The 57,671-nt window shown below is 58.9% G+C and carries 44 protein-coding genes (2 of these 44 running past the window's edge); 29 read left to right on the plus strand and 15 right to left on the minus strand.

Annotated features, from left to right (window positions below; all coding sequences use genetic code 11):
- From LOC68_RS24115 to LOC68_RS28655, 4 genes are all read left to right on the plus strand, one after another.
- Nucleotides 1-1,900: the 3' portion of a DUF1592 domain-containing protein gene (locus tag LOC68_RS24115; protein ID WP_230223552.1), read on the plus strand. The gene continues 410 nt to the left of window position 1, outside the view; the window shows 1,900 of its 2,310 coding nt (coding positions 411-2,310); its start codon lies off the left edge, out of view; it ends in the stop codon at nucleotides 1,898-1,900.
- On the plus strand, nucleotides 1,884-3,203 hold the full coding sequence (locus LOC68_RS24120; protein ID WP_230223554.1) for a DUF1552 domain-containing protein: 1,320 nt from the start codon (nucleotides 1,884-1,886) through the stop codon (nucleotides 3,201-3,203). The genes LOC68_RS24115 and LOC68_RS24120 overlap by 17 nt, the downstream gene beginning before the upstream one ends.
- Nucleotides 3,204-3,425: 222 nt before the next feature.
- The gene (locus tag LOC68_RS24125; RefSeq protein ID WP_390623407.1) at nucleotides 3,426-4,646 is read left to right on the plus strand and encodes an ABC transporter substrate-binding protein; all 1,221 of its coding nucleotides are present in this window, start codon (nucleotides 3,426-3,428) and stop codon (nucleotides 4,644-4,646) included.
- Entirely contained in the window at nucleotides 4,643-7,177 is a 2,535-nt protein-coding gene (locus LOC68_RS28655) for a sensor histidine kinase (protein ID WP_230223562.1), read from the plus strand. The genes LOC68_RS24125 and LOC68_RS28655 overlap by 4 nt, the downstream gene beginning before the upstream one ends.
- Here LOC68_RS28655 and LOC68_RS24135 read toward each other — a convergent pair.
- Complete coding sequence (locus LOC68_RS24135; protein ID WP_230223571.1) at nucleotides 7,155-8,288, minus strand: M48 family metalloprotease; 1,134 nt, start codon at nucleotides 8,286-8,288, stop codon at nucleotides 7,155-7,157. The two genes, LOC68_RS28655 and LOC68_RS24135, sit on opposite strands and share 23 nt — an antisense overlap.
- Nucleotides 8,289-8,536: 248 nt before the next feature.
- On the opposite strand from LOC68_RS24135, the gene LOC68_RS24140 reads away from it, so the two are divergent.
- The gene (locus LOC68_RS24140) at nucleotides 8,537-9,022 is read left to right on the plus strand and encodes an MEKHLA domain-containing protein (RefSeq protein ID WP_230223573.1); all 486 of its coding nucleotides are present in this window, start codon (nucleotides 8,537-8,539) and stop codon (nucleotides 9,020-9,022) included.
- Here the strand turns inward: LOC68_RS24140 and LOC68_RS24145 are convergent.
- The gene (locus LOC68_RS24145; RefSeq protein WP_230223575.1) at nucleotides 9,019-10,014 is read right to left on the minus strand and encodes a DUF6655 family protein; all 996 of its coding nucleotides are present in this window, start codon (nucleotides 10,012-10,014) and stop codon (nucleotides 9,019-9,021) included. The two genes, LOC68_RS24140 and LOC68_RS24145, sit on opposite strands and share 4 nt — an antisense overlap.
- A gap of 191 nt (nucleotides 10,015-10,205) precedes the next feature.
- Between LOC68_RS24145 and LOC68_RS24150 the strand changes: the two genes are divergently transcribed.
- The 5 genes from LOC68_RS24150 (at nucleotide 10,206) to LOC68_RS24170 (ending at nucleotide 15,723) form a co-directional block, all read left to right on the plus strand.
- The gene (locus LOC68_RS24150; RefSeq protein WP_230223578.1) at nucleotides 10,206-11,192 is read left to right on the plus strand and encodes a UbiA family prenyltransferase; all 987 of its coding nucleotides are present in this window, start codon (nucleotides 10,206-10,208) and stop codon (nucleotides 11,190-11,192) included.
- 62 nt (nucleotides 11,193-11,254) lie between these two features.
- Nucleotides 11,255-12,103 (plus strand): sugar phosphate isomerase/epimerase family protein, encoded by an 849-nt coding sequence (locus tag LOC68_RS24155; RefSeq protein WP_230223580.1) that lies wholly within the window; start codon nucleotides 11,255-11,257, stop codon nucleotides 12,101-12,103.
- Between the two features lie 35 nt (nucleotides 12,104-12,138).
- Nucleotides 12,139-13,464: an alkaline phosphatase family protein gene (locus LOC68_RS24160; RefSeq protein WP_230223582.1), complete on the plus strand. Its 1,326-nt coding sequence runs from the start codon at nucleotides 12,139-12,141 to the stop codon at nucleotides 13,462-13,464.
- Nucleotides 13,465-13,642: 178 nt separating this feature from the next.
- The gene (locus LOC68_RS28660; protein ID WP_230223584.1) at nucleotides 13,643-15,271 is read left to right on the plus strand and encodes a HEAT repeat domain-containing protein; all 1,629 of its coding nucleotides are present in this window, start codon (nucleotides 13,643-13,645) and stop codon (nucleotides 15,269-15,271) included.
- Nucleotides 15,268-15,723, plus strand: a complete 456-nt coding sequence (locus tag LOC68_RS24170) for a hypothetical protein (protein WP_230223586.1) — start codon at nucleotides 15,268-15,270, stop codon at nucleotides 15,721-15,723. Before LOC68_RS28660 ends, LOC68_RS24170 begins: the two co-directional genes overlap by 4 nt.
- A 245-nt stretch (nucleotides 15,724-15,968) precedes the next feature.
- On the opposite strand, the gene LOC68_RS24175 is transcribed toward LOC68_RS24170, so the two are convergent.
- Nucleotides 15,969-17,363 (minus strand): hypothetical protein, encoded by a 1,395-nt coding sequence (locus tag LOC68_RS24175; protein ID WP_230223594.1) that lies wholly within the window; start codon nucleotides 17,361-17,363, stop codon nucleotides 15,969-15,971.
- Nucleotides 17,364-17,747: 384 nt separating this feature from the next.
- On the opposite strand from LOC68_RS24175, the gene polA reads away from it, so the two are divergent.
- The 6 genes from polA to ftsY all read left to right on the plus strand — a co-directional run bounded on the left by polA (nucleotide 17,748) and on the right by ftsY (nucleotide 25,523).
- Nucleotides 17,748-20,597, plus strand: a complete 2,850-nt coding sequence (gene polA / locus LOC68_RS24180) for a DNA polymerase I (RefSeq protein WP_230223596.1) — start codon at nucleotides 17,748-17,750, stop codon at nucleotides 20,595-20,597.
- A gap of 147 nt (nucleotides 20,598-20,744) precedes the next feature.
- Nucleotides 20,745-21,365, plus strand: a complete 621-nt coding sequence (gene coaE, locus LOC68_RS24185) for a dephospho-CoA kinase (protein ID WP_230223598.1) — start codon at nucleotides 20,745-20,747, stop codon at nucleotides 21,363-21,365.
- Between the two features lie 395 nt (nucleotides 21,366-21,760).
- A complete protein-coding gene (rho, locus tag LOC68_RS24190) occupies nucleotides 21,761-23,305 on the plus strand; it encodes a transcription termination factor Rho (protein WP_230223600.1) in 1,545 nt (514 codons plus the stop codon).
- Between the two features lie 156 nt (nucleotides 23,306-23,461).
- Nucleotides 23,462-23,938, plus strand: a complete 477-nt coding sequence (ribH, locus tag LOC68_RS24195) for a 6,7-dimethyl-8-ribityllumazine synthase (protein WP_230223602.1) — start codon at nucleotides 23,462-23,464, stop codon at nucleotides 23,936-23,938.
- 39 nt (nucleotides 23,939-23,977) lie between these two features.
- On the plus strand, nucleotides 23,978-24,391 hold the full coding sequence (nusB, locus tag LOC68_RS24200) for a transcription antitermination factor NusB (protein WP_230223604.1): 414 nt from the start codon (nucleotides 23,978-23,980) through the stop codon (nucleotides 24,389-24,391).
- A gap of 133 nt (nucleotides 24,392-24,524) precedes the next feature.
- Nucleotides 24,525-25,523, plus strand: a complete 999-nt coding sequence (gene ftsY, locus LOC68_RS24205; protein WP_230223606.1) for a signal recognition particle-docking protein FtsY — start codon at nucleotides 24,525-24,527, stop codon at nucleotides 25,521-25,523.
- 245 nt (nucleotides 25,524-25,768) lie between these two features.
- Here ftsY and LOC68_RS24210 read toward each other — a convergent pair whose 3' ends face one another.
- Nucleotides 25,769-26,080, minus strand: coding sequence for a hypothetical protein (locus tag LOC68_RS24210; protein WP_230223608.1), 312 nt, complete (start codon nucleotides 26,078-26,080; stop codon nucleotides 25,769-25,771).
- A gap of 182 nt (nucleotides 26,081-26,262) precedes the next feature.
- Here LOC68_RS24210 and LOC68_RS24215 point away from each other — a divergent pair, with 182 nt between their 5' ends.
- From LOC68_RS24215 to LOC68_RS24225, 3 genes are all read left to right on the plus strand, one after another.
- Complete coding sequence (locus LOC68_RS24215; protein WP_230223610.1) at nucleotides 26,263-26,871, plus strand: hypothetical protein; 609 nt, start codon at nucleotides 26,263-26,265, stop codon at nucleotides 26,869-26,871.
- A gap of 88 nt (nucleotides 26,872-26,959) precedes the next feature.
- Nucleotides 26,960-28,180 (plus strand): sialidase family protein, encoded by a 1,221-nt coding sequence (locus LOC68_RS24220; RefSeq protein ID WP_230223612.1) that lies wholly within the window; start codon nucleotides 26,960-26,962, stop codon nucleotides 28,178-28,180.
- Between the two features lie 68 nt (nucleotides 28,181-28,248).
- Nucleotides 28,249-29,370 (plus strand): sialidase family protein, encoded by a 1,122-nt coding sequence (locus tag LOC68_RS24225; protein ID WP_230223614.1) that lies wholly within the window; start codon nucleotides 28,249-28,251, stop codon nucleotides 29,368-29,370.
- A 415-nt stretch (nucleotides 29,371-29,785) separates the two neighbouring features.
- Here the strand turns inward: LOC68_RS24225 and LOC68_RS24230 are convergent, their stop codons facing one another.
- Nucleotides 29,786-30,022 carry a tautomerase family protein gene (locus tag LOC68_RS24230; RefSeq protein WP_230223616.1) on the minus strand — a complete coding sequence of 79 codons (237 nt, stop codon included), beginning with the start codon at nucleotides 30,020-30,022 and terminating at the stop codon, nucleotides 29,786-29,788.
- 11 nt (nucleotides 30,023-30,033) lie between these two features.
- On the minus strand, nucleotides 30,034-30,429 hold the full coding sequence (locus tag LOC68_RS24235; protein ID WP_230223618.1) for a (R)-mandelonitrile lyase: 396 nt from the start codon (nucleotides 30,427-30,429) through the stop codon (nucleotides 30,034-30,036).
- 839 nt (nucleotides 30,430-31,268) lie between these two features.
- Between LOC68_RS24235 and LOC68_RS24240 the strand changes: the two genes are divergently transcribed.
- The 3 genes from LOC68_RS24240 to LOC68_RS24250 all read left to right on the plus strand — a co-directional run bounded on the left by LOC68_RS24240 (nucleotide 31,269) and on the right by LOC68_RS24250 (nucleotide 36,415).
- Nucleotides 31,269-32,948, plus strand: a complete 1,680-nt coding sequence (locus LOC68_RS24240) for an AAA family ATPase (protein WP_230223619.1) — start codon at nucleotides 31,269-31,271, stop codon at nucleotides 32,946-32,948.
- Nucleotides 32,949-33,530: 582 nt separating this feature from the next.
- Complete coding sequence (locus LOC68_RS24245; protein ID WP_230223621.1) at nucleotides 33,531-35,453, plus strand: prolyl oligopeptidase family serine peptidase; 1,923 nt, start codon at nucleotides 33,531-33,533, stop codon at nucleotides 35,451-35,453.
- A 266-nt stretch (nucleotides 35,454-35,719) separates the two neighbouring features.
- Nucleotides 35,720-36,415, plus strand: a complete 696-nt coding sequence (locus tag LOC68_RS24250) for a lysophospholipid acyltransferase family protein (protein ID WP_230223622.1) — start codon at nucleotides 35,720-35,722, stop codon at nucleotides 36,413-36,415.
- A 63-nt stretch (nucleotides 36,416-36,478) separates the two neighbouring features.
- Here LOC68_RS24250 and LOC68_RS24255 read toward each other — a convergent pair whose 3' ends face one another.
- Together LOC68_RS24255 and LOC68_RS24260 are read right to left on the minus strand one after the other, a co-directional pair.
- Nucleotides 36,479-37,468: a 3-keto-disaccharide hydrolase gene (locus LOC68_RS24255; protein WP_230223624.1), complete on the minus strand. Its 990-nt coding sequence runs from the start codon at nucleotides 37,466-37,468 to the stop codon at nucleotides 36,479-36,481.
- Between the two features lie 115 nt (nucleotides 37,469-37,583).
- Entirely contained in the window at nucleotides 37,584-38,063 is a 480-nt protein-coding gene (locus LOC68_RS24260; protein WP_230223632.1) for a SufE family protein, read from the minus strand.
- Nucleotides 38,064-38,927: 864 nt separating this feature from the next.
- Between LOC68_RS24260 and LOC68_RS24265 the strand changes: the two genes are divergently transcribed.
- Entirely contained in the window at nucleotides 38,928-39,266 is a 339-nt protein-coding gene (locus tag LOC68_RS24265; protein ID WP_002652012.1) for a P-II family nitrogen regulator, read from the plus strand.
- Between the two features lie 159 nt (nucleotides 39,267-39,425).
- Here the strand turns inward: LOC68_RS24265 and LOC68_RS24270 are convergent, their stop codons facing one another.
- Complete coding sequence (locus LOC68_RS24270; RefSeq protein WP_230223635.1) at nucleotides 39,426-39,812, minus strand: GlsB/YeaQ/YmgE family stress response membrane protein; 387 nt, start codon at nucleotides 39,810-39,812, stop codon at nucleotides 39,426-39,428.
- A gap of 267 nt (nucleotides 39,813-40,079) precedes the next feature.
- Between LOC68_RS24270 and LOC68_RS24275 the strand changes: the two genes are divergently transcribed.
- The 4 genes from LOC68_RS24275 to LOC68_RS24290 all read left to right on the plus strand — a co-directional run bounded on the left by LOC68_RS24275 (nucleotide 40,080) and on the right by LOC68_RS24290 (nucleotide 45,680).
- Entirely contained in the window at nucleotides 40,080-40,643 is a 564-nt protein-coding gene (locus tag LOC68_RS24275) for a hypothetical protein (protein WP_230223637.1), read from the plus strand.
- 178 nt (nucleotides 40,644-40,821) lie between these two features.
- Nucleotides 40,822-42,756 carry a chloride channel protein gene (locus LOC68_RS24280; protein WP_230223639.1) on the plus strand — a complete coding sequence of 645 codons (1,935 nt, stop codon included), beginning with the start codon at nucleotides 40,822-40,824 and terminating at the stop codon, nucleotides 42,754-42,756.
- 316 nt (nucleotides 42,757-43,072) lie between these two features.
- Complete coding sequence (locus LOC68_RS24285; RefSeq protein WP_230223641.1) at nucleotides 43,073-44,968, plus strand: PAS domain-containing hybrid sensor histidine kinase/response regulator; 1,896 nt, start codon at nucleotides 43,073-43,075, stop codon at nucleotides 44,966-44,968.
- Between the two features lie 64 nt (nucleotides 44,969-45,032).
- On the plus strand, nucleotides 45,033-45,680 hold the full coding sequence (locus tag LOC68_RS24290) for a 3-keto-disaccharide hydrolase (RefSeq protein WP_230223643.1): 648 nt from the start codon (nucleotides 45,033-45,035) through the stop codon (nucleotides 45,678-45,680).
- A 114-nt stretch (nucleotides 45,681-45,794) separates the two neighbouring features.
- Here the strand turns inward: LOC68_RS24290 and LOC68_RS24295 are convergent, their stop codons facing one another.
- Nucleotides 45,795-47,270, minus strand: coding sequence for a PQQ-binding-like beta-propeller repeat protein (locus LOC68_RS24295; RefSeq protein WP_230223645.1), 1,476 nt, complete (start codon nucleotides 47,268-47,270; stop codon nucleotides 45,795-45,797).
- 162 nt (nucleotides 47,271-47,432) lie between these two features.
- Between LOC68_RS24295 and LOC68_RS24300 the strand changes: the two genes are divergently transcribed.
- Both LOC68_RS24300 and LOC68_RS24305 read left to right on the plus strand, forming a co-directional pair.
- Entirely contained in the window at nucleotides 47,433-51,836 is a 4,404-nt protein-coding gene (locus LOC68_RS24300; RefSeq protein WP_230223647.1) for a DEAD/DEAH box helicase, read from the plus strand.
- 287 nt (nucleotides 51,837-52,123) lie between these two features.
- Nucleotides 52,124-52,987: a universal stress protein gene (locus LOC68_RS24305; RefSeq protein ID WP_230223649.1), complete on the plus strand. Its 864-nt coding sequence runs from the start codon at nucleotides 52,124-52,126 to the stop codon at nucleotides 52,985-52,987.
- Between the two features lie 158 nt (nucleotides 52,988-53,145).
- Here the strand turns inward: LOC68_RS24305 and LOC68_RS24310 are convergent, their stop codons facing one another.
- The 5 genes from LOC68_RS24310 to LOC68_RS24330 all read right to left on the minus strand — a co-directional run.
- A complete protein-coding gene (locus tag LOC68_RS24310) occupies nucleotides 53,146-53,760 on the minus strand; it encodes a hypothetical protein (RefSeq protein WP_230223651.1) in 615 nt (204 codons plus the stop codon).
- Nucleotides 53,761-53,999: 239 nt separating this feature from the next.
- Nucleotides 54,000-55,307: a lactate racemase domain-containing protein gene (locus LOC68_RS24315; RefSeq protein WP_230223653.1), complete on the minus strand. Its 1,308-nt coding sequence runs from the start codon at nucleotides 55,305-55,307 to the stop codon at nucleotides 54,000-54,002.
- 102 nt (nucleotides 55,308-55,409) lie between these two features.
- Complete coding sequence (locus LOC68_RS24320; RefSeq protein WP_230223655.1) at nucleotides 55,410-56,051, minus strand: hypothetical protein; 642 nt, start codon at nucleotides 56,049-56,051, stop codon at nucleotides 55,410-55,412.
- A gap of 182 nt (nucleotides 56,052-56,233) precedes the next feature.
- Nucleotides 56,234-56,836, minus strand: a complete 603-nt coding sequence (locus LOC68_RS24325; protein WP_230223657.1) for a hypothetical protein — start codon at nucleotides 56,834-56,836, stop codon at nucleotides 56,234-56,236.
- A gap of 193 nt (nucleotides 56,837-57,029) precedes the next feature.
- A protein-coding gene (locus tag LOC68_RS24330) for an FHA domain-containing protein (RefSeq protein ID WP_230223665.1) crosses the window boundary here: on the minus strand, nucleotides 57,030-57,671 show its 3' end. 1,158 nt of this gene lie beyond the right edge of the window; 642 of the gene's 1,800 nt are visible here — the last part of the coding sequence; its start codon lies off the right edge, out of view; the stop codon is at nucleotides 57,030-57,032.

Genomic DNA, 57,671 nt, shown 5'->3' on the forward strand with positions numbered 1-57,671 from the left:
CAAGAAGCGGAACTTCCGCGAGACCGCGGTGAATCGGATCGACGCCAAGATCGACTACGACTTCGGCGATGGACTGCCGTACGAACTGACGGCGAAGCCGGAAGAGGAAAAGAAGGACGAGAAGAAGAAAGAATCGGACGAGGAAAAGCTTGCTCCGGCCGAGCAGTTCTCGATTCGTTGGCAAGGTTCGGTCCTGGCCGAAGATACCGGCGAGTACGAATTCATCCTCACGACGCAGAACGGCGCCCGACTGTGGGTCAACAACGATCGCAAGCCGCTGATCGATGAGTGGGTCGCTTCGCGCGGCGAACCGAAAGAGCACAAGGGAACGATTCGTCTGCTCGGCGGCCGTCCCTATCGCATCAAGCTGGAAGTCTACAAGTTCAAAGATGACGCCGCGTCGGTGAAGCTTGAGTGGAAGCCGCCGCGTAAGGCTCGCGACTTCCTGACCGCGCGTAACTTGTCGCCGGAGTTCGCTCCGGAGCTTTACATTTCGTCCGCCGCTTTTCCGGCCGATGACTCGGTCTCTGGATATGAACGAGGCGTTTCGGTCTCGAAGGCTTGGGACGAAGCGACGACCGCGGGCGCTTTGGAAGTGGCCGGCTACGTGGTCGACAATCTGGACGAGCTGGCGAAAACCAAAAATGACGCCGGCGATCGTCGCCAGAAGGTGCTCGACTTCTGCGGCAAGTTCGTCGAACGGGCCTTCCGCCGTCCGCTGAGCGATGAAGACAAGGTCTTCTTCATTGACGAGCAGTTCAGCGACGAGATGGCGCTGGAGACCTCGGTCAAACGGTGCGTCCTGCTGGCCCTCAAGTCTCCCCGCTTCCTCTATACGAACCTGGAAAACTCGCCCCCCGATAACTACGACGTCGTTTCCCGCATGTCGTACGCCCTGTGGGACACGATGCCGAGCGAACATTTGTTCCGTGCGGCCAAAGAGAATTGGGTCGGTCGGCCGGAGCAGATTCAGAGCGAAGCCGAAAAGATGCTGAAAGATCCGCGGGCGAAAGCGAAGCTCCGCGGCTTCTTCCATCACTGGCTCCAACTCGACGAAAAAGAAGGGATCGTCAAAGACAGCGGCGTCTTCCCCGAATTCAGCGAAAGCGTCGCCTCCGACATGCGGACGTCGCTCGATCTGTTTGTGGATGACGTCGTCTGGAACGAATCGTCCGACTATCGGCAACTGTTGCTCGGCGATCGCTTGTTCGTCAACGAGCGTCTCGCCAAGCTATACGACATTCCGTTCGACGGCGGCGACTCGTTCCAAGAAGTTTCGTTCCAGCCGGAACATCGAGCCGGCGTCGTGACGCATCCTTACATGTTGTCGATGCTCGCCTACAACCAGTTCTCGTCCCCGATTCACCGCGGCGTCTTCATCACGCGGCGGTTGCTGGGGCGATCGCTCGCGGCGCCTCCGCAAGCGACCGAGTTCAAAGATGGCGATTTCCATGCCGGCATGACGATGCGGGAAAAGGTCGCGGTTTTGACCGAGCCGGCCGCGTGCCAGGGATGCCACCAGATTATCAATCCGCTCGGTTTCACCCTCGAGCATTTCGATGCGATTGGCCGTTATCGCGAGACCGAAGGGGATCGCAAGGTGGACGCGACGACCGATTTCGCCACCGCCGAAGGGGATACCGTCAAACTGGAAGGCGCCCGCGACTTGGCCCAGCACATCGTCGAGAGTCGCTCGGCGCATGGCGCCTTCGTCGACCAGCTGTTCCATCACTGCGTCAAACACCCGATCAACGCTTATGGCGAGTCGGTCGGGGACGATTTGATCACGTCATTTGAGAAATCCAACTACAACGTACGCAAGCTGCTGGTGTCGATCGCCGCGGTCGCCGCTTTGCACACGCCTAATGAAGGGAGCGCGGGACATGTCGCGTCTAACTAGACGAGAGTTCGTTCGCAGCATGGGAATCTCAGCCGCCGCTTTGCCGCTGCTGATGAACTTGCCCAGCTTGGGGATGGCCGCCGCTCCTGACTTGCGCAAGCGGCGGATGATCGTGATGTTCAGCCCCAACGGCATCATCCCCGACGCCTATTGGCCCGACAAAGAAGGGGAAGATTTCGAATTCAAAGAAATCATGAAGCCGCTCGAGCCGTACAAGAGCAAGACGATGGTGATCAAAGGGATCAGCGATCGCGTGCGCGGCGACGGCGACAGCCACATGCGCGGCATGAGCTGCCTGCTGACCGGCATTGAGCTCTTCCCTGGCAACATCCAAGGCGGGTCGCACACGCCGGCCGGTTGGGCGAGCGGCTTGTCGATTGACCAAGAGCTGAAGCAATTCCTGCAAGCGGAAGAAGCGACCCGCACGCGGTTCGGTTCGCTCGAGTTTGGCGTTAACGTCCCGGATCGCGCCGACCCGTGGACCCGTATGGTCTACGCCGGGCCGAACAAGCCGGTCGCCCCGATCGACGATCCTTATCGGATGTTCGAGAAGCTGTATGGTCAGGTCAAAGATCGTGAAAGCCTGGAGAGCGTGCTCGACAAAGTCCGTCTCGATCTGAAGCGAGTCGAGCGTTACGTCAGCAGCGAAGACAAGCAGCGTCTGGAAGAGCACGCCGCTTTCGTCCGCCAGATGGAACAAGAGCTGAAGTCGGCCGGCGAAAAGAAGCTGGCCCTGGAAGCTCCGGTCCAAGAGGCCGGCGTGCAGCTGAAGAACGACAACATGCCGACGATCAGCAAAATGCAGGTCGATCTGCTGGTCAACAGTATGGCCAACGACATGGCCCGCGTCGCGACGCTGCAATACACCAACTCGGTCGGCGGCGCACGCATGAACTGGCTGGGGGTCGACGAATCGCACCACGAACTGTCGCACAAGCCCGATAGCGACGCTGAATCGAAAGAGAAGTTGATCAAGATCAACACCTGGTTCTGCGAACAGCTGGCCTACCTGGTCAAGAAGCTGGACGAAACGCCGGAACCGGGTGGCGACGGCACGCTGCTCGACAACACGACCGTGATCTGGACCAACGAACTGGGGAAAGGGAATTCGCACACGCTCGACGACGTGCCGTTGGTGCTGGTCGGCGGCGGGCTCGGCTTCAAGATGGGGCGTTCGATCCAACTGAAGAAGGATCCGCACAACCGCCTCTGGCTATCGTGCGCTCATTCGTTCGGCCACCATATCGAGACCTTCGGTAACCCGGACTTCTGCGGAGCTGGTCCCTTGTCCGAGCTGACGTAACCGTCGGCCAGTCGCCAATTTGATCTCCACAAAGCCGCATGGATCCCATGCGGCTTTTTTTGCGTCGTTACGTGAAGGAACGTCCCCTGAACTTCCGTCAAGATCGCGCTAACCGGAATAACTCGGCGCCGCGCCAAAGAGGGTGCTATTTTTCACCACTTGCGCATTTAAGGCGAGTTGCCTTAGCGACCAGCGGTACGACGAGACTAGGGGTAGGGCGTCGTGTTTTTGAGAAGTCTATCTACACGACGACGCACGCAATTTCTGTGCGCAGCTTGCTGTGCGCTGTTCGCTTGCGTCAGCGTCGCCGAGGAGCCGCGAGATTCTCCGCCGCTTCGCTTCGGCATGTCGACCGCACTGACCGGACCTGTTAGTGAGCTCGGAATTCAAATGCGCCGCGGGGTCCTCTCCGCTTTCGCCGAAGCCAATCTTGCCGGCGGAGTTCAGGGACGCCAACTGGAACTAGTTGCCCTGGATGACGGCTACGAGCCGAGCGAAACAGGCCCCAATATCCATCGCTTGATCGAGCTGGAACAGGTGTTGGCGATTGTCGGCGATGTGGGGACGCCCACCGCGATCGTCGCCGCGCCGATCGCCCAGCGAGCCAAAGTGCCGTTCATCGGAGCGTTAACCGGTGCAGGCGTCTTGCGCAAATCGCCCCCCGATCGTTACGTCATCAACTTTCGCGCCAGCTATGCCGAAGAGACGTCGATGATGGTCGATGCGCTGGTCGCCGCGGGAATCGAGCCTGACGAAATCGCCTTTATCACCCAACGCGACGGTTACGGCGATGCGGGCTTCGCCGGCGGAACGGCGGCGCTCAAACGACATGGAATTGAACGCCCCGGTACGATCGCTCATGGTCGGTACGAGCGAAACACGATGGCGGTCGAAGGGGCGCTCGCCGATCTGATTTTGCATCGCCCGACTCCGAAAGCGGTCATTCTGGTCGGCGCGTATTCGCCTTGCGCGAAGTTGATTCGTCTGGCGAAAGAGAGCGATTTCGATCCGCTGTTTCTGAATGTCTCGTTCGTCGGCGGCAATCTGTTGGCGGCGGCGCTGGACGATCAGGGGGACGGCGTGCTCGTTTCGCAGGTCGTTCCGCATGTCCAAGAGGATCTAGCGATCAATCGTCAGCATCGTGCGGCGCTCGCGCTGTTGGAACCGACCAAATCGCCGCCGACTCAGATTTCGCTGGAAGGCTATGTCGTCGGTCGATTGCTGATTCTAGCGCTGCAGCGGATTGAAGGGGAGATCCGTCGGGAGACGATCGCGGACGCCTGCGAAGGATTGGGAGATTTTGATCTGGGGCTTGGCGTTCCGTTGCGACTGACGAGCGACGAGCATCAAGCGAGTCACGCGGTATGGGCGACGCGGATTGAAGCGGGGGAAGTCCGGCCAATCCCGTGGTCGGAACTTCTACCGCAGGAGCGGCAGCCGTGACCGACGGGGAGAAAAACAAGGGGAAACGGGCGGATGCTCGGCATTTGGTTTGGCTGCTGACGTGGGTCGGTCTGGTCGCAGGCGCGGTCGTGTTCTGCGTGACGGCGCCGACGTTGCAATATATCCGCTACCATTACGAGGCTTCCGCCGCGCAGCGCAGCCGAATCGATCAGGCGATCGCCGAGATCCAGCAGAATCTGGTAGACGGCCGTCGCGATTTCGCCGAGATCATCCTCGCGCCCGGAAGCCATGACGCCTACGACAGCGAGTTCTCCGCGATCCAAGACGCTCATTGGTACAAGAACCTGCGCAAGGCGGTTGTCGACGTCCGACAGGATCCGAATTTTCAAAACACGTCGGACGTCGTCCGTCTCTCGCAATTGCTTCAGCAAATCCCCGAGACCTATCTCGACACCCTGGCCTGGTCGGTCGCCGTCGCAGCCGCCGAATCGGAGAAGGTGGCCGCGCAAAAGAAGACGCAGCAGACGCTGCACCGCATTCGCGCCTTCTTCGCCGAGATGGAAGGGAAGCGGCGCTTGGATTTGGCGCTGCAGTTAAAGCGTCACGCCCCAAAAGCCTCGGGCCGTTCGACGGTCGCCCATGACGATCTTGTCGAAAGCTTTCGCGTCGCAGCCGAGTACGAGGCGATCGCCAACGAATTGATGCAATTGGCGATTCTGTGCGAGAAGTTGGCGGCGGAACACGACGTCGATCAGTTGGTCAGCTTGAAAGACAACGAGCTGAAAGCGACTTTCTCACGACTGGAACATGCGCTAGAGCGATTTTCCGGCGACCGCGAAGCGGTTCGAGAGCTAACCCAGGAATTGGAGTCGTCCCTCTTTGGGGAAGGGTGCGTCTTTGACGACGTTCATCAGACGATCCAGATTGGCGATGGAGGCGTTTACTACTGGCAGCGCGAAGAACTGCTGGGAATGCGCGAGCAGTCTCAGCGGTTGCGACAGGTCGAAGAGAAGTTCGACGCCTTTCGGCCGGTCTTGAGCGACTTGGAAATTCATTTCGCAAGAGTGGACGCCGAGGAACGACGCGGCGCCGATCTGGCCGGTATGCTCGCCTGGACGATCATGATCGTGACCGGCATCGTCTGCGTTTGCTTGTTCGTTATTCTGGCGCGACGGATCGCCGGAATCATCACGCAACAAATTGAGGACGTCCAGCGGAATTCTTCCGAATTGGAAAGGAAGAACGCGGAGGTTAGGCTGTTGCAAGACGTCGCGGAGGCGGCGAACAAGACCGCCTCATTGGCGGAAACGGTGGAATTCGTCATGCGCCGTTTCGCCCAGCACTCCGGGTTTCCTTTCGCCCTGGCGACCTTCACCGACGAACGAGGGGCCCGGCAAGTGGTCGCGACCGAGGCTTGGCTCGAAGCGGGCCTGTCGATGGATCCGATCGTCGCTTCGTGCGGCGGGGACCGGTCAGTCAACGTTGCGGTTCGTCCTTTGAGCTTTGAACAAGATGACCTGGCGCCGCAGTGCAACGGGCCGAAAAGCGGCGTCGCGATCATGATGCGGCAGGATATGTTCTTCATCTATTGCCATTTCATTTCGACCGACGTCGATTCTCCTGCCGAGGAACTGCTGCGGTTGGCGGAGCAGGTCGCACATCGTTTGAGCCAAACGCTGGAACGAGCCCAGGCGAATAGCCGCTTGAAAGACTTGAACAGCAAACTGATCGATTCGGCGCGGCATGCCGGGATGGCCGAAGTCGCGACCGGGGTGCTGCACAACGTCGGCAACGCGCTCAACAGCGTGAATACGTCTCTGTCGTTCCTGCAGGAATGTACGGCGCAGTCGAGCTACGTCGACTTGGGACGGACGCTTGAACTCGTCGTCAAGCAATCAGGCTCGCTGGAAGAGTTCATGCTCAGCCATCCCAAGCGACAGTTGATTCAGCCGATGCTGGCCGAATTGGAGGAACGCTTGCGAGGCGAGAATGAAAAGCAGTTGGCCGAGGTCGAAGACCTGCGTCGCCATATCGATCACATCAAGAAGATTGTCGCCGTTCAGCAGTCGCTGGCCCGCGTGCAATGCATCCTCGAGCCGACCGATCTGGTCGACGCGCTTACCAAAGCGATCGAGTGGCAAGCGGAAGGCCTGCTCCATCACCACGTCGACGTCGAAGCCGACTTCCCGGACTTGCCGCTACTAAAGCTCGACAAGCATCGCGTGCTCGAGATCTTCGGCAATTTGTTGAAGAACGCAATGGAGTCGATTGTGGAAGCCAAGGGGACGCAGCGTCGGGTCACCATCGGCGTCCGTCAATTGGCGGCGGAAAAAATCGCGATTGAAGTGAGAGACACCGGTCTGGGAGTCAAGCCGGAGAACTTGAACAGCATCTTCTCATACGGCTTTACCACCAAGTCGAACGGACATGGTTTCGGCCTGCATAGCGCCAGTTTGTCGGCGAAGCAGATGGGGGGAAAACTCGAGATCGAGAGCGACGGGCTCGGGATGGGAGCATTGTTTCGCCTGACGCTTCCCTATTCGCCGGTTATGGAAGACGCGCTGGCGTAGGGAAGGGGTGAGCGATCCCTTCTTCTTGCAACGCCGATTCACGCTCCCGAAAACTGGGATGAAGCCAGCGAGATTGCTCAAGCGGAATGTCGGCGGCGACGCTCAGTTTGCGCAGCGCTGACGTCAGCAACTCAGGGCCTTGGTCGCCGTAGATTCGTTTCAGGTGAGTCGCGGCCCACGCATCCGCTTCCAACTCCAAGCGGCGCGATTGTCGCGGCGTCGACCAGAGATAATAGGCGGTCAGCAGCAGCGGAGCGGACGCTTCGGCAAGCGTTCGCGCTGCGCCTTGCAGATCAATTCCGACCGCAAGCAAATAGCGGCCGACAAGCACGATCGCCGCCGGAATGACGATCGCGGCGAGCCGTCGTGCGACGTGCTGTTTGCGAAGATGCCCCATCTCATGGGCGATGACGGCGTCGAGTTCCCCCGGCGTTAAAGCGTCGAGTAGCGGCGTCGAGACGACCAGGTAACGGAACGGCGGAACGCATCCCAAGAGCGCCGCGTTGCAGATCGAAATGCTCTCGGGCCAAACTAGCAGCGGCGGCATGCTTCGCCCATGTTGCGATTGCAGACGCTTGGTAAGTTCCGGCAGTTGGATCGGCGAAAGACCCCAGCAGCGGCGGAGCAGTTCTGGATAGACGGCGATTAGCATCACCACGATCAAAACGATGGTGAGCACCCCGCCGTCGCTACCAGGACCGGCGATTCCGCCCCAACGAGCCGCCGACGAACCAAGCCAGACCGGACCGCAAGCCAAAGGCAACGACATTCGCATTTCGACCAGCGCCGCAGAGAGCCCGTCCGTTTCGGCTAGTAGGACCAGCCGCGAAACTATCGCCGGCGACAGCAGCATCGCTTCACGCAGGAAGGGGATTTCTCCCAAGGCGGAAGTGGCGACGATGGCGCCCCAGTTGCCGGGCCAGAGCATCAGCAGCGATGTGGCGCCCCAGCATATATCAGAGACCCAGCCCCGTTTGAAGGTGCGCGCGACGCTCCACTGCAATAGCCCCAGCGCGAGGCAAACGAGCCAAGAGGCGAGCGGCTGTTCGACCGTTTCCAGAGGTCGAGCGAGCAGCACGATCGTGCAGTAAACGAGGATCTGCAAAAGCATGGAAATCGCCGTGGTGAGGGGGAACTTCCATGGTAGTCGTCCCGCCTGGCGATTCCCAAACAAATAGGGCGGCGTGCGGAAGATGAGGGATATGCCGATTGTCTGGATACGATCGTCGATTGGATGGTTAGCCCCGATAGCGGAGCTATCGCGGCTAACCTTGGGGAAAGGGGAGCGTCCCGACGAACACGCGTCGTTTTGGTATGCTGCGAGATGTCAGGCACGCACTTCGCTCGGCGGAACCTCCCATGTCGCAGCTCGCATCTTTCGTTTCCGATACTCCCCGCTTCGTGCGGCATTTGCTCGATTCGTATCGACGCTGGGTCGGCGTTGAGCTGATGGAGCGGAGTGGAGATGAACGACAAGACCTGGAGCTTCTCTTCGCGCTGCCGGTGGTGGTCGTTTCGCATGGCGCCGAGGCCGATCCGATCTTCAAGTTCGGCAATCAGACGGCGCTGAACCTGTGGGAACTTGAGCTCGACGCATTCTTAAAGATGCCGTCGCGACTAACGGCCGAACCGATGCATCGGGATGAGCGTGCCCGCTTGCTGGCGCGGACCGAGCGCGACGGCTACGTCGACGACTATCGCGGCGTCCGCATCTCGAGTCAGGGACGCCGCTTTTACATCGAACAAGCGACCATTTGGAACGTGGTCGACGACGCCGGCGACTACATTGGCCAAGCGGCGACGTTTGATCACTGGACGTTTCTCGCCGCAGGAGAAACGCCCTAGCCCGAGATCGATACCTTCGCCGGCTCCTGTTTCGGCAGCGGCTGCGATTCTTTCTTTTCGGTCGTTTGCGTCATGGGAGGAGCGGCGGTCGTCTCTTCCTTGTAGCCGACCAGATCGGCTTCCTTCTTCGCGTCAGTCATCGGCGTCTCCGTTTCGTCCGCTTCTTCCGACTCGCCATCGGCCAGTTGAGCGCGGAAGTCATACGGAGCGTCGTATTCGACCTGAATCTGGTTCTCTTCTTCCTTGTGGAACGGATTGGGAAGACTGATCTTCGAACCAGCGAACTGCGTCCGGTCGTAGATGTTGCCTCCCTGGAAGGGACCAGCGCCCAGCAGCCAGGTGTCGCGAGCGGTTCCCAACGATTGAGCGATGCCCGATTGCCAGACTGGCGCACGCGATTCGCGATGATAGGCGAAGAGCGCGATCTTGGCGCCGCCGATCGTGTTGCTCTTTTTGGCGAAAGCGATTTCCGGAATGGTCGGTACGACAGGCGCTGCCGGAATCAGCGAAGCTGCGGAACTAACCGCGTTGTTTGACGGAATGCCGTAGGTGACGGTATGTCCTTCGGTTCCCAGCGCGCCGATTCGCGCTTCGACCACAAAGTCGGCTTCGTCCGCTTTGTCTTGCAGCAGGCAACCCGCGGCGTTCATCTGCTGACGAATGGCGCTGGTGATGTACTCGGCATTGACGAACCCGGCGCCTTTGACGTTTTGCAGGTAGCGCGGGTCAAGGTAGACCTTCTCGCCGCGTAGCGGCTGAAAGTCGATATCGGCGATCGCCTCGTCGACGGCATGCGAGCTGACGAGCTGCTCGGTTAGCGTCCGATTGGAGGTGGTTCCGCAGCCGGCTGCTAGTAGCAGGCCGACCACGATCGCGCAGCGGCGGGCTGCGGCGTGAAGTTGGATACAGGCGGCCATTGCGTCTTGCGTGTCATGGGTGTTGGAAGGAAGTTGGGCGGGATAGTTGGTAGGAGAGGCAGAGCGGTCTTCCACCAGGGAACGTTGATGCCTCGGATGCGAACTATAGGAAAAGGAAAAGAACCGCGAAACCGCAATTTTGTGAAGATATCACGCGAAATAGAGGACCTTACGCGGCGCTGACTGCCTGTCGCTGCTGGAGACGCCGACTTATAATGAACCGCTTGTCTCCCAATGCCCCCTTTTTTCTAGCGTGTGCCGAAAACGTGGCGACCGTTTCTGCTGAACCTACGTGGCTTCCCTATTTTCAGCTGTTTCGGCTGCCGAACGTCTTTACGGCCTGGGCCGACATCCTGGCCGGCTTCCTGGCGGTCACGCAATTTTCCACCGATACGGCCAGTTTGACCCCGTGGCCGGTCTTTTTGTGCCTGATTACGGCCTCGAGCCTGATTTACTCGGCCGGAATGGCCCTGAACGACTATTACGACCTGGAGCAGGATCGCCGCGAACGCCCCCAGCGTCCGCTGCCCTCGGGCCGGGTTTCGCCCCGGTTGGCCGCCTGGCTCGGCTACCAGTTCTTGCTGGTCGGCGTAGTGCTAGCGGCGATTGCGGGCTACCTCTACTCGGACGTCGCACTTCCCTGGCGTGGGGGCGCTGTCGCTGTGGCCCTGGTCGCGTCGGTCCTGTTGTATGACGCCGCTCTCAAATCGACTGTTTTTGGCGCCGTGGCGATGGGAGCGTGCCGGTTTTTCAATTTGTTGCTGGGGATGAGCCTGGCCGGACAGCTGCCGGACGCCGGGTTTTCGCTGATCGGTTACGATATGGGTCAGTTGGCGTTCGCCGGCGGAATCGGCGTCTACATCGCCGGCGTCACCTGGTTCGCCCGGACCGAAGCGAAGGAAAGCTCTCGTCCGATGCTGATCTTTGGATTCGTCGTGCTGGTGATTGGGCTGGGGTTGTTCGTCGCGTCGCCGCTGTTGGGCTCGTCCGTCGTCAAGCTGCGGTCGATGCAGATGGTCGGGTGGTGCGGCCTGATGACGCTGATTGCGATCTCGATTCTTCGCCGCTGCATCATCGCCATTGCCGACCCTTCCCCTGGCAATGTACAAGTGGCGGTGAAGCAGGCGTTGCTGTCGTTGATCACTTTGAACGCGGGATTCGTATTGGGAGTTTGCGGCGCCTTTTGGGCGGTGATCGTCGCCCTGTTGATCGCACCGATGCTGCTGCTGGGCCGCTGGGTTTATTCGACCTAAACTAAGAGAAGACGATCGCCGGGCGACTTTGGCAAGGGAAACGTCGACGCGATGCAGATGAGATGAGCATGCGGATTGGCTACAACACGAACGGCTTCGCCCATCACGACCCGCTCGACGCGGTCGATGTGCTGGCCGATCTCGGTTACGAAAGCGTCGCGATCACCGTCGACCACGGAACGCTGACGCCGTTCGGCAATACGTACATGGCCGATCGTCAGGCCGATCATCTTGCCGCGCTGCTCGCCGAAAAGAAGATGGCCTGCGTCATTGAATCTGGCGCCCGCTTCCTGCTCGATCCGAAACGGAAGCATGAGCCGACCCTGGTCTCTCCGGCCAAGCATGGCCGCCAACGCCGCTTTGAGTTCATTCGCCACTGCATTGACGAAGCGGTCAAACTAAAGGCCGATTGCGTTTCGCTCTGGTCAGGCAAGCTGCTCGACGACGTCAATCCGACCATCGCGATGAAACGCCTGGTCGAGGCGCTGCAGCCGGTGATCGAATATGCCGAACTGCAGCAGATGCCGCTTGGCTTTGAACCGGAGCCGGGCATGTTCATCGACACGATGGACCGCTTCGCCGAACTGAGCGAGCAGATCGACTCACCGCTGTTCCAACTGACGCTCGACATCGGCCATTTGCAGTGCCAAGCCGAACTGCCGCTGGGAGACGTGATTCGCGAGTGGGGACCCCGGATCGTCAACGTCCATATCGAAGACATGAAGCGCGGCGTTCACGAGCACTTGCCGTTCGGCGAAGGGGAAATCGACTTCGTCGAAGTGATCTCGGCCCTGCGTGACGCAAAGTACGCGCAAGGATTGCACGTCGAACTCAGCCGCCACAGCCACGAAGCTCCCACGATGGCCGCCCGCGCGATGGAATTTCTGCGGCCGCTCGTTCATCCTCAGTAAGCCACGCATCTCCAACCGGATAGAGACCGCTCGCCATGCCTGACAACGTCGTTCTTCTTTCGCTCCCCGGCCTCGCTCCGCAAGATTTGGCTCACATGCCGCAAGTCTCGGCTCTGTTCGCCGAGGGGGATCGCGCTCCGCTGGCGGCCAGCTTTCCGGCGGTTACCTGGCCGGTGCAAGCGAACATGCTGACCGGACAACTGCCGGTCGATCACGGCGTGACCGCCAACGGTTTCTATTGGCGCGACAAAAAGCAGGTCGAAATGTGGACCGCCGGCAACGAGGCGATCCTGCAGCCGCAAATCTGGGACTTGCTGAAGCAGCACAATCCGGAGATCCGCACGTCCGCCTGGTTCCCGATGCTCAGCAAACGCAGCGGCGCCGATTACGTCTGCATGCCGGCCCCGGTCCACAATCCGGACGGCAGCGAAACGATGTGGTGCTACACCAAGCCGAGCAACTTGTACGGCGAACTGCTCAGTGAGATGGGAGCCGGCTTCCCGCTGCATCACTTCTGGGGACCGTTGGCCAACATCAAGTCGACCGCTTGGATCGCCGACTCGGCTGCGTTTGTCGCCGAGAAGTTTCAGCCTCATTTCTCGTACATCTATCTGCCCCACCTCGATTACGCCGCCCAAAAGCTGGGACCTGACAGCGACGCTCACAAGCAAGCCGCCGCAGAGGTCGACGAAGTGATCGGCAAGTTGATCGGTCGGATGCGCGCGGCGCTCGGCGACGACACCCTCTTTTTGATCGCCAGCGAATATGTGATTGTCCCGGTCGATCATGTCAGCTATCCCAATCGCGTCTTGCGCGATGCAGGCCTCTTGCAGGTCGAGGTCAAGGAAGATGGCGAGCATCTCGACTTGGAAAAGAGCGAAGCGTGGGCCCTGGTCGATCACCAGTTCTCGCACGTTTACGTCAAAGATGCGCAGCCGGAAGTGATCAGCCGCGTCAAAGAGCTGTTCCAAGGCGCCGAAGGAGTCGCCGAAGTGCTGGCCATGGAAGAACGGGGCAAGTACTTCATGAACCACGAAAGGGCAGGGGAGGTGATCCTCGTCTCGACCCCCAATAGCTGGCAAGCCTACTACTGGTGGAACGACGACGCCCTGGCGCCGGGCTTCGCTCGCAAGGTCGACATTCACAAGAAGCCAGGCTACGACCCGGTCGAACTCCACTTCGACTTCGCCACCAAGAGCATCCCGCTCGACGCGACCCTGATCAAGGGTTCGCACGGCGCCCCGGTCGCGGCCGAATTCCAGCGGGGCGTCCTGCTGGCGAACCAAAAGGGGGTCTTCGCCGAAACTCCGCTCGCCGATACCGACGTTTGCGACATCGTTCTCCGCCAGTTCGGCGTGTAGAAACAAGCGTCACTATTGATACGACCGACCAGTTTGCCGGGTCATGCCGATTGTAACGATCGTTTGACCCGGCTTCTTCGTTTTAGGGGGCGTCGATTTTCGCCAGTATCCTGCGGCGACGTACGTTATTACGTGCATTTTCAGGCTGCAAGTACCTGGGCGAAAACGAGATCCAGCAGTGCCCCAAGAGTTCGAGAAAACCTTTGAATTCCTCGCGCGATCCGGCAACGCGGCGGCGACGCCGGTGTTGATTGCCGCGCTGCGCAGCGAAGCGCTCGATATCCGCGAGTTCGCCTTCGACGCGTTGCTGAAACGCTCGAGCGCCAAAGGGGAAGCGTATCTCTTCGAACATTGGCACGAACTCTCCGAAGCCTGGCGGCTGAAGATCAAGCAACAGATGGGGGTGATGACGGCGATCTTGCGCGAGCAACTCCTTTCGCCGTCGCGACCCGACTGCGAAAAGGCGGCTGCGATTGCGTTGGAACTGGAAGACTTCGACCTGGTGCGTTCGGTGACCACCGCCGCCGAGGATGCGAATAATCCAAATCGCGACGTCGCCGGACGCTGCCTGGTGTCGCTGATCGATCGGCTCCGCAAGCTGCTGGACGAAGCGACCGACGCCCGCAAACGCAACCTGGTGCTGTGGCGCGGCCGGGCGATGGAATCGCTTGACGATTCGATGCGTCGCTGCAGCACGCACCAGTCGGACGAAATCGTCGAATCGTTCCTGATGCTGACCAGTCGCGAACATCCGATGTTCCGGCATCTGCTGGACGAGCCGAATTCGCAAGTTTACAAGCTGACCCTTTCGATCTTGAAACGGACGCTTCGTCCCGCGATCGTGCGGTTGATCCTCAGCGTCTTCAGCGAAACCGCTCCGTGTCCCACGCTCTTGGCCGCCGCCGCCTGGCGGACTGATCCGCCGTTCGTGGCGCAGCTGCTCGATACGTTCTCCAGCGGCATGAGCGAAGTCGAACTACGAAACATCAAGAAAATCGCCCGCGTCGGTTGGAGCCACGATCAGTGGGATCTGCTGCGCTCGCTGACCGGCCGCCAGCAAGAGACGGCGCTCCGCTTTTTAATCGCCAGCTCGCAAGACCGCGACACGGTCTTCGGCGTGATCCATTTCTTCCTGACGCAAGGGAAGCCGGACGGACGCCTGGCCGCGATCGATTCGCTCGCCAAAGACCGGGGCGCCGTCGCCAGCCAGTTGGTCATTGATGCGACCAGCGACGAAGATCCGGAAGTCGCCGCCGCGGCGCTGCGGCAATTGCGGCATCGGGGAATTCCCGGTTCGCTTAAATACCTTCTCGCGCAGCTCGACAGCGAGCACGAAGTGGTCCGCGTCGCCGTCCGCGAGTCGCTCGAAGAATTCAGCTTCAGCAAATACCTCGCTGCGTTCGACCTGATGATGGACGATCGCCGCGAGACGACCGGACACCTCGTCCGCAAAATCGATACCCATTCGGATGAGTTGCTGGTCGCCGAACTCAACAGCGAGATGCAGTCGCGCCGCCGCCGTGCGATCGAAGTGGTCGAATGCCTCGGCATTGCCGAGCAGATGCAAGGACCGCTGCTGAACCTGCTAAAGTGCGACGACTATCTGATCCGCGTCGCGGCCGCCAACGCCTTAACCAACTGCAACAGCGACGAAGCGATCGCCGGGCTGCGGGAAGCGCTGCTCGATCGGAACGTCAGCGTGCAGCAAGCGGCCGAAGCGAGCCTGCAGTCGATCGCCGAACGACGCATGTCGGTCCCGGCGGTGCGGGTCATTCGAGAGAAAACTCCTGCGGGAGAAACAGAATGAGATTCGCCTGGGACGCGATGACGCTGCTGGCGCAGCAGCAACAAGCCAGCTTCCGCAATATGGGCGATCGCTTTCGCGCAGAAACGGTGACGATCGACTACGGTCAATTGTCGCTGCTCGCCGCGTTCGTTCTGTTCGCAATTGTCGGTCTGTGGTACCTGCAAAAGCGCTCATCGAATCAGGGAGATGAGGGAACCGACAGTCCACGTCGGCTCTTCTTCGACCTGTGCCGCGTGCATGAATTGAATCGGGAAGAGAGCAAGATTCTGTGGCAAGTGCCGCGATACTTGAACCTGGCTGATCCGGCGTCTCTCTTCGCCGATCCGACTCACCTGGTGCGAGCGGTTCGCGACGCGGAAAACGACGACTACCGCCATCGACTGGAAAACCTCGGCGTGCGACTTTTCGGCACGTTGATGTTTCGTCGTCATCTGACGCACTGCCCGCACTAGAAGTTTTTCCTGCTGCATTGGCCTGGGCGCCTTGTTCTTACGGTTTGACGCCGGGTGCCATGTTCTTACGGCGTCTTCGCCGGAAGAACATGTCTTTGTCCTGGCAATAACGCATTAAAGACATGCTCTTCTCGCGAAGACGCGATAAGAGCATGGCACCAGGCGCCAGGAGAATTCGAAACAAAACAGGCCGCACTTGCGTCAAGCGAGTGCGGCCTGTTCGGTTATTGGAACTGCGCGTCAGACTAGTTGTTGTCGTAGGCGCTCATCGGACGACGCGGTTTGAAGTCCCGTTCGCGTTGGGCTTCCGCTTCCAACTCTTCCAGGCGAGTCGTACGTCCCAAACGGACCAGGCGTTCGGTGTTCTGCCAGCCCATGCGTTCTTGCAGGCGACCGATCTGGATCAGTTCGACGCCGCGGCGACGAGCCGTTTCCCGCATTTGCGAGTAGGCGGTCAGAACGGCGGCGGCCGTCTTTTCGGTCGGCGTTTCGCCGTCGATCAGGTAACGGACGTCCGGGGTGATTTCCCCCTTGATGTTCCCTTCCGCGTCGACGAAGGCGGCGACCTGGCCGCCGGAGCCTTCGATCATCGCTTTCAGCTGATCGGTGTCGTCTTCGCCGTCTCCATCCAGGTCGATCATCCCGACGATGGCGAACTTTTGCGCGGTACCCGGCGACCAGATCGGCGTGAAGATTTGATCTCCCGGCATGATCGGGTTGGTCACGTCTTCTTCCAGGATGCGAGCTTCCGCTTCGTGGGCGTCATTGACGCGGGTGATTTCGATCTTTCCCTTCACCTTGGCCAGGGCGATGTTGACTTCTCCCTTTTCAAAGACGCTGAAGGTCATCTGCGGGCGAAGCAAGTCGGCCGAGCCGAGGTTGATCCAGGTGTTGTCTTCTTTCTGGTTGACCCAGATGATCTTGCCGTCGGCGACGTCGCCCACTTTCGGTTCCTTCGACTTGAGCGAAACCTGCAGAGCTTCGACGGTCGTCAGAGCTTCGTCGCGTTCTTTGTTGGCCGCATCGACCTGCTTCTTGCTGCCGTCGATCGTCTGGGCGATCGTCCCTTGCAGTTTGACCTTTTCGTCTTGCAGCTTGGCTTGGGCCGCTTCGAGCGACTTGCGATCGTCGGCCATCTTCTTTTCGGCTTCGGCTTGAGCGGCCAAAGCGTTGTCGCGAGCGGCGTCAGCTTCGCCCAGCTTGGTTTGATAGGTGGTTTCCAGGGCGACCTTTTCGGCACGCAGCGCGGTGTTCGCACGCAGCGAATCGGCCAGCTGCTTTTCGAGCTTGATCACCGAGGCTTGCATCACGCCCGGAACCTGGCGGTAGTTCTGCACGGTCGGAGCGGCGGCGCCTTCATCGGCGACGAAGGTTTTCATGTCGTCAGCGAACGCCTTTTGGATTTCGTCCATCGGCGTTTCTTCGCTGTGACCGATCATCACCTTCAGTTCATTGCGTTCGGCCAGGTAGGTGCGCGAACGGCCCGCTTCGTCGGTGGCTCGTTGATTCGCCGCTTCGGCGTCGAGCTTTGACTTATCGTTCGCCGCGTAGAAGACATACGTGGTGATACCGAGCGCCGCCACTAGCAAAACTAGTAGGATCACGGCGATTTGAAGACCTTGGCTTTCGCGGGCTGCCATCTCGATAAACTCCTAACAGGCGGCGATTGGGTGCGTGCCGCTAAATTGACGTGATTAGCTCAGAACAGATTAGCGTAATTGGCCCTAAGACCGATTCCAATGTGCAAGCGGTAGGCCAACTGCAGAATTGCGAAGGAAAAGTGAGGAGCTTCGGGTAAGATGGGATCGCCTGAAGTCCAATAAATGATTGTAGTTAGCGAGAAATTGCCAGTCAACGAATTGGGAAAGATCGGCGAGAAGCCGCCGGTCTTAACGCTTTCTGAATGTCGCTTTGCCGCATCATCGCGTCGCATCCCGGCAACATGGGGGCGGGCCGGTTGTTCGTAACTCGGTAAATCGCAATAATCTTCGCGTCTTTACCCATCAGTTAGGAACGCATCGGGCATGGCCAAATCGAAGACGCAGCAGTCGCTCCTGTTTGGGGGTGAAGAATCGCCGGAAGAGGCGCCAAAGCCGACCGAAACCCCGACCGATACAACTGTCCAGCCCCCTACGGCTCGGCCTGCCGGACTCGCAGGGCTCGCTGGGGCCGATGTCTGGATCATCGACTCCCACTCGCTGATCTTCCAGGTTTTCCACGCGCTGCCCCCGATGACAGGTCCCACCGGGCAGCCGGTCTCGGCGGTCTTTGGGTTCGCTCGCGACGTCGCCCTGCTGCTTCGCGAAAAGAAACCGGACTACTTGATCTGCGCGTTTGATCCTCCCGGCGGCACGTTCCGACACGACTTGTATGACAACTACAAGGAAACCCGCGAAGAGATGCCGGTCGATCTTCGCCCCCAGATCGGCATGATTCGGCGGATGCTGGAAGCGATGAACGTCGCGATCCTGGAAAAGCCGAACTACGAAGCGGACGACGTGCTGGCCACGGTCGCGACGATCGTCGAACAGAAAGGGGGCCAATGCACGGTGGTCACCTCCGACAAAGACTGTCGCCAACTGATCAGCGACCAGGTCCGGATGTACAACGTTCGCAAGAACGCCTTCTACGACGCTGAAGCGCTGATGGCCGACTGGGGAGTTCGTCCGGATCAGGTCGTCGACTTTCAGTCGCTGGTCGGCGACTCGGTCGACAACGTCCCCGGCGTTCCTTTGATCGGTCCGAAGATCGCCAAGGAACTGCTCGAAAAATATGGAACGCTCGACGCGGTGCTCGACAACGCCGGCGAAGTCTCTGGCGCCAAGCGACGCGAGAATCTGCAAAACGGCCGCGCGATGGCCGAACTGAGCCGCGAACTGGTTCGCCTGGTCCGGGACGTGCCGATCGAAATCGATTGGGATGCGTGCCGCGTGCAGCCGATCAATCAGGAGCAAGTGCAAGAGCTTTGTCGCGAGTACGGATTCCGTACCCTGGCTCGCGAAATGTCGGAGTTGCAGGTCGATGCGGCGCCGGTCGAAAAGCCGGTCTGGAAATCGAACTACCAGACGATCGACACGGTTGAAAAACTCGACGCACTGGTCGAACTGCTCGCCAAGACGAAGCGACTCTCGTTCGATACCGAGACGACTTCGACCAATCCCCGCTGGGCCGATCTGGTCGGCCTTTCGTTCGCCTGGGATGTCGGCGAAGGCGCCTACATCCCGATTCGCGCGCCGGAAGGAGATCCGCAGCTCGACGAAGCGCTTGTTCTGGACAAACTGCGCGGCGTGCTGGAAGATCCGGCGATCGAAAAGATCGGCCAGAATCTGAAGTACGACCTGGTGGTGCTTCGCGGCGTCGGCGTAAAAGTTCGCGGAACGGCGTTCGACACGATGGTCGCTCACTACTTGCTGGAAGCAGGCGCACGTTCGCATAGCCTCGATGAACTGTCGCTCCGCTATCTGCTGCACGAGACGGTCAAAATCTCGGAACTGATCGGGACCGGCAAGAACCAGATCACGATGAATCAGGTTCCGGTCGAGAAGATCGCCTACTACGCGGCGGAAGACGCCGATATTCCTTTGCGGCTCGATCCGATTCTCGCGGAGCGGATCGAATCGGAAGGACTCTCCAGTTTGCTGACCGAAGTCGAACTGCCGCTGATCGACGTATTGGTCGAGATGGAATTCAACGGCGTCCGCATCGACGTCGATCGCCTGAACGAACTGAGCCGCCAGTATGGCGAGCGGATGGAAGTGCTGGAGCGGGAAATCTATCAACTGGCCGGCCGTGAGTTTAACATCGCTTCCCCCAAGCAATTGGCCGCCATTCTGTTTGAAGAGCTGAACCTGCCGGTCATCAAAAAGACGAAGACCGGGGCCAGCACCGACGCCGAAGTGCTGGAGCAACTCGCCAAGCAGCACGACATGCCGGCCAAGATCGTCCAGTTCCGGCAGTACGCCAAGCTGAAGGGTACCTACGTCGACGCGCTGCCGACGCTCGTCTGTCCCAAGACGAATCGGGTTCATACTTCGTTCAACCAGGTGGTCGCCGCGACGGGACGCCTTAGCTCGAACGAACCGAACCTGCAAAACATTCCGATCCGGACGCAAGAGAGCCGCGAAATCCGCTCGGCGTTTGTCCCGGGGACGCCCGGTTGGAAGTTGCTCTGCGCCGACTACTCGCAAATCGAACTGCGGGTCCTGGCCCACTTCTCCGGCGATCCGGCGCTGATGGAGTCGTATCAGAACAACGAAGACATCCATGCTCGCGTCGCCAGCGAAGTCTACGGAGTCGCACTGGACGAAGTTTCGTCAAGCCAACGCCGTAGCGCGAAGGCGATCAACTTTGGCGTCGTTTACGGACAGAGCCCGTTTGGTTTGGCGAAGTCGCTCGACATCGACAAGGACGAGGCCTACGATTTCATCGACGCCTACTTCAAGCGATATCCCGGCGTTGATGAGTTCATGGAGCGAACGTTGTTCGAGTGCCAGCGGGATGGTTACGTCATGACGATCCTCGGACGGCGCCGTGCGATCGATGGAGTCCGGACGGCCGACAAACGGGATCGGCTGAAGCGACAACTGACGATGCCGGAGCGAACCGCGGTCAACACCGTGATCCAAGGTTCGGCCGCCGACATCATCAAACTGGCGATGCTCCGGGTCTATGATCGGCTGGTCAAAGAAGCGGCGCCGGCCAAGCTGCTGCTGCAGATCCATGACGAACTTGTCTTTGAAACCCCGCCGGAATATCTGGAAGAACTGGCGCAATTGGTGCGGGAGGAGATGGAATCGGCACGAAAACTGGCCGTTCCGCTCGTAGTCGACGTCAAAAGTGGGGACAATTGGGCCCAGTGCGAGCCGATGGGGTAGCTCCCCTGGGTGGCGTCAGTCGACAAGTTGAAACAAGTGTCCAGCGACGGAAAGCGGGCGAAATGTGCGCCTGCTCAGCCGCTGCGCAGTTGGGCGCCAGCAGTCGTCGGAATCAGACAAGGGTGAGTTATTCGCCAAGGGCGGAAAATGAAGGTTATCGGGATCTTGGGAGGAATTGCGAGCGGCAAGAGCACCGTGGCGGGCTTGTTTCGCCAGCGGGGGGCGGTCGTGGCCGATGCTGACCAAATGGGTCACGAGGTGCTAAGGGATGAGGCAACGAAGCGGGAAATCCGCGAAATCTTCGGTAGCGAAGTATTTCAAGATAATGGGGAAGTTGACCGCCGCCGATTGGCCGCAAAAGTATTTGGTGGTGATGATCTCAGCCATAAGCGACTGGCTGAGTTAGAAAAAATCACGCATCCTCGCATAAAAACTCGTCTCCACGCGCTGATTCGTTCAACGCAAAGCGACCCCAGCGGGGCTCCTCCGGCGTTGATTATGGATGCAGCTCTCCTGGTGAAGGCCGGCTGGTCTGATATTTGCGATAACCTCGTATTTATTGACACGCCGTACCCAGAGCGGCTTAAATATGCCGCCCAAAGGGGGTGGAGTGAAGCCGAGTTTAACGCGAGAGAGGCAGCCCAGGAAAAATTGGAAGATAAGCGAGTTTTGTCCGATTACATAATTCGTAATGACGGCGATCTTGAGCAGCTCGACGCCCAAGTCGAACAATATTGGCGAGATTGCGTCCTTTCTCCTACCACCTGATGCTTTTCTTTCCGCTCAAATATTATTCGTAAAACTACAGCCCGACTCGAAATCGCGGCTTGCCGATTCGCCTTCCTTGATGTCCCAACTAGGGGAAACCAAACCACTTTGAAATGATGCGCGGGGGCGACAAATCGCCTACGTTCGACAATTGTCGGTAGAACCGCTAATGCTCGAAACGGTAACACCTTAGCACGTTACCTAGTGAGCCGATTCTCGACTCGTCGACGGTGCGGCGATCTGTTACAACGGAAGTAACTCGTCTCCTCCCAAGCAAGGCGTATGTCGAGCCGAATCACATCCTGCTCGAGATTAGCCTGCCTATAAAACTCCGCACTCGGCGTCTGTAGAGGACGTCGTCCGGTTCGTCTTTTCTCATCTTGGAGTTCAGTTCCATGCCTCATCGAAGCAGCGGAACAAAAAATCAGAATCATGATTCGCGTTCGGAACAGCCCAAGTTTGGGGCTGGCATCCTGCCCGAATCAAGTAATAACCACGAGCCCAACGCTCGTAATCCGAAGTCGGAAGGAACAGACGCTGTGAATGAGTTACGTCGGCTCGATGTCGATGACGACGCTGAGCCTATGTCGCTGGCCGAGCAATTGGTCAGTCGGTCGCGCCGCCCTCAGGAGGAGGATGCGGACGATCAACGTTACGAGAAGGTAAAGCAGGGCGAGATCCATATCGCCGAACTGCAGAAGATGTCGATGGCTCAGCTCATCGAAGAGGCCCGCAAGGAAAACCTGGGCGAAGTCGCCGGCGTCAAACGCCAAGAGCTGATCTTCCGCATCCTCAAAGAACGCGTGAAGATGAACGGCCTCATGTACGGCGAAGGGACCCTTGAGATCCTGCCGGACGGGTTCGGCTTTTTGCGCAGCCCTGACTACCACTACCTCTCTTGCCCGGACGACATTTACGTCTCGCCGAGCCAGATTCGTCGCTTCGGTATGAAGACCGGCAGCGTCGTCTCGGGGCAAATTCGCCCCCCGAAAGAAAACGAACGGTACTTCGCCCTGCTGCGCGTCGAAGCGGTCAACTATCAGGATCCGAACATCGCCGCCAACAAGGTGCAGTTCGACGATCTGACCCCGCTCCATCCCGACTCGCGCATCCGCATGGAATCGGACCCCGACGAACTCGCCACCCGCGTCATCGACCTGATCGTCCCGATTGGTTTCGGTCAGCGCGGCCTGATCGTCAGTCCTCCGCGGGCCGGCAAGACCGTCCTGATGCAAAAGATGGCGAAAGCCGTGCTGGCCAACTATCCCGAAGCCTACGTGATCATCCTGTTGATCGACGAGCGTCCGGAAGAAGTGACCGACATGGAACGCCAGGTGAAAGGCCCCAACTGCGAGGTCATCAGCTCGACCTTTGACGAACCGCCGTCCCGTCACGTGCAAGTGTCGGAAATGGTGATCGAAAAGGCGAAGCGGATGGTCGAATACGGGACCGACGTCGTCATCTTTCTCGATTCGATCACTCGGTTGGCTCGCGCCTGGAACTCGGAATGCCCCTCGTCGGGCAAGCTCCTCTCCGGCGGTTTGGACGCCAACGCGTTGCAACGCCCGAAACGCTTCCTCGGTTCGGCCCGCAAGGTCGAAGAGGGGGGCTCGCTGACGATCATCGCCACGGCGCTGGTCGACACCGGCAGCAAGATGGATGACGTGATCTTTGAAGAGTTCAAAGGGACCGGCAACCAGGAAATCGTCCTCGATCGCCGCCTGGTCGACCGCCGCGTTTGGCCGGCCATCGACATCAACGCCAGCGGTACGCGTCGCGAAGAAATGCTGATGGATCCCGAAGAATATAAGCGGGTTTGCATCTTGCGTCGGGTTCTGAACGACATGAACTCGGCCGACGCCATGGAATTCCTCCTCTCTCGTTTGGCCAAGACCAAGTCGAACGCCGAATTCCTGATGGGGATGAATACCAACCGGTAGCAGTTGGAGTGGGGCGTATTCGCCCGCAAAACGACCGACGCCCAGGAAAACTCCTGGGCGTTTTTTCGTTTGGCGCCGGGGGCGGCGCTCTCAAGCGGCCAACTTTTTTTACAATAGAGAACCTTCTAGCCCACACCCGCTTCAGGATTCGTTATTTTGGTCCGGACTTACCGCGGCGAGCTCCTGGGAGACGCCGTACGCGTGGCGATCGTCGTCGCTCGCTACAATGAAACAATTACAGGCAAGCTGTGCGACGGCGCCTTGGCCACCTTGGCCGAGCGCGGAGTCGCCGACGACGCGATCGAAGTCGCGTGGGTTCCCGGCGCCTGGGAGCTGCCGGTTGTGGCTGCCCGCATGGCCCGTAGCGGTCAATTCCATGCTGTGATCTGCTTAGGGGCGGTCATCAAAGGGGAAACGACCCACGACCAATACATCAACAGCCAGGTGAGCGCGAGCCTGGGGCAATTGGCCCTGGAATGCGAACTGCCGGTGATGTTCGGCGTTTTGACCGTCAACACGCTAGAGCAGGCGCTGCATCGCGCCGGCGGCAATGTGGGCAACAAGGGAAGCGAAGCGGCCGACGCGGCCCTCGAAATGGTTCACTTGATGAAACAGCTTCCCCGCGAAGAATAAGCACGAAGGCGGCTATCCAGCCGATGATCACCAACCTATATGTCGAAACGTAGTCGAGTTCGTGAAGTCGTTCTCCAGATTCTCTACCAAGAGGATCTCAACCCCGACGCTGACATCGGCGTCTCGGAACGATTCTTGCGCGGACGCTTAAAACATAACGAAGACCTGGTCGCATTCGGCCGATCTCTGTTGGTCGGCGCGCGGCTCCATCGCAAAGCGATTGACGCCAAGATCGAAGCCTTCGCCGACAACTGGAGCCTGGCTCGCATGGCGGTCACCGACCGCAACGTCCTCCGGATCGGCGCGTTTGAAATCTTGTTTTCCGACACGCCCGATCGCGTGGCGATTAACGAAGCGGTCGAACTGTCGAAGCGGTTCGGCAGCAAGCACTCGCCGCAGTTCGTCAACGGCATTCTCGATCGCGTCTTGAAGTCGAAGCAGTCAGGCGGCTAACCGCGCGCCTGACCCCAAATACAGGGCGCCACTGCTGGCTTGTCCAGCAGTGCGAACTGGGTACCCGCCGCCCACTGCTGGACAAGCCAGCAGTGGCACACAACTCAGCTATCGGTCAGCCCTAGAGGATACGATGGGACTATTCAACCCGTTCAAAAAGTCGGAAGAGAAACCTGCTGCGCCGGCTGAAGCGGAGCAGCCGAAAGGATTCTTCTCGCGGCTCAAAGCGGGGCTCGTGAAGACGTCGCGGGTTCTCAATACCGACATTCGCGACCTCTTCAAGCAGGAAGGTCGTCTGGTCGATGACGAGTTCCTGACCGAACTTTACGCGATCCTGGTCCGCACCGACATGGGCGCCGGTCCGGCCGGCAAGATCCGCGATCAGATCAAAACCGAATATCGCGGCCGCGTCGTGCACCTCTCCGACGTCTTGGCGACCGTCAAAAGCGAACTGGTCGCGCTAATGCAGCAGCCAGAAACGCCGATCGTCTTCGCCGAGAGCGGCCCGACCGTCGTGATGGTGGTCGGCGTCAACGGTTCCGGCAAAACGACCTCGATCGCCAAACTGGCTGGTCATCTGAAATCGCAAGGCAAGAGCGTCGTCCTGGGCGCCGGCGATACCTTCCGCGCCGCGGCGGTCGAACAGTTGTCGATCTGGGCCGATCGACTCGGCGTCGACATCGTCAAAGCGGAGCAGGGGACTGACCCGGCGAGCGTCGCTTTTAAAGCGGTCGACTTCGCCCTGCAAAACAACAAGGACGTCGTGATCCTCGACACGGCCGGTCGTCTGCAAACGCAGAAGAACCTGATGAATGAGCTGGACAAGATCCGTCGCGTCGCCGGCAAGAAGATCGAAGAGGCGCCGCACGAGGTGCTGCTGGTTCTCGACGCGACCGCCGGTCAAAACGGCATCAGCCAGGCTAAAGGTTTTTCGGAAGCGGCCAACTGCACCGGCATCATCCTGACCAAGCTCGACGGCTCGGCCAAGGGTGGCGTCGTCGTCCCGATCCGCCAGACCTTCAACTTGCCGGTGAAATACATCGGCGTCGGCGAAACCCCTGAAGACTTCGCCGTCTTCAACGCCGAACAATTCGGCGAAGCCCTCTTCGCCGACACGCTAGGCAAACCGTAACTTACAACGGCCAGCTCGCGCAATAGTAGCCCGAAGCGCAAGCGAGGGAAATGCGGCCAAGAAGAAAGCGGAAAGCGGAGAGCCGAAAGCGGCAAGAAGCAAAACACTAACCCGAGGCGCAAGCCGAGGGAGTGCGGATGCAAGTTAATGACGAATGTCGAAGCACGAATGACGAACAACCAACGATTCGTCATTCTGGTTTCGACATTCGTCATTTCGAGTCGTAGGTTGGGTGCAGCCAAGCCTTAGAAAAAACTAATCACCCCAATCCAAACGATCGGCGCCAAGATCACCCCCAGCCGAAAGTGATAGCCCCAGTCATTCTCCTGGGCGACCAGCTTCCGCCCGATCCAGCTTGCCGCGCATCCCAACAGCGTCAAGGCAAATGCTCCCAGCCATACTTGCTGCAGCCAACCTCCCATGTCGGCCGGCGCGCACGTCGCCAGCACAATCGCCACCAGGCAAACGGTAGCGACGATCAAGCTGGGCCAGCGACGAATCATCGACGCCGCCACCGTCGCTATCAGCGCAAAAAATACCAGAATTGCCGTAAGCATGTCGTGCCGTTCCAGGAACAAATTGCTGGGGGAGCGTCGCTTTGCTATTCTACCGAGCGGCCTCGCTTTACGCCCCATTCTTGGTGATTCTCGCTCTCGATTTTCGCCAAGATCGCATCGCGCCCGACGAATAACCAAGGTTGCCGTTCGCTGACCGCTTCTCCCCGTGGGGCCTCCCGCTCATGAAACGCCAACTCCAGAAATTCTGGCGGAAGGTCCCGCACCAGATCAGCATCACCGGGCTGCTGATTCTTGTCGCGGCATGCGCCTTCGTCTTCATGGTGATGGCGCCTTGGCTGCGGACCGAGCCGCGCGAGTACCCGCAGTTGCGCGTGTCGAAGTTCCATGACGAAGATCTCGAAGCTCCGCACAACCATTGCCTGGTGGTCGTGGTGCAGTACCACGAAGGTCAGGAGGGGAGCGAATTCTATTCCGACTACGCTCCTTATGGAACGCTCAATACCTCAATCGAAAACTACGGCGTAAGTCCGATCCAATATTTTGACGAAACGTTTCTCGGCAATCCGGAAATTGAGCCGCGGGTCGAAGTCTCCCCCGCCGCCCAGGCTCGCTGCAAAGCGCTGCTGCAGTACGTCAAACAACAGCAGATCGACGTCCAGAAAATGCCCTGGGGATCGCAACAGAAGTTGCTGCTGCCAGAAGATTTTCCGACGTTCCATCAGTTCTTCGCCGATTACAAAGTGGCGCACCCCTCCGCCAAACTAACGCTCGTCGAACCGCCGACGCCGGTCGAGCCGCCCTCCGGAGAATGCGGTTGTGGGTCGCGGTAGTTTTTCTGCATGATTGATCCTCGCAACTCGGGGACTCACAATAGGGACGTTGGTCGCCGATACGCTTCCCGAGTCTGAGAGCCCCACCGTGAAAACCTTCCTGCCGTTAACGGCGTTCTGTTTCATCGCCATTGCCAGCGTCTCTTTTGCGGAAGAGAAGACGAACCCGCCGCAGCTACTCGCCCCTGATTGGAATCCGAAGCAGGCCGCCGACCAAGTAATGAGCCGCCTGGTAACGGTCACTGCGCCGCAGGTCAAAGGCGCTCATGACGCGGAACTGGCGATCGTCGAGCGTTACGCTTACATTGTCGCCGAGGTCGACGACAACAGCGCCGGCGAAGCGGCCAATCGTCCGGAGATCTACAGCACGCTGTCGATCGTCAATCTCGACACGTTGAAAGTTGAAGCGGTCCAGCCGATCGCCAAAGGGAACCAGGTCTTTGAAAACGAGACGCTCTCGGAAGGGGCGGTCTTCGTGCCGCGGATCTTGCCGATCAATGACAGGACGCTCCGCTGCTATTTCGCCAGCGAACGCCCTGGCGTGCGGCAATCGCAAATGTGGTATCGCGATTTCGATGTCCCGACCCGCACATTCGCCCCGACGATTCACCAGGTAAAAATCAAGACGGCGGCCGGAACCTTTCCGATGCAGCCGCAATACCTCTACCAGGACGCGGCGGCTCACGGTTTCAAAAAGCAGCCGCGCGACTTTGGGCTCTACCTCTTCGACTCGTTCAAGAAGTTCGACGATCGGCTCTACGTCGCCCTCAATAACTTTGCCGGCAAGCAGAACGCGCTCGCGATCGTGCAGGACGACTTTGCGACTTTCGAGGTGCTGGGCCATTACAACGAGCCGCAGTCGCAACAGCTAAGCGAATCGGCCGTCAATCGTTTGCCCGATGGAACCTGGATGGCGATCTGTCGGAACGATGCCGGCAACTATCGCTTCACGACCAGCAAGGATGGAATCGACTGGACCGAGGGACGCGAGCTTCCTTTCGTCACCGGCGGCGCCAACTCCAAACCAACGTTCGACAAGTTCGGCGATCTTTACTATCTCGGCTGGCAAGACGCCCTGAAGATCGACGGCGTCCATCGAAGCGTCTTCAACGTCGACGTTTCCCGCGATGGAGTCCATTGGGAACGGAAGTATCGCTTCGAGACCACCAAGTCGTTCCAGTATCCAACCTTTCGCGAGCATGACGGCGCCATCTGGCTGACGGTAACGCAAGGGGACGATTCTCCCAGCCGTAAAGAGCGAATCATGTTCGGAAAGCTGGAGACGCTCGTCGCGGAACCATCAAAGTAGTTGCAGTCACCTTGACCAAATGTCGGCTAAACGTTTTCTCGCTTGTCGATGAAGAGCCCGGACAAAACATGAAATCGCACCTTCGCATCAGCTTGCTACTCTCCTTCTTGCTCTCTGGGCTTGTCCATGCTCAAGACTCGTCCGTGACGATTAACCTGGCGGAACGAAGCTGGCAGGGGATTCCCGGGCTGGAGCGAACTGCGAAAGGTCGCCTGCTGGTTACCTGGTTTAGCGGCGGGCCCAAAGAGCCGGCTCCAGAGAATACGGTTCTGATTTGCTACAGCGACGATGCGGGGAAGACTTTCACCGAACCGGAGATCGTCGCCAAGCCGACGAAAGATGGGACGCGATGCTACGACCCAACGCCCTGGATCGATCCGCAAGGACGGCTGTGGTACATCTTCAGTCGCAGCAATCGCAAGACCGCTCAGCATGGCGTGTTCGCCCGTATCTGCGATGATCCGGATAGTACGCCGCTGAAGTTTGGCGAGGAGTTTCGCGTTGGCTACGACGTTCCCTTCGCCTTTCGCATGAACAAGGTGACGGTCCTTTCTAGCGGCGAGTGGCTGATGCCGGTGACGTTTGCGAAAGAGCCGGTCTACGATTGGCAAACTGGCCGCAACGACAAAGAGCAACCATCGCTGCATGGCGTCGGCATCTCGACCGATGCGGGAAAAAGCTGGCAGCTGTTTGGCGCCGTCGAGTCCAAGCCGTGGGCGCTGGAGAACATGATCACCGAGCTAAAAGACGGGCGGCTCTGGATGTTGATTCGCACCAATAGCGGCGTACTCTGGGAAAGTTTTTCGACCGACAAGGGACGGACCTGGAGCGAGGGGAAACCGTCCAAGATCAAGAGTCCTGGATCACGCTTCTTCATTCGCCGGTTAGCGTCGGGCAATTTGCTGTTGGTGAACCACTATCGGTTCCAGGGACGAAGTCATCTCACGGCGCAACTTTCGACCGACGAAGGAGAAACCTGGAACGAAGGTTTGTTGCTCGATGAACGCAGCGGAGTCTCCTATCCCGACGGCGTAGAAGACAAAGAGGGGCTAATCTGGATTACTTACGACCGCGATCGCGGCGGCTCCGGCGAAATTCTGATGGCAAAATTCCGCGAAGAAGACGTCGCCGCCGGCAAAGATGTAAGCGGACAAGTGCAGCTCAAACAGGTCATCAATCGATTGAATTAATGTAGGTTGGGTGCAGCGAAGCGCAACCCAACAATGCGCTGGCAAGCGAAAGGTGGGTTGCGCAAGCGGTTCGAACCATTTGAGCGAATGCGCTGCAAGAAGAATCGAACACGGAAGTCACGGACGAGTCACGGTAAGAACACGGCAAGAATAGTCGTCCGCAGCGCCCAACACTAACCCGAGGCGCAAGCCGAGGGAATGCGGTTGCAAGTTAATGACGAATGTCGAAGCACGAATGACGAACAACCATCGATTCGTCATTCTGGTTTCGACATTCGTCATGTAGCATTCGTAGGTTGGGTGCAGCGAAGCGAAACCCAACAATGCGGCCGCAAGGTAAAGGTGGGTTGCGCACGCGACTCGCGTTTGGCGAGCCAAGCGAACGATATTCGCTTGCTCCACCCACCCTACGAATTTACAGATCCGACAAATCGTACCCCGGCTTTTTGTAAATCTGTTCCGGCTTCTGCTGGATGTCGGGCTTATAAACTTTCTCCGCCCAGTCGCGAGCCGAAATTTCTTCCATCGCGACCGAGACCGACGCTTCGCCGGAACCAAGCGTCTTCATCACCTCCTTGGTGATCGCGGCGGCGAGTTCCGCTTTTTGCTGTTCGCTCTTGCCTGGCCAAAGTTTGACGATGACATGCGGCATGAGTTGGCTCCTTATCCTTGGTATTGCTCGTCGGTCACATGTTCCAGCCACTCGACCACTTTGCCGTCGAGCGCTTCCTGGATCGCGATATGGATCATCGCATTGTTGGGGGCGGCGCCGTGCCAATGTTTTTCGCCCGGCGGAAACCAGACGACGTCGCCGGGGCGAATCTCTTCGATCGCGCCCCCCCAGGTTTGCACGCGGCCGACGCCGGAGGTGACGATCAGCGTTTGACCAAGCGGGTGCGTATGCCACGCGGTCCGGGCCGCCGGTTCAAAAGTGACGACGGCCGCCGCCGCACGAGCCGGCTCCTGCGGCTGGAACAACGGATCGATCCGCGTCTTGCCGGTAAACCAATCGGCCGGTCCCGTGACCGACGGCTGCGTTCCGTTACGGGTGATGTTCATTGTTTGCTCCTTGTGCCTGATTGCCTGTTCGTGCGCCAGTAGTGGGAACGGGGATGTAAATGCGAACGCGATGGCTCCCATTCGTTTGAGCAACTCGCGGCGTTCCAGTTCGGTCTCGCGCATCCTTGTTTCCGTCGATCGGCCTATGACTTCTTCTCTTTGAATTGTAGGGGGCGGTGGATGTCGGCCGTTAGAATGATCAGGGAAAATTGTTGCCTAATCCTCTGCCGGGCGATCGTGCAGAGGCCCGCAGCGCAAGCGAGGGAACGCGGCCGGACGAAGAATAGAACACGGAAGCCACGGATAAATCACGGTAAGAACACGGCAAGAATAGTAGCCCGAAGCGCGAGCGAGGGAAATGCGTCCGCAAGTATTCGTAGGTAGCATGCAGCGTTGTCCGAGTAGGGTGCGTCTGGACGCACCACGAACCTGCCGCATCGCCAATTTCGCACCTCGCGTGGCAACGCAACTCTGCAGCGCAGGGTGGCCCAGCCAGTTCCAAAGAACTGGCTGTGTTGCGCAGCAACAAGATGCAGCGCCATCCGCTTGCAAAAACTCGCACGTTCATCAACCTCCAACCGCATGACGCGGCATCTTGTCGCTAAAGCGACCCAACCAGTCGTCACCGACTGGTCGGGCCACCCACCCTACCCGGACCATAAATCTCGCTTGCAAAACACACTGGCGTTTTGTATACTGCACCCCTCAAGATGCGGGCGTCTGATCAACCGCCCAGCGTCCCTTTTCTCTCCGCCTCGAGATCGGACCGAGGCCTCTTTTTTCCAAAGCGCGAAAACGTCGCCGGGATGGCTGCGCGCGCTTACTTGAGGAAAACGCAAATGCGAAAGGCCCGAATCCGGCGCCTCGGCGCGCTGCTGCGCGCGAAGCAAAAGAAGAAGAACAATCAGGCCAACAACACCGCGGCACACGAAGAACTCGTCGAAGCGCAGTGGCTTGCCTGCATGATGACGTATCCCGAACGCCTCAGCGAAGAGGCGCTCCCGCTCCAGGTTTTCCGCGTCCCATGTCATCGCGACATCTACTCGGCCCTCCTCACGCTGCACATCACTGGCGACACCGATCAAGATTCGCAGCAACTGCTCGGCGACCTCCTCACCTACGGCTACGACAAACTTACCGCGTCAGCGCTGATTCAAGCGGTAATGCATTCCGGCGCTCAAATCGCCAGCATCTCCGACTACGCGGCGGAATTGCGAAAACGCCTAACGCCCGAACCGGTCGAATTGCCGCCGGATAGTGAAATCGTCCGCCTCGAACTCGGCAGCGGGAGTTCGTTTCGAACGCTGACCACGGAAGAACTCTTCGCCGAACAAAAGCCGCGCGAGTGGCTGCTCTCCAACTTCCTTACCCGCAACGAACCGGCGGTGATCGTCGGTCCCAGCAAAACCTTAAAAAGTTCGCTCGCGGTCGATCTGTGCGCAGCACTGGCGAGCGGCGGCAAATTCCTCGGCCAATTCGCGGCTGAAAAACCAGTGCGAGTCGGCTTCGCCGGCAGCAGCCAGCAACAGCAAACGCTGACTGATCTTACGCAGCGTTGGGGTGAAGCTCGTAAGTCGGCGCCGGCCACGGAAAACCTGATGTGGTTACTGACAACCGACGATCCGGCTGATCCTGAGACCCTGGGAAAACTTCGCGACTGGATCACGAAGCACGAGTTGGAAGTGGTGGTGATCGATGCGATCCGTTTGAGTTCGACTGGTAAACGCAAACAAGCCGAGGCGCTGCAAACGCTCGCACAGTGTTGCCTCGACAACGGAGCCACGCCGATTCTCTGCGTGCAAACGCGGAAAGAAATGAAGCCCGGCAAACTCGACGCTGCGATTCTCGCCGGCAATCTCGACTTCGCCCAGCAGTGGTTATTGGTGAATCGCCGCCAAGTTTATGCGCCGGGGAGCGGAGAACATCGACTCTGGCTAACGCTCGGCGGCTACGCCGGCCAAGGTGGCGAATGGGGCGTCGATGTCGACGAAGGGAGACTAACCGGCGTAGGGCAGGCCGTGCCTGCCGAAATGAAAACGGACGCAAGCAGAGCGGCAGGCACGGCCTGCCCTACGACCCCAACCGGGCGACGTTGGAACACGATCGTGCACGAGGCGGAGGCGTTACAAGACGAAGCGGAACGTCTGAAAGACGCCGCGCTCGATCAACGGATGCGTTCGCGAATTCGCCTGGCGATGACCGACCTGGGCGAGGCGCACGCGACGAAGCTGCGCGTCCGCGAAAACTGCGGCATGAACGGCACGAAGTTCGTCCGGGCATGGGATCGGATGGTTGCGGCGGGGGAGATTGAAAAGATCGTCAACGAGAAACAGTTCTATTATCCGCGGTATCGATTGATCACGCCGTCCGTCAAAGAAAAAAAGGACGCGGCCGAGTCCACTCCAACGATCGAAAAAAATCGCACTCGCGGTCCAGGCGATCCGAAATCCTCAACCGACGCTCTTAAAAATGCCCCAACGGGGCGATCTAAAAGGAAACGATCCATTCGCGTCGCGTAAAAAATTCGTCGTCGCGGTCCAGTCGGTGGGTTTTGACCGAACGCCGGCGCCCGGTTAGCGCGCCCCTTTGGGGCTTCGCGATAGATGGGCGACGGTGACCCAGGGCTGCGTCGCCGTTGGCGACTGACCCTGGGCTAGATTAGTTCGCCCCGTTGGGGCGGATGGAAGAGTGCGCGCTGTTTGGCAATTTGGAATTATTGCGCTTCGACATTCGTCATTCACTTGCGGCCGCATTCCCTTGCTGGCGCTGCGGGCTAGTGTTTTGCTTCTCGGCCGCTTTTCTACTTGCCGTGTTCTCCGTCGCCTTGCCGTGGCTTCCGTGTTCTATTCTTCTCTTCTTTGGCCGGCCGCTTTCCCTCGGCTTGCGCCTCGGGTTAGTGTTTGGCGGGCTTTTGCTGCCGGCTACCAGAGAAGGGGGGCTGATCGCAAGTTGCGACGATTTGTACTACGATAAGGGGATGTTCTGCGGCGCCGGTTGGCGGCCGCAAACCGGCTCCTTCCCCAATCTCCTCCCTCCGAACCCTCTGGCCGAAAATGATGCGCCGCTTCTGGTCCGTCTGTCTACTGTTTTCGTTGGCAGCCTTGAGCCTGGCTCAAGATGCGATTCCGCCGATCACGCGCGTGTTGCCCCCGCCGGGGATCGAAATCGACGCCAAGGCGAAAGAAGAGCTGACCAGCCGACTCGATGCGCTGCAGCAGAAGCTGGCGACCATTCAGAACAACCCGCTCGCGGTCGACGCCGAGGTGTACCTGAAAGCGGTTTCGCTCGCCCTGCGGAACGGCGAGTTCTACAAGCCGAAGGATGTCGACGTCGCTCGCGCGGCGCTCGACAAGGCGGAGAAGCGGATTGAGCAGATCGAAGCGGGCAAAGCCGATTGGCCGACCGCCGACGGGTTGCTCGTTCGCGGCTATCGTAGCGCGATTGACGATTCGGCTCAGCCGTATGGACTGCACGTTCCGGCCGGGCTCGATCTGTCGAAGCCGGTTCCGCTCTACGTTTGGCTGCATGGTCGCGGCGACAAAGAGACCGACCTTTACTTCATCGCCAATCGGGAGAAGAGCAAAGGGTACGTCGCTCCGGACGACGCGATCACGGTTCATCCGTTTGGTCGGCAGTGCATCGGGTTCAAGTCGGCCGGCGAAATCGACGTGCTCGATGTGATTGAAGATGTGAAACAGCGGTACTCGATTGATCCAGATCGCATTGTCCTGATGGGCTTTTCGATGGGTGGCGCCGGCGCCTGGCATGTGGGCGCTCATTACGCCGATCACTGGGTGGCGATCAGCCCTGGGGCTGGTTTTGCTGAGACCGCTCGTTATCAAAACCTGAAGCCGGAAAACTATCCGCCGGCCTACGTGCAAAAGTTGTGGGGCTGCTATGACGTGCCTGACTATGTGCGCAACTTGTTTAATCAGCCGGTGATCGCCTACAGCGGCGAGATCGACAAGCAGATCCAAGCGGCCCGCGTGATGGAAGAAGCGTACGCCGCCGAAGGTCGCACGTTGCCGCATTTGATCGGCCCCCAAACCGCACACAAGTACGAACCGGAAACGCTGAAGACGTTGCTCGCCAAGATCAAAGAATTCCGCGACGCCGGCTTGAATCGGACGCCGACCGAAGTTTCGCTCCAGACCCGCACGCTCCGCTATCCGCGGATGCATTGGGTCGAAGCGCTCCGGTTAGACGAGCATTGGCAAGACTCGCGGATCGACGCGAAGGTTGCGTGGCCCGATTCGGTGACGATCACGACCAAAAATGTCGCGGCGCTGGCGCTCCACCTGCAGAAGATTCCGGCCGGCTTCGTCGTCGATATCGATGGTGAGAAGCTGACCGTCGAAACGGCGCCGACTGAAGACGCGCCGCTGACGCTGGTGAAGAAGGCAGGGAAGTGGTCGATTGGACCGGTCGCCGCCGATCCGAGCAAGCTGGCGAAACAGCCGGGGCTGCAAGGACCGATCGACGACGTCTTCCTGGAACCGTTCTTGGTGGTGGTGCCGCGGGAGAAGTCGAAGAACGCTCAGCTGCAGAAATGGCTGGAGTTTGAGATCGCCCACTTCGACGATCGCTGGCAGGCCCTCTTCCGCGGCAAGCCCCGCTGGAAGTACGACGATCAGGTCACTCCGGCCGACGTCGCCAAGTATCACATTATCGCGTGGGGAACTCCGGAAACGAATCGCGTGATCCGGGAGTCGCTGGCGAAGACGCCGCTCGCTTGGAACGCCGAGGGGGTGGAGATCGCAGGCCAGAAATTCTCGGCCGAGACCCATGTGCCGCTGATGATTTATCCCAACCCCCAGAACCCGCGGAAGTACCTGGTGCTGAACAGCGGTCCGACCTTCCGTGAGCAGGATGATAGCAGCAATTCGCGGCAAAACCCGCAGCTGCCCGACTGGGCGGTGATTGATATCACGACTCCCCCGAATGGCCTTTCGCCGGGGAAAGTGGTGGTCGCCGACTTCTTCGACGAAGCATGGCGAGCCAAGCCGGCCAAGTCCGCAAAGTAGGGGTCGGATCAGAAAGGGTCGATGATCGCATTGACCCTTTCGCCGTTTCGCAGGTAAACTCCCGTCTCTTGATTTCCCGCTGGCGCGAGAGCGCAACGGAGGAGTGGGAAATCGCGACAAGCCGGCGCTACGGCGAGTCGCGAGGGCGTGAATGCGCTTGGTCATTGGACGACCTGGACTGCGCTCTTTTCGTCGGGAACTACGAGCCAACTTGGGGCTGCGAGCGAATTGCGTTCGCCTTTGGTTGTGCGGAAGAGCGGAGAGCTGTGAAAGTAATTTTGAACTGGATCGTCGCCCACCTGGCGGCGCTCGCCGTGCTGCTGCTGCGATTGACCTGCAAGGTTCGCTTGCACGACGATCCACGTCCCGCGCTTCGCGCCGACGGGGTTCCTTACGTCTACTCGGTTCTGCACGCGCATCAGGTCGCTGCGGCGATGGGAAGCGAACCAGGGACCGCGGCGATGGTCTCGCAATCGCTCGACGGACAGTTGATCGTGCCGACGCTCCAAGTGATGGGAGTCACCCCGATCCGTGGATCAAACCGAACCCGCGGTCAGGCCAAAGGGGGCCGCGAGGCGCTGGAAGGGTTGATCGAACATGTCGCCGGCGGCAAACCGGCTTACCTGGCGGTCGATGGACCGCGAGGACCACGCAATCGCGTTCACAAGGGAGTCGCCGCGCTGTCGCAAAAGACCGGCGCCGCCGTGATCAACCTGGTAGCGGTGCCGCAACGACGCTGGATCCTGGCGAAGACCTGGGATCGATTGCAGATTCCGAAACCGTTCTGTCGCGTCGACGGCTACTTCGCCGAGCCGGTCTATCCGATCGTCGGCGAATCGCTGGAAGAATATCGCCGCCGCATCGAAGCTTCGCTGAATGCTCTCGAGCTGTTGCACGATCCGGTCGAAGCGCCGGAGCCGGTCGCTTTGCCGGAAGTTGCCGGCGACGAAGTCGCGGCATAAAAAAACGCCGACGATGGTGAGTCGTCGGCGTCATTGATAATTCGCAAGTAAGGCCTGGCGGCGTTACTTCTTGATCAGCCAGATGTTCTTGTAAACGACCGGGTTGCCGTGGCCTTGCAGGTACAACGCAGCCGGCTTGTTGGCTTCCTGTTCGCGACCCGGCGTGTGCATCGGCAGTTCGAGATCGTCATGAATGACGACGCCGTTGTGCTTGACGGTGACGCGAGCGTTCTTCGTCTTCTCGCCCGCTTCGTTGTACTTGGCGGCGGTGAAGTCGATGTCATAGGTTTGCCAGGTCAGCGGCGGGTAGCACATGTTGACGATCGGCTTCGAGACCTTGTAGATGCCGCCGCATTCGTTGTCGGCGCCGTCGAGGCCAAACGAGTCGAGAACCTGCACTTCGTAGCGACCTTGAACGTAGACGCCGCTGTTGCCGCGAGCCTGGCCGCGAGCGAATGGCTTGAACGGCGGCAGGAACTCGATGTGCAGCGAGTGATCGCCCAACTTTTCCTTGGTGTAGGTGTCGGCCAGCAGGAGGTTGTCTTGAACGATCTTGCCGTTTTCAAAGGCGTCGGCGTTCGAGCCGTCGAACAGCACGATCGCGCCGGTCGGCGGCTTGGCGCCCAAGGTCGGGCTCTTGCGCTCCGTCTTCTTCAGCGTGCCGATCTTGTCGCCGTCGGTCGTATAGGCGGTGATCACGCCATCGGCGATGGTGACCTTGCCGTGGTCTCCGTCCATCGAGACGACGCCATCTTTGAGTTTGCCTTTGGCTTTGTGCATTTCCATGCCGCGCGACCAACCTTCGCCCGGCAGTCCGCCCGGATAGCCGACTCCTTCGAACTCGCCGTCACCCAGCGCAATGACCTGGGCGCCAAACGGGACTTCGTTGCCGTCGACGATCAGCTTGCCGACGTATTCGCCTTGGATTTCGTAGTCGACGCCGGCTTCTTTGGGATTGGTAAAGGTCGGGGAATCATCGGCGGCACGAGCGAGGCCGACGGTCGCCAGCGAGAGAAGGCCGGCCAGCGCAATGCGAGTGAGGTCCAATTTCATGGGGTGGTCTCTGGGGTGGGCAGGTGAAAACAAGGGAAAAAACGGGAACAGAACTGCCTATTGTGCCTTGCCCAATAAAGCGACGCAACCAAACCGATTACGGCGTCTGGCGAAATTACCCCGCCTTTTTGGCCGCTTTCGCCAAGTCCCGAATCCGCTGCACCATGTTATAGAAGCCGTTGGCCCGCGACGGAGTGATCGTCTGGGCCAAGCCGATCTGCTCGAAGAGCGCTTCCAGGTCGAAGGAGAGGATCTCTTCCGGCGTTTGATAGGAGAGGAGCATTGCTAGGAGCGCAGCCAGGCCTTTGACGATCTGGGCGTCGCTATCTGCCAGAAAATAGAGCTGCTTGCCGTCGGCGGTTGCCTGCGGAACGAGCCAGACCTGGCTTTGGCACCCTTGGACGCGATAGGCCTCGACCTTGTAGGCGTCATCGAGCGGAGGCATCTGCCGACCGAGTTCGATCAGATATTGAAAACGATCCATAGGATCGTCATAAAACTCAAACTCATCGATGAGTTCGGCGGCTGTCAGTCTAGGAATATCGCTCACGCGTGCCTGTTTCTCCCACAAGAACGGATCGGGTGCTTTCATCATGAGCAGTTGCATTCATTTTAGGCAACTGGCCTAGTGGAAATTCCGGGATCTTTCTAACGCTAGGCTGAAATTTTACGGCAAAACATCAGCGTTTCGTACAATTGCGGCATGTTTTTTCGTTTTGGCACGCTGAATGCAATTACGCTTAGCCATCAAAGGAGCGTCGAAGTTTATTCGGTGAATCAAGGATGACCAGGATGGTCAAAGATTTACCGCGGCGACAGATTCGACCCAACTTTGTAGATGCGTGGTCCATTTCTCAATTCACTCGGCAGGATGCAGGAGTGAGCCGGGAACTGGCCAACGCCTCGCTCTCTTGTAGAAGAGAGTCCTAACTCGACCAACTACGAGGCAAGACCTCGTTTACCCAAAGCATGATGGGGTGTTGTTCCTGACGACGGGGCTGTTGGGAACGGCGGTCGAGGCTGAGGAGATTTCGGTCTCTTTGGCCTCGGCCGTTTTTTTATGCGCCACTATGGCGCAAGTCTTTTTCATTTCTGTGCATGCATTTCGCGCGTGTTGCGCCCATTTCTGCTGATTTCACCGGCAATCTTTGTACTATTCGGGATAGCAATGTTATTCGTAACTTCCTTTGAATTAAGGGGTTGCACGCTGCTATCAGCCTCTTTGCCCCATTTGGCATAATGATTGCATTCCGTGGGGCAAGACGCTTAAATTTTTACGGCGGACCGGTTTCCGGTCTGCGCTGGCCTTCCAGCAGTCTCTCTCGTCTGCCTAATTCAAATGAGTTTTGGAGGCAGATGACCGTTGGGGCTGGTTAAGTGAACGTTTAAGTGCTCCCGAAGGGCGAATGTCCTTTTTGCGCCCGATCCACGTCACGTCAGAATACGGAGATGTTCGTCCATGAAGAAAATTGAAGCGATTGTCCGTCATCACAAGCTCGATGAGATCAAAGACGCCTTGGTGAGCAAGGGATTCGGTGGGATGACCGCAATCGAAGTCCAAGGCTTTGGTCGCCAGAAGGGTCAGACCGAAACCTACCGCGGCGCCGAGTACTCGATTGATTTCGTTCCGAAAATCAAAATCGAGATCGTCGCCACCGACGAACAATTCCAGGAAATCGTCGACACCATCATCGAAAAAGCTCAGTCGGGTCAGATCGGCGACGGCAAGATTTTCGTCAGCGAATTGACCGACGTCATCCGCATTCGTACCGCGGAATCGGGTTCGGCCGCTATCTAGGTCGAATCGAATCGCGGATCGCTCGATCCAACCGGGTAAGCGCGTCTCGCACGTCGATTGCTCGGGAATCACCGCTCGCGATTGCAAGTCCTCCAGAAAACCGCTTTGGCCGATACCAAAGCGGTTTTTTTGCTTCTTGCGTCACGGCAGGGGAGGGGACTACTCCGTCTCGTGTTCGACGTAACGACGGCGACGGCGCGAACGAAAGAAGCTGGGGCGACGTACTACTGTCTCATGGCCCCCTTCGTCGATCACGCGGCCCGAGAGCAAGCGATAGAAGCCGAGGATTACGAACGCGCCGGCGACGGCGACGACGAAACCAAGCGGGCTGATCGGAGAAACGCGCTCACCGCCGTAGAAATAAGCCAGGACCGCACAGCCGATGATCGAGCCGCCGATTCCCATCGCCAGCGTGGCGATTGGACCGCCGGGATCACGTCCAGGCATAATCGCCTTGGCGAGCAGGCCGGTTACCGTACCAAAACCTACCCACATCAAGACAATTTCGCACCAATGTTGGACCTGGTCTGCAAATTCGCCTTCCATGATCGTCGCTTCCTCTTGGCTAGCACCAATGCGATGGGGGGTTTTTAGTTGGAATCGGACATTGTTCTTGGTAAAGTTTTCTCGATGTAGGAAAATTCACGGATTTGTCCGCTCCGGCCCGCCACAATAAGCCTATCACGGCGTTTGGAAGAATGTGCCCTCCTAAAGGGCTGCGTAGATAACGCTGTTTCCCACCTAGTCACTACAATGAGCGAACCATCCGGTTTGCCCTTTCCTTTAGTTTACCCCCATTTCTGGAGTATCCGCATGAAGAAGCTCGTGTTTGGTCTGGCGTTGGCCCTGTGCCTGGGTCTGTCGGCTCACAATCTGATGGCCGCGGAAGCGGACGAAGTGAAGTCGGGCCCCGAAGTTGGTTCGCAACCGGCTCCGTTCGTCGTCGAAGACGTCACCGGTCCGGCCAAGGGCGAAACCCTCTGCTATCGCTGCCGTTACAGCGGTCGTCCGACGATTGCGATTTTCGCTCGCGACATGGACGCCAACGTTCAAGATCTGGTGAAGCAGATCGACTCGACGGTCGCCAAGAACTCGGATCAGAAGCTGTCGGCCTTCGTCGTCATGCTGAGCGATTCGCCGGCTGACTGCAAAGGCGAACTGGAAAAGGTCGCCGCCGCCAACAAGATCGAAGAAACCCCGCTGACCGTCTTCAAAGACAGCAAGGGCCCGAAGCCGTATAAGGTTTCGAAGGACGCCAAAGTGAGCGTCATGATGTGGAATGCCGAGGGCGTGAAGGTGAATCACGCGTTTTCGGCCAACCCGACCAAAGAACAGATCTCGACGATCGTCGCCGACACGAAGAAGATCCTGGAGTAAGACTCCAACGACCTTCGCGTGAAATTTGATTCAACGCGATTGAGATTGAATTCTGAGCCGCGGGGCAAGTTGTTCCGCGGCTCTTTTTTTGATTTTTGGGTCGGTCTAAACGCCCTTTACGAGGGATGGATCCATGTTAGGCTAGAACTCTTTGCCGTAATCCTTCCACAGCTCGTCCATGCACGATCGGATCAAAAAGATCTATCCAGCGGCGTTCGGCTGGATCTCCCAGCGCTTTCGGCGCGGCACGATCCCCGCAGCGCCATTGACGATTGTGCTCGCCGCGATCGCCGGCGTTCTCACCGGTTACGGCGCGGTGGCGTTCGCTTATCTGTTTGAAACCATCCACGAACTGACGGTGCTGCGGTTCGTCCACTGGAGCCAACACACCTTCTGGGGCTTCGTCGCTTTGGCGGTCTCTCCGGTGGTGGGCGTGTTGTTCGTCGCGTGGTTCACGCGGTTCTTTCGACTCGAAGGACAAGCGGTTCCCGAAGTCATCAAGTCGGTCGCACGCAAAGATGGCGTGATTCGCCCTCTCTGGTCGCTGGCGAAAGTTTTTTCCAGCGCGGTTTGCATCGGCGCTGGCGGTTCGGTTGGGCCGGAAGGTCCGATGGTGCTGATCGGCTCTTCGATCGCTAGCGCCGCGGGGCAGTTCTTTCGCTTGTCTTCGCGCAACTTGCGAACGTTGGTTGCGGCCGGCGCCGCAGCTGGGATTAGCGCCGCATTTCATGCGCCGATCGCCGGCGTGATTTTCTCTTGCGAAATCATCCTGGGAAGTTTCGCCGTCGAAAGCTTGACGCCGATCGTGATCGCCGCCGTGTTGGCCGACGTGGTGCAACAGCAAGTCGGCGAGCATGGGGTGAACGTCGCGTTTCGCCAGATTCCGCACGAGTTTTCAGGGAACTGGATCGAGCTACCTTCGTACTTCGTGCTGGGAATCGTCTGCGGTTTCGCGTCGATCGGATTTGTGCGACTCCTTTACTGGACCGAAGACTTCGGCAAGACGCACCTGACGAAGTGGTGGATTCGGGCCCTGGTCTACGGCTCGTTGGTCGGCGTCATTGGGACCGGCTACTTCGTCCTCTATCCCGCCCCGCCAACGCAGTCGGTGGAAGGGAAGGAAATGAGCGCCGAGCATCCTCTTGGCCCTGCTCTATACGGCGTGGGATACGAGACGGTCGAACACTCGCTCCACTTGGAGAACGCCGACGATCCGACGCCGGTCAAGCGTCAGAACGGCAACGACAAGAGCTCCAAAACGGTGATGCTCAATCGCGAACAGATGATTGCGCATCTCTGGTGGTTGATTCCGCTGGTTCTGTTGAAACCGGTCTGCACCAGTTTGACGTTAGGGGGAGGAGGCGCCGGCGGTATTTTCGCTCCGTCGCTATTCTTGGGAGCCGTGCTCGGGGGCGCGTATGGAATCATTTGCAACTTGATTTCGCCCGACATGTGCGCCAGTCCCGGCGCTTATGCGCTGGTCGGTATGGGGGCGGTCGTCGCTGGGACCACGCACGGCGTGTTGAGCGCGATTCTGATCGTGTACGAGCTGACCGGCGACTATCACATTATCTTGCCGATCATGGGCGCGGCTTGCATTTCGAGCCTGGTCGCTTGGTTCAGCGATCGCGAGAACATTTACTCCAAACGGTTGGCTCGCAGCGGCGAGTCGATCGCTCGCAGCCATGACTTACACGGCGCCGAGCACATCAAGGTGCGCGACGTGATGATTCGCCGTTTCCCCACGGTGAAGAATACCGACAATCTGGTGCAGATCATCAAAGTGGCGCGGCAGAACCCCCACATCGAGAGTCTGCCGGTCATGGACGAAGACAATCGACTAATCGGGATTATTCGTCCGGAAGACCTTCATCGCGTGATGGATACCGACGTCTCACCCTATCTGGTGAATGCGGACGATATCGCCCTGATGATGCCGATTTCGGTATCGCCGGATGAGAACCTGCTCGAGGCGCTCCGCGACTTTGGTTCGCGCGACGTCGATACGCTTCCGGTCGAAATCGGCGAAGGGGGACGTCGTCAATTGATCGGCCTATTGCTACGGGCCGACGTCATGAGCCGCTACCGCGAAGCGATGCTCTCGCGACACTAATCGCGGGGTAGGGCTTTAACGGTAAGTCGAGGTTTTCGAATTCTGCCGGCGGCAAAATCGCTACATGTCGCAGAGTTGCGCAAAAAAAACATTCGTAGGCTATACGTTAATTCTCGGCGTCCCCCACCGCGCAAAATTCCTGACCTAGTGTCTCACTAGGCGGGGAATTCGTCCCCGCCGAGAGGGATTCGATCGAAGCAGCGATCCTCCCATTTGGGGCAGAAAAATGAAGTGCGAACGATTCACAACGCTCGTTGTATGTCGCAACGCTCACCTGGTAGCGGCGGTATCCAAAGAGCTAAGTTGTAGCCAGTCCGTGGAATGGCGTTTTCACGCCGTCCCTGACGCAAGCTCGATTATTGATGACGAGCCGATCGAGATCTGTCTGTTCTTGATTGATCGAACGCATTCGCTGCGCGAAGAGATGTCGGAGCTTCGCCGCGTTCGCGCGCGCCTCCCCAACGCCGTCGTCGTTGCGGTTGGCGACGAGACCTCGGGCGAAGTCGAATTGGAGTCGTGGTCGAGCGGCGCCGACGAATTTGCCCCAACGTCCCATCTCTCGGCTGCGGCGATCGAACTAACTGTGAAGCGGTGCATTGAGCGGAAAATGACCGCCGAAAAGCTGCGCCATCGCGAACGCTGGTATCGCGTCGCGGTCGCCGAAGGAAACGTCGGCCTTTGGCGTTGGGATCGCCCGAACAACTTCTTTTACCTGGCCGACCACTTTCAAGAGATGCTGGGACTTTCGCACGATCAGTTGCCGAAAAACCTGACCGAGTGGATGGAACGTATCCATCCGGATGATCAGGAGCTGACGCTGGCCGCCGCCGAAGCGCATTTTTCCGGCCGTACCGATCGGTACGTCGTCGAGCATCGCATTCGTCGCGGCGATGGCGGATATCGCTGGTATCTCTCCAGCGGATGCGTCGCAGAAAATGACGACGCGCGGACGCAGATTCTGGGAGCGTCGACCGACATCACCGCACGGAAAGAAGCGGAGCTCGCGTTGCAACGCGCCAAGCGAGCGGCCGAGTCGGCGATTCGCGCGAAGGCGGAATTCTTGACGAATATGAGTCATGAACTGCGGACTCCGTTGGCGGCGATTCTCGGTTACGCCGAGATTCTGGAAGACTTTAGCCAAGCGCCCGACGCCCGCGATGCGGTCGATACGATTCGTCGCAATGGACAACATCTGCTGCAGTTGATCAGCGATATTCTGGAATTCTCGCGAATCGATTCAGGCAATCTTGAAGTCAACGCGATGCCGACGCCAGCCTACGAATTCCTGAAGGGAACCTTCGAGTCGTTCCGCAATCTGGTCGACGAAAAGGGACTTCGTTTCGTTGTCGACGTCTCGGACGAAATCCCGGAGATGATCGTTACCGATCCCCTTTGCGTTCGTCAGATTCTGTGGCGATTGATTACGAACGCCGTGAAATTTACCGAGAGCGGCGAGATCGGGGTCGCGGTGCGGGTCGCCAACGGCGCTCTGGAACTAAACGTGCGCGACACCGGGTGCGGGATGCCGGAGGAAATGCTCGGTTTGATTTACCAGCCGTTCCGCCAGGGAGACAACTCTTATACGCGCCAACATGACGGCGCGGGTTTAGGACTGGCGATCTGCCAGCGTCTTTCGCAGATGCTGGGGGGAGAAATCTCGGTTCGCAGCAAGACCGGCGAAGGATCGCAGTTTACCGTGCGTCTGCCGATCGGTTGCGACGCGACGAAAGACCCGCAGCCGGAGACCGCTATGCAAGCGAAACCAAACAGCATGCGTCTGGAAGGGCGCGTCCTCTTGGCCGAAGACGGGCCCGATAATCAACGCCTATATGAGTTGCTGCTCCGGACCGCCGGCGCCAAGGTGACGGTGGTCGCCGATGGTCGGCAAGCGATGGAAGTCGCCTTGGAGAAGGCGTCTGTCGGCGAAGACTTTGATTTAATCCTGATGGATATGCAAATGCCGGTGATGGACGGCTACGAATCGACCCGCGTGCTCCGTTTAGCCGGGTATCGTAAGCCGATTGTGGCGCTAACGGCGCACGCGATGGCCGATGATCGGGCGAAGTGCCTGGACGCGGGTTGTGACGACTACATCGCCAAGCCGGTCGAACGAAGTCGCTTGATCTCGGTTTGCCATTCGTGGATCGACGAAGGACGCAAGATCAGCAACGAGCTGAATCTGGCGGAAAGCGGTACGCAGGTCAGCGACTAGGATCGTCCTTGTCGGGCGGTTATCTTAGAAGGGGATTCCTGTCCGTTATCCGCTGAGAACCGCCATGTCCAAAATCTACACGTCGCTGTCGTTCGTTTGCTGCTTGCTGGTTGGGCTCTCGCTGCATGCGGAAGAGACGAAGGAGGCGAAGCCGGAGGTCGTGAAGCTGTTCGACGGCAAGACGCTGGCCGGCTGGAAAATCGCCCATCAGCGCGTCTTCGACAAGCATGGCGCCGTGACCGTCAAAGATGGAGAGTTGCACCTGGCGAAGGGGGACTCCGGAACCGGCATCTACCGCGACGATCAGCCGCCGCGGATGAACTATGAGATCACCTTGGAAGCGAAGCGAACCGAGGGAGACGATTTCTTTTGCGGCATGACCTTCCCGATCAACGACCAGTACTGCACGATGATCATCGGCGGCTGGGGCGGGGGAGTGACCGGCTTATCGAACGTCGACGATCTGACCGCGATCGAAAACGGCGCCACCGGCTACCAGGAATTCAAGAACGATCAGTGGTATAAGATCCGTCTGCGAGTCACGCCGGAAAGCGTGACCGCGTGGGTCGACGGCGATTCGATCTTCAGCGTGAATACCAAGGATGTGAAATTCAGCATCTGGTGGGAACTAGAGCCGATGCGCCCGCTGGGGATCGCGACCTGGAACACTTCGGCGGCGCTCCGCAATATCGAGGTGAAGAAGCTGAAGTAACGACTACAACAAGCATTAAAAAAGGCCGCGAGGATGCTCGCGGCCTTTTTCGCTTGCAAACGCATTGTTGGGTTGCGCTACGCTGCACCCAACCTACGAAAACGGTATTCGCTGTTACTTTCCGATGCAGTAGAGCGTCTTTTCGCCGCGGAGATACATCTTGTCGCCGATGATCGCCGGCGAGGCGTCGAACTCGTCATCGAGTTTGTTTTCGGCGACGATCTCGAACTTCTTGTCGCACTTGACCACCATCGCGGCGCCGTTGCGAGCAAAGAAGTATAGATTGCCTCCGGCGGCGACCGGCGATGCGTAGAGCGTATCGAGCCCATCGAGACGTTCGTTCTCGAAATAGGTCTCGCCGGTGTCGGCGTCAACGCAGCTGAGGATGCTGTCGCGTCCTTTGGTGATGAAGAGGAGCCCATCGCACAAGATCGGCGAAGCGATGTACGGCGTGCCGTTGTCGCGCGACCAAGCGACCTTGTCGGTGTCGGTAATGTCGCCGGTCGAGTTGAGCGGAATCGCATACAACGCGTAACCGCGATAGCCGGTCATGCAATAGACCAGGTCATTGTGACGAATCGGCGACGGAATCGCATTGGTCGCCTGACCGCCGCACTCCCAAATCAATTCGCCGGTTTTCAGGTCGTAGCTCCGAGCGCGATTCGTGCCGTTGACGACCACTTGCTTGCGGCCATCGAGTTCGGTTACCAGCGGGGTGTTCCAACTGGTCGGCTCGTCCCGCTCTTTCTTCCAGAGCGTTTCGCCGTCGGCGGCGTTGAGGGCGGTGATGAACGAGTCCCCTTCGTGATCCCAGTTAATGACCAAGGTATCATCGGCCAACACCGGCGACGTTCCTTCGCCGAAACCGGCTCGCGTCTGCATCTTGCCGAGATTCTTTTTCCAAATCAGGTCGCCATCAAGCGAGTAGGCGTAGATGCCGAACGAGCCGAACGAAACGTAGAGCCGCTTCCCGTCGGTGACCGGCGAAGCGGAGGCGAACGTGTTGGTCGCATGCCCCGATTCGTGCGGAACCGCTTCGCAGGCGACTTGCTGCCAGAGCGTTTTGCCGGTGTTGCGATCCAAGCAAAGGACGACAAATTGGTGGACCTTGGTTGGCGCCGCTCCGCCGCCGAATCCGCCTCGTCCGCCGCCACGGCCAAATCCGCCGGGGCCGCCCGGTCCTCCGGGACCACCAGGGCCGCCGGGGCCAAAACCGCCACGCGGTCCACGAGGACGATCTCCTTCGGGGCGCTCGCCGCGAGGACGGTCCCCTTCCGGGCGTTCGCCACGCGGTTGTTCTGCGGCCGGCTTCGCTTCCTCGCCATCCGCCTTCTCCCCTTGTTGGTCGGTTTCAATGGAGGTCAGCAAAAAGAGCTTGTCGCCCCAGATGATCGGGGTCGAACTGCCGCGACCGGGGACGTCGACTTTCCAGACGATGTTTTTGTCAGCCGACCACTCGGTCGGAGGAGCCCCGGCGGCGACGCCATCGGCGTTCGGGCCGCGCCATTGCGGCCAGCTTTCGGCTGCGACGGCAAAGTTGCCCGCCATCAGCAGGGAGGCGGCGACGAAGGGAAGCAAGTTGCGGTACATAGCGAACCTCAGTTGAGAGATGAGTGCAGAACGCGACCCTGATATTACCCCGCAGCGGTGGATTGGGGCCGTTGGGCGATTCACAAAATGACGAATTCATCCCGACTGATCGGTTGGTTTCGACACTATGCACGTCTGTACAGTTCGTTATGATGAATCATCATGATCCTCGACCAGTTTCATCCGATCGTTCGCGAGTGGTTTCAGACCAAGTTTGGCGAACCGACTGACGCGCAGGCCCAAGGCTGGCCCTCGATCGCCGGGCGTCAGAATACCCTAATCGCTGCGCCGACCGGCTCCGGTAAAACGCTGGCCGCGTTCATGGTTTGTCTCGATCGGCTCTTCCGCCGCTGGATGGCAGGGACCCTGCGAGACGCGACTTACGTCGTCTATGTCTCACCGCTCAAAGCCCTCTCGAACGACATCCAGCGGAACCTCGAAACGCCGCTGGAAGAGATCTGCAATCTGGCCGAACGACGTGGTGTGTTGCCGCCGCAAATTCGGACGGCGGTGCGGACCGGCGATACGCCGTCGAGCGAACGTCAGGCGATGCTTCGCCGCCCCCCGCACATTTTGGTGACGACGCCGGAATCACTTTATCTGATACTGACCGCGGCGAAGGCTCGCCACACGCTCAAGCATGTCGATACGGTCATCGTCGACGAAATCCATGCGCTGGCCCGCGACAAACGTGGCTCGCACCTGACGCTCACCTTGGAACGGCTGAACCTGGTTTGCCACGAGCGACCAGTGCGGATCGGGCTGTCGGCGACGCAGAAGCCGATCGAAGAGATCGCCGCGTTTCTGGTTGGCGCCGCCGGCGAAGAGGAAGCGACGCCGAAGTGCGAGATCGTCGACGCCGGCCATCGCCGTGATCTCGATTTGCAAATTGTCGTCCCGCCGACGCCGCTCGAAGCGGTTTGCTCGAACGAGCAGTGGGGCGAAGTCTACGAACAGCTGATCGACCTGATCAACTCCCATCGGAGCACGCTCGTCTTCGTCAACACGCGCCGCATGGCCGAGCGGGTCGCGCATCGTTTGACCGAGGCGCTCGGCGAAGAGGTGATCACGTCGCATCATGGGAGCTTGTCGAAAGAGATCCGTCACTCAGCCGAACAACGGCTGAAAGCGGGACAACTGAAAGCGATTGTCGCGACGGCGTCGCTCGAAATGGGTATCGACGTCGGCTATATCGACCTGGTGGTGCAGATCGGCTCGTCCCGCTCGATCGCCAACTTCCTGCAGCGGGTCGGTCGTTCGGGACACTCGCTTCGTGCGACTCCCAAAGGGCGGCTGATGCCGCTGACCCGCGATGAGTTGATCGAATGTTGTGCCCTGATGCGATCGATTCGCAAAGGAGTACTCGACCGGATCGAGATTCCGGAGAAGCCGCTTGATATTCTGGCGCAGCAGATCGTCGCCGAAGTCGCCGCCGAAGAGTGCGACGAAGAAGAGCTGTACCACGTCTTTCGCCGGGCCTATCCCTACCGCAATTTGGCGCGGAAAGATTTCGACGGCGTGCTGGAGATCCTCAATCGGGGGCTGACTCGTTCGATCAAGAACGGCGCCTACCTGCATCGCGATCCGATCAACGGCAAGTTGAAAGCTCGTCGCGGCGCCCGGATCGCCGCCAGTACCAGCGGCGGCGCGATTCCCGATACTGCGCAATATCGCGTCGTGACCGAAGGGGAGAAAACGTTCGTCGGCACGGTCGATGAAGACTTCGCGATCGAGAGCCTGGCCGGCGACGTCTTCCTGCTCGGTAATACGTCGTGGCGAATCGCGTATGTTCGCAACGGCGAAGTCGTCGTCAACGACGCCGAAGGGCAGCCTCCTAGCATCCCATTCTGGTTTGGCGAAGCGCCGGGCCGGACGATTGAACTGTCGAGCGAGATTTCGCAGCTTCGCGAAGAGATGGCCGCGCGAATCGTCGCATCCGATCGCGACAAAAGCCGCGAGAAGATTCAACTGCCGGCGCTGGCCGAAGGTTTGCTCGAAAGTTCGTTTGATCAGCTCGACGCTGAGACCGTCACGTGGGCGGAGACGGAATGTTGCGCTTCGCGCTACGCCGCGATGCAGGCCGTTCGTTACGTTGCGGCCCAACAGTCGGCGATCGGCATGGTCCCGACGCAGCGGCAGATCGTCTTCGAGCGGTTCTTCGACGAGTCAGGCGCCATGCAACTGGTCGTTCATTCGCCGCTCGGTACCCGGATCAATCGCGCTTGGGGCTTAGCGTTTCGGAAACGGTTCTGCCGTTCGTTCGACTTTGAACTGCAAGCGAGCGCTGACGATGACGGAATCGTCTTGTCGCTCGGTCCGCAACATAGTTTTCCGCTGGAAGACATGTTCCGGATGTTGACGATCGAATCGGGGCCGCGACTGCTCGAACAGGCGTTGCTCGCGGTGCCGATGTTCGGCGTGCGTTGGCGGTGGAACGTCACCCGGGCGTTGGCGCTGTTGCGATTCGTCGGCGGGAAGAAAGTTCCGCCGCACATGCTGCGATTCCGCGCCGACGACCTTTTGGCGGCGGCATTTCCTGATCAGGTCGGCTGTTTGGAAAACCATGGCGCCGATATCGAGTATCCCGATCATCCGATCGTGCAGCAGACGCTGCATGACTGCATGACCGAGGCGATGGACATTGATCGTTGGAAGCAGATGCTAATCGACGTTCAGGAAGGACGTGTGGAGTTCGTCCCGCGCGATACCCGCGAGCCGTCGCCGTTCGCCCATGAGCGAATCAACGCCAACCCGTACTCGTTCCTCGATCCGGCGCCGCTGGAAGAACGGCGTACTCGCGCGGTCGCCACGCGGCGGACCCTTTCGACCAGCGAAATGAAAGAGCTGGGGAAGCTGTCGTACGAGGCGATCTCAACCGTTCGCCAGGAAGCCTGGCCGACGGTTCGCGATTCGGACGAACTGCACGACGTGCTCGCGTCGATGATCGTCTTGCCCGAGACCCAAGCCATCGACTGGCGCCCCTATTTCACGCGACTGCTAGAGCAGGGGAGGGCGGTTCGTTTTCTCCGCTCTGCCGGCGATCCGATTTGGGTGGCGCTCGAAAACCTGCCGGTCGTGCAGGCCGTTTGGCCGGAAGGGACTGCAGAGCCGGCCGCGGAATTGCCCGCATCGCTGCAGCGAGAATTGGAGTCCCATACCGCTCGCGTTGAAGTGGTGCGCGGACTGGTGCCGTATTTGGGACCGTTCAACGCCGAAGAACTCGGCAGCCAACTCGATCTTCCTCCCTCAAGCGTCTTCGCCGCTTGCGAAGCGCTCGAAGGAGAAGGTACCGTCCTTCGCGGGCAGTTCTATGACAATCCGCAGCAGACGGCCGAGACGGTTCAGTGGTGCGATCGACGATTGCTCGCGCGAATTCACCGTTTGACGATACATGGGCTCCGCGAACAGATCAAACCGGCTTCGCCTGAAGCATATCTCCGTTTCCTGGTGCGGCATCATGAACTGCTCAGGACGACCAAGAACAGCGGCGTGAGAGCGCTGCGTAAGTCGCTCGAACAACTGCAAGGCTTTCAAGCGGCTGCCGGCAGTTGGGAGCGGAGTCTGCTGGCGGGACGGATGGACGACTACGACGGCGCCTGGTTTGACGAATTGCTCGCCTCCGGCGAAGCGACCTGGGGACGACTTCGCCCGCCGGCGCCAAGCGGCGAAGAGCAGAAGAGCATGGCTTCGCTCCGCAAGAGTCTGCCGATGACGATCGCGCTGCGGGCCAATCTTGGCTGGCTATTGCCGACCGATCATCAATCGGCTGAATCGCTCGCCCGAGGGAACGCGACCGAAGCGCTCGAGGCGCTTCGACAACGAGGGGCGCTATTCGATCAAGATTTGCGCATCTTGACCAAGTTGTTGCCGACGCACCTGGAAGAAGCGCTGCGGGAACTGGCGGCGCTTGGTTTGATTACTTGCGACTCGTTTGTCGGCGTCCGCGAGATGGTCGATGAAGTGCTAAAGAAGCGAAAAGCGAAGCGTCGTGGCGGGGCGGTGACCCGCACGGGGCGCTGGTCGCTTTTCCCCGGCATTGTCGAAACGCCGACCAGCGACGAACACGCGCAGAACTGGTGCTGGTTGTTGCTGGCACGGTACGGAGTCGTCTTTCGCGACGTGCTCACGCGCGAATCAACGGCGCCTCCCTGGTGGCGATTGGTCGCTGCGTTTCGCCGCATGGAGCGTCGGGGCGAAATCCGAGGAGGGCGGTTCATCGCCGACGTCGCCGGCGAGCAGTATGCGACCGAGGCGACGATCTACGCGCTGCGAAAGCTGCGCAACGACGAAACGGTCGACGACTGGATTGCGATCAGCGCCGCCGATCCGGTCAATCTGTTCGGCGTCGTCACCCCAGGCGGTCGAATCCCCGCAATTGCGGGGAACTCGCTCGTGATTCGGAACGGGCAAATTGTCGCTTCGAAGCGGTCCGGAAAGATTGATTTTCATTTAGATAGCACTTCTGAAGAAATGCACGAGATGACGCGCGCGTTGCATGCGGGGAGACGCATTCCCCCGCGAGAAATCCCGCTTGGAATGCCGCGCAGGCGTTCGACCGCGGGCTAATCGAAGCGACTTCAATCGCGTCGTGCGACCTTTTGTCGCAGCCATAGGTCGGTTCTCTGATACGACCTTGGACGATAAAATAGAAAAGTAGTCGGGTCGATTGTGCCGGCTGGATGCGATGAGTCGATTGCACCGCCAATGCCGGGTGAGAACCAAACAGGTCTTTGCCATATCGGCCTAACGCTGTGGTATATTTTCGCGGTATCCAATAGTCGCCTGTGGGCCGAACGCGAAACGACGCCGCCGCAATGAAGGGGGCGCGGCCAGGGCTAGAAAGGAATGATTCGATGATCCGCAGCGTGTTGCTGGCTCTCGACGCCAGTGAAGCGAGCCAAACCGCACTTCGGATGGCGATTCGATTCTGCCAAGACCGAAACCAACGTCCTGATATGGCGAGCGAGTCGGTTCATTTGACAGGGGTCGCCGTCGTAGACACTCCGAACATTTGCGCTCCGATGGCGGTGCCGTTGGGGGCGGGCGCCTACAAAAAAGAACGGGACGAAGTTCTGTTGGCGAAGGCGAATGAAGAAGTCGAAGCGATTCTTAGCAAGTTTGAAGCGGATTGCGTCGAAGCGGGAGTGCCGCACACGGCCGTGCGAAGCGAAGGGCTGCCCTACGAACAAATCGAAGCCGTTTCGCGGACGCATGACTTGATCATGATTGGCCACGATACGAACTTCCACTACGAGACGCACAAGACGATCAGCGAAACGGTCCGTCGCTTGCTGCTCGACAACGCTCGCCCGGTCATTGTGTTTCCCAAGGAGGCCCCGGAAAATGACGTTGTGGTTATCACCTATGACGGCAGCACTCCGGCGTCGCATGCGCTTCACATGTGGACGCTGCTGAAAGTGCGACGTCCTGAGACGCAAGTTCACGTCGTCAGCGTTGATCGTGATCTCGCGGTCGCCCAAAAGCATTGCGAAGAAGCGGCGGAACTTCTCCGGTACCATGAGGTCCAAGCGACCTTGCATCCTCTGAAGTTGACCGGCAGCGTTGTGAGTCAACTTTCGGAGACAATCGACGAGATCGGTCCGCGAACCGTCGTGATGGGAGCGTATGGCGGAGGCGGCTTCCGCGAGGCGCTGTTTGGGTCGTCGACCAACAAGATGCTCGAAAACGCCAAGACGCTGCTGTTCTTGTACAAGTAGCGGCGTTTGCGGCAAAGCCTACGGCCGCGTCGTCTCTTGTAAGACGACGCGGCTCATCGCCGCCCCCAAGAGGGGCTTTCTTCGCCGACCTGAGTTGAGTCGCAATCTTCCTGCTTCGCCAATGCCAGGCGAATTCGGCGACCGGTCCGTGTTTCCGATCAAGCTTTCGGTGAGCCGACGTCCACGATCAAGAATGGTTTGCGTTCGCGCAGCGTCGCGAAAAACGCTTGCAGATCCGCCGGCTCAAAAATAGCCAACGCGCCAATCCAGTGAACTTGCTTTCCATTTTGCTTGGTGAGCGTCAGACTGAAATCTCGCAGTTTTTGCCTGCCGACGGCCGCCTGATGCATGGTATCCGCGGCCTCAAGGGGTTTGGAAGCGATGATCGCCGCCTTTTCCAAGCTAGGAAAGTACTTCTCCATCAACACCTTGAATTGGCCTTGCGAAACGCTTTCCAGTTCCGCAAGTTCGACGCAGGAACCGGCGAAGCAAACTTGATCGTCGTCGATCGATAGCCGTTTGCGTTTGTGCAATTGGCTTAGTAGCCATTCGAATAGCAAGAAAGGCCCACAGCTCAGTACCACGGCAACGATCCACCAGATCGGGTCTTTGTAGATCGGGGTAGGGCGGTGAAGTACGGCGACGCACAAGAAGATGGAAAGGAAAAGGCCGCCGAGGAAGAGGATGAACTTGAAAAAATCGGCCACGATCGAGCCGGCCGTGGTGAGTTTAATGCACTTGCCTCTCGGCTTCGGCTCCCAGACGCTTCTCATTTTTTCCGGAGCAAGATTTGTCGTCGATTCCATGAGATTCTCGCAGAGGCGGAAGGAACGAAGCTGTGCAGACGCCGCTCCGAAATAGGATTAAAGGAGTCGGGGCGTCCCCTCTTGGGGGACGTCAGCGACGGAGAGTATATCCGTTGAGCTGCAGTGTGCGAAAGCGAAAAGCCTTGCGCCAAAGAGATTTGACGCAAAGCGCTGGAGATCTTTCGCAGGAATGTTTTGAGCGTTTACTACTGATTAAATCCAGTCGATCGATCGTAAAGACGCTCGCGGGTCGACCAGAGCCCGGCCGATGGCGTTGGAATGAAGTAGAATTCTTCGCCGTCGTCGGTAACGTTCCATCCTTCGCGGCGTTTCTCCGGCTTGTAACGCTCCAACATTTCGTTCAGATCGGCATAGCCGAAATGGACGGTCTCGATCTCTTCTTTGCCGAGATGCCCCGGAGCGTAGGTGATCTTGAACCGACCTTCCGACGAACCGTGCATCAAGTGAGCGGCGCCGTGGGCCAGTTCCTGTAGATCGGCGTTGTTCGGATACTCGGCCATCACTTTGTCGGTGCCGCAGTAGCCATACTTGCGAATCAGCGCGTCGACGTCGTCCTGCTCGCCGAAACGTTTGAGTCCCGGCGCCAGAATCAGCAATTCGCCCCCATCGGCCATCACCATCCGCGTGCGATAGACCGCCTTGTTAGCGACCCACGTGCTGAAGAACTCGTCTCCCTGCATCACGCAGACCATTTTCTGAATCGGCTTATCAAAGACGGTGATGTTCTGTTCGCGCGATTGCTTCGCGGCGTCGAGGTAAGTGTCGAGATCGTCACCGACGTAGATCCCGGTATGGACCAGCTTGTCTTCGTCGTTGCGGGCCATCACGACCTGCACGTACAAGTCCGGCAACTTGTTCAGGAAACGTTCTTCCGCCAGGTTGAAGCAATGTCGCACCGGCGTAATCAGGTTGCCGAGATTGTTCTCGATGCCGCAGCGAGCCGCCATCAGGTGTGCGGCGCAGATCAAATCTTTGCCGCCGAGTCCGATGAAGTAATTTTTGTTGTGGTTGGCGAAGCCGAGCACTTCATGCGGAACGACGTGACCGACGTTGATAATCAGGTCCCACGGCTCTTCCATCAGCATCTTGTTAAGCGTGATCGGAATCGGCCAATCGGCGATGCCCCCGCACGCGGCCGAAACTTCCTCGGCCGAAATTTCTCCCACTTTCACGCACCCGCCGCGCCAATCATGCGGATGAATCTTTTCGTTCGGAATCGATCCGAACATCGTCAGGTTCTCTTCCGGCGTATGCGGAACGTGTTGCCCCAACGTCGGAATGACATGCACGTCCGCTTCGTCGGCGAGCATGTTGTAAAGCATTTCGGTGATCTGCCCGGCGCCGGAGTGCATCCGCGTGATGTCGGGCGGGAGCAGCAAAACACGCTTCGGCGTAGCGCAGATCCGCTTCCGCGCTTCGGCCACGGTCTGCTGCAGGATCGCTTCGATCCGATCCCAAGAAATAGAGTCCGCCTGTTCGCTGATCCAAGGCATCGCGGTCGCTTTCAGAAGAAATCGTCAGTGGGAGGGTACGATGGTGCAACCGACGATTTTACCAATCTGCGACCGCAGAAATTAGCGGGGGAGCGGAGTATCTTAGCGCCCCGCACTAGGTGAGTTGTCGAGCTCATCCAGGCGCCGCTTCAACTGCTCCTGATATTCTCCCCGGGCGGTATCGATCGCCGAGCGAAAGAAGAGCTTGGCGATGCTCGGCTTCCCTTGCTTCAGGCAGTCTTCGGCCATGTCGGCATAGCGGATCGCCTCTTGATTGGCGATGGCGTCTTCGGCCGAAAGCTGCTGACGAATCTTGGCCAAGCTATTCGGCGCCTTTTGATGGAGATCGGCGGCGCCAATCATCCGCAGCGAATCGACGTCGGTCTCCGGCTCCTCGCCAAGTTCATGCCCGTATGGCTTCGTCCGAAACGGATTGCCATGAATCATCCCCGAGGCGCCCAAGCTGCGGACTTCTTCGGTGCGGGTAGGCAACTTCCTCTTGTAGAAGTAGGGGAACGCCTTGATCGTGACGATGCGATTGCTGGGCTCGTAGGGAACGCGGGAAGCAGCGTTCGATTCCGGACGACGCATCACTCCTCCACCGTCCGCGGCGCCACGATCGGGGATTAGAGACGAAGATCCAGTCGCGAACTGGTGGATTTCGGGAAGCTGTAGCAGCTGCGCGGAAGCGACGCTGGAAATCAACAAACCAAGCGGCGCCGCAAGTAACAGCAAATTGCGCATCGTTTCGAATCCGTTCCAGACTGCCGAAAAGTAGGAGTCGACGCTAATTGCAACTTCAGTCCTGGCATTCTAATGGGGGCGCGGAATCGGAGGCAAGCGAAACGACGCAAGAAACGAATTCGGCCGCAGACAGCGATCGAAACTCGCTGATCTGTTTTTGAACATCGCCGAGAGGGAGAGATCTAGCGTTTGGCGGTCGCCGTATCGCTGATTTCTTTCAACCGCTCTTTCAGCTCGACTTGGTAGTCGCCGCGAGCGGTGGAAATCGCCGAGCGAAGGAAGAGCTTGGCGATGCTCGTCTTCCCTTCCTTCAAGCAGTCTTCGGCCATGTCGGCGTATTTAAGCGCCTTTTGGTTGGCGACGGCGTCTTCGGCCGAAAGTTGCCGGCGAATTGCTGCCAAGCTGTTGGTGGCTCGTTGGTTCAGATCGCCCGCGCCAATCATCCGGAGCGAAGCGGCGTCCTGCGGTTGGGGACGAGCCGAGTTGCCGAGGAGGATTTCATCCATTTCGGCCGGCGAAGGGTGGATATAGGCTTTGACCCAACTGCTTTGGGAGGAACTGCTGGAAGAGTAGCTGCGGCCGCTCGGAATCGAGAAGGAGCCTACCTGTCCGCTCGATTCAGATCGCCGGAGGACGCCTCCTCCGTAGGTCATGCCGCGATCAGGGACGAGGACCGACGTTCCAACCGAGAAGTTGTGCACCTCCGGCAGTTGCACCACTTGCGCGCAAAGAATGCCGGCGAAACAGGGGCTTAGCAAGGCCGAGAGAAACAAAAGCTTGCGCATCGCTCGATTCCGTCCGCGAACTCCAATCAAATATGACGCCCCCCAAAGCGACGTCTCTACTCTTTTATTTTAGGAAGTCCCGCGAATCAGAGGCAAGCAACCGGCAAAAGAATTGGTCCGACGTTTATCTATATGGCAAGAACGAAAAAAGGCCGCAACGAAGGTTGCGGCCTAAGCGTGCGAACGGATTGATCTATTCGGCTGAAGGGGAGTCGTCGCGCATTCCGTCTTGTTCAAAACCTGGCGAATCGAACGGCATGGTGGAGGTTTGATCGAGAATCTTCACCTCTTGCGGACTGGCGACCTTCTTCGCACTTCGGAGCTGGTTGTAAACGATTACGGCCTGGAGGCTCCAGAAGATCGCGATGATGATCCCCATCGAAGCCCCGAGGAATTGCAACGAAACGAAGCTCCTCGTTTCGACCAACAAGCAGATCGCGGTCACGAAAGCGACGATCGCGACGATCAACTTGGTGACGTACACGTTGTTCCAGCGTTTGAGCGTGTGAACGTCGATCGCCGAGCGGGCCGATTGATTCGCCAGGTCGCGCAGAGCTCGCAAGTCGGAGGTTTGTTCGGGCGCCTTGCGGGACGGGACGAACTCGCCTGGATTGAAGGGAGTCTGATCGACGACCTTCTTGGGAGGCTCCGGCGCTTTGGGTGATTCCGGTTTCGCTTGCGTAGCGGACTGCGATCCGTCACGACCGCGGACGCGATTCATCAGGCTCGACATGTACTCTTCAATCGAGACTTCGTCCTCATCGGCTGCTGAGGCCGGCGTCGGCTCTTCGTGGTAACTGACCGGAGCCGGGGGAGGCGACGGCTCATATTCCTC

Origin of the sequence: Blastopirellula sediminis, from assembly GCF_020966755.1 — a bacterium.
GTDB classification, from domain to species: Bacteria; Planctomycetota; Planctomycetia; order Pirellulales; family Pirellulaceae; genus Blastopirellula; species Blastopirellula sediminis.

What these genes read in the sequence shown, in the direction of transcription:
- LOC68_RS24215 (WP_230223610.1), top strand. Translation starts at nt 26,263, where the DNA reads ATGAAACGCCAACTCCAGAAATTCTGGCGGAAGGTCCCGCACCAGATC.
- LOC68_RS24260 (WP_230223632.1), bottom strand. Translation starts at nt 38,063, where the DNA reads ATGATGAAAGCACCCGATCCGTTCTTGTGGGAGAAACAGGCACGCGTG.
- LOC68_RS24170 (WP_230223586.1), top strand. Translation starts at nt 15,268, where the DNA reads ATGAGATTCGCCTGGGACGCGATGACGCTGCTGGCGCAGCAGCAACAA.
- LOC68_RS24315 (WP_230223653.1), bottom strand. Translation starts at nt 55,307, where the DNA reads ATGCCTTGGATCAGCGAACAGGCGGACTCTATTTCTTGGGATCGGATC.
- LOC68_RS24275 (WP_230223637.1), top strand. Translation starts at nt 40,080, where the DNA reads ATGAAGAAGCTCGTGTTTGGTCTGGCGTTGGCCCTGTGCCTGGGTCTG.
- ftsY (WP_230223606.1), top strand. Translation starts at nt 24,525, where the DNA reads ATGGGACTATTCAACCCGTTCAAAAAGTCGGAAGAGAAACCTGCTGCG.
- LOC68_RS24320 (WP_230223655.1), bottom strand. Translation starts at nt 56,051, where the DNA reads ATGCGCAATTTGCTGTTACTTGCGGCGCCGCTTGGTTTGTTGATTTCC.
- LOC68_RS24270 (WP_230223635.1), bottom strand. Translation starts at nt 39,812, where the DNA reads ATGGAAGGCGAATTTGCAGACCAGGTCCAACATTGGTGCGAAATTGTC.
- LOC68_RS24225 (WP_230223614.1), top strand. Translation starts at nt 28,249, where the DNA reads ATGAAATCGCACCTTCGCATCAGCTTGCTACTCTCCTTCTTGCTCTCT.
- LOC68_RS24310 (WP_230223651.1), bottom strand. Translation starts at nt 53,760, where the DNA reads ATGAGAAGCGTCTGGGAGCCGAAGCCGAGAGGCAAGTGCATTAAACTC.
- rho (WP_230223600.1), top strand. Translation starts at nt 21,761, where the DNA reads ATGCCTCATCGAAGCAGCGGAACAAAAAATCAGAATCATGATTCGCGT.
- LOC68_RS24210 (WP_230223608.1), bottom strand. Translation starts at nt 26,080, where the DNA reads ATGCTTACGGCAATTCTGGTATTTTTTGCGCTGATAGCGACGGTGGCG.
- nusB (WP_230223604.1), top strand. Translation starts at nt 23,978, where the DNA reads ATGTCGAAACGTAGTCGAGTTCGTGAAGTCGTTCTCCAGATTCTCTAC.
- LOC68_RS24265 (WP_002652012.1), top strand. Translation starts at nt 38,928, where the DNA reads ATGAAGAAAATTGAAGCGATTGTCCGTCATCACAAGCTCGATGAGATC.
- LOC68_RS24230 (WP_230223616.1), bottom strand. Translation starts at nt 30,022, where the DNA reads ATGCCGCATGTCATCGTCAAACTTTGGCCAGGCAAGAGCGAACAGCAA.
- LOC68_RS24155 (WP_230223580.1), top strand. Translation starts at nt 11,255, where the DNA reads ATGAGCATGCGGATTGGCTACAACACGAACGGCTTCGCCCATCACGAC.
- coaE (WP_230223598.1), top strand. Translation starts at nt 20,745, where the DNA reads ATGAAGGTTATCGGGATCTTGGGAGGAATTGCGAGCGGCAAGAGCACC.
- LOC68_RS24135 (WP_230223571.1), bottom strand. Translation starts at nt 8,288, where the DNA reads ATGCTTTTGCAGATCCTCGTTTACTGCACGATCGTGCTGCTCGCTCGA.
- LOC68_RS24300 (WP_230223647.1), top strand. Translation starts at nt 47,433, where the DNA reads ATGATCCTCGACCAGTTTCATCCGATCGTTCGCGAGTGGTTTCAGACC.
- LOC68_RS24175 (WP_230223594.1), bottom strand. Translation starts at nt 17,363, where the DNA reads ATGGCAGCCCGCGAAAGCCAAGGTCTTCAAATCGCCGTGATCCTACTA.
- LOC68_RS24305 (WP_230223649.1), top strand. Translation starts at nt 52,124, where the DNA reads ATGATCCGCAGCGTGTTGCTGGCTCTCGACGCCAGTGAAGCGAGCCAA.
- LOC68_RS24255 (WP_230223624.1), bottom strand. Translation starts at nt 37,468, where the DNA reads ATGAAATTGGACCTCACTCGCATTGCGCTGGCCGGCCTTCTCTCGCTG.
- LOC68_RS24325 (WP_230223657.1), bottom strand. Translation starts at nt 56,836, where the DNA reads ATGCGCAAGCTTTTGTTTCTCTCGGCCTTGCTAAGCCCCTGTTTCGCC.
- LOC68_RS24295 (WP_230223645.1), bottom strand. Translation starts at nt 47,270, where the DNA reads ATGTACCGCAACTTGCTTCCCTTCGTCGCCGCCTCCCTGCTGATGGCG.
- LOC68_RS24240 (WP_230223619.1), top strand. Translation starts at nt 31,269, where the DNA reads ATGCGAAAGGCCCGAATCCGGCGCCTCGGCGCGCTGCTGCGCGCGAAG.
- LOC68_RS24280 (WP_230223639.1), top strand. Translation starts at nt 40,822, where the DNA reads ATGCACGATCGGATCAAAAAGATCTATCCAGCGGCGTTCGGCTGGATC.
- LOC68_RS24235 (WP_230223618.1), bottom strand. Translation starts at nt 30,429, where the DNA reads ATGAACATCACCCGTAACGGAACGCAGCCGTCGGTCACGGGACCGGCC.
- polA (WP_230223596.1), top strand. Translation starts at nt 17,748, where the DNA reads ATGGCCAAATCGAAGACGCAGCAGTCGCTCCTGTTTGGGGGTGAAGAA.
- LOC68_RS24160 (WP_230223582.1), top strand. Translation starts at nt 12,139, where the DNA reads ATGCCTGACAACGTCGTTCTTCTTTCGCTCCCCGGCCTCGCTCCGCAA.
- LOC68_RS24140 (WP_230223573.1), top strand. Translation starts at nt 8,537, where the DNA reads ATGTCGCAGCTCGCATCTTTCGTTTCCGATACTCCCCGCTTCGTGCGG.
- LOC68_RS24120 (WP_230223554.1), top strand. Translation starts at nt 1,884, where the DNA reads ATGTCGCGTCTAACTAGACGAGAGTTCGTTCGCAGCATGGGAATCTCA.
- LOC68_RS24290 (WP_230223643.1), top strand. Translation starts at nt 45,033, where the DNA reads ATGTCCAAAATCTACACGTCGCTGTCGTTCGTTTGCTGCTTGCTGGTT.